Origin of the sequence: Pseudomonas brassicae, from assembly GCF_010671725.1 — a bacterium.
GTDB lineage: Bacteria > Pseudomonadota > Gammaproteobacteria > Pseudomonadales > Pseudomonadaceae > Aquipseudomonas > Aquipseudomonas brassicae.
Window position 1 is genome coordinate 1 of the sequence record NZ_JAAHBU010000045.1, and the last position, 46,825, is coordinate 46,825.

General features: G+C 64.3%; 28 protein-coding genes and 8 pseudogenes. 23 read left to right on the forward strand and 13 right to left on the reverse strand.

Annotation, left to right across the window (positions count from 1 at the left end):
- The 4 genes and pseudogenes from G3436_RS04210 to G3436_RS28730 form a co-directional block, all read left to right on the forward strand.
- Positions 1-802, forward strand: an 802-nt coding sequence (locus G3436_RS04210; protein ID WP_163941653.1) for an EAL domain-containing protein, incomplete at its 5' end; no start/stop codon positions are given.
- Between the two features lie 62 nt (positions 803-864).
- On the forward strand, positions 865-2,196 hold the full coding sequence (locus G3436_RS04215) for a deoxyguanosinetriphosphate triphosphohydrolase (RefSeq protein ID WP_163941656.1): 1,332 nt from the start codon (positions 865-867) through the stop codon (positions 2,194-2,196).
- A gap of 236 nt (positions 2,197-2,432) precedes the next feature.
- Positions 2,433-3,059, forward strand: a complete 627-nt coding sequence (locus G3436_RS04220) for a response regulator transcription factor (RefSeq protein ID WP_163941659.1) — start codon at positions 2,433-2,435, stop codon at positions 3,057-3,059.
- Positions 3,056-6,675, forward strand: a pseudogene (locus G3436_RS28730) (transporter substrate-binding domain-containing protein); the annotation flags it as partial. The gene G3436_RS04220 and the pseudogene G3436_RS28730, both read left to right, overlap by 4 nt.
- 81 nt (positions 6,676-6,756) lie before the next feature.
- On the opposite strand, the gene G3436_RS04230 reads toward G3436_RS28730, so the two are convergent.
- Positions 6,757-7,101, reverse strand: a complete 345-nt coding sequence (locus G3436_RS04230; protein ID WP_163941727.1) for a YggL 50S ribosome-binding family protein — start codon at positions 7,099-7,101, stop codon at positions 6,757-6,759.
- Positions 7,102-7,469: 368 nt separating this feature from the next.
- Here G3436_RS04230 and dacB point away from each other — a divergent pair.
- Positions 7,470-8,779: pseudogene (dacB, locus tag G3436_RS04235) on the forward strand (D-alanyl-D-alanine carboxypeptidase/D-alanyl-D-alanine endopeptidase).
- Positions 8,780-8,786: 7 nt separating this feature from the next.
- Here the strand turns inward: dacB and G3436_RS04240 are convergent.
- Both G3436_RS04240 and rlmKL read right to left on the reverse strand, forming a co-directional pair.
- Entirely contained in the window at positions 8,787-11,180 is a 2,394-nt protein-coding gene (locus G3436_RS04240; RefSeq protein ID WP_163941662.1) for a sensor domain-containing diguanylate cyclase, read from the reverse strand.
- 94 nt (positions 11,181-11,274) lie between these two features.
- Complete coding sequence (gene rlmKL / locus G3436_RS04245) at positions 11,275-13,473, reverse strand: bifunctional 23S rRNA (guanine(2069)-N(7))-methyltransferase RlmK/23S rRNA (guanine(2445)-N(2))-methyltransferase RlmL (RefSeq protein ID WP_163941665.1); 2,199 nt, start codon at positions 13,471-13,473, stop codon at positions 11,275-11,277.
- Positions 13,474-14,010: 537 nt separating this feature from the next.
- Here rlmKL and rmf point away from each other — a divergent pair.
- Positions 14,011-14,226, forward strand: coding sequence for a ribosome modulation factor (gene rmf / locus G3436_RS04250; protein WP_078479587.1), 216 nt, complete (start codon positions 14,011-14,013; stop codon positions 14,224-14,226).
- A 94-nt stretch (positions 14,227-14,320) separates the two neighbouring features.
- Here rmf and G3436_RS04255 read toward each other — a convergent pair whose 3' ends face one another.
- Positions 14,321-15,346 (reverse strand): quinone-dependent dihydroorotate dehydrogenase, encoded by a 1,026-nt coding sequence (locus G3436_RS04255; RefSeq protein ID WP_163941668.1) that lies wholly within the window; start codon positions 15,344-15,346, stop codon positions 14,321-14,323.
- 153 nt (positions 15,347-15,499) lie between these two features.
- Here G3436_RS04255 and G3436_RS04260 point away from each other — a divergent pair, with 153 nt between their 5' ends.
- The 5 genes and pseudogenes from G3436_RS04260 (at position 15,500) to cobA (ending at position 21,149) form a co-directional block, all read left to right on the forward strand.
- A complete protein-coding gene (locus G3436_RS04260; protein ID WP_163941671.1) occupies positions 15,500-16,711 on the forward strand; it encodes a CmpA/NrtA family ABC transporter substrate-binding protein in 1,212 nt (403 codons plus the stop codon).
- A 12-nt stretch (positions 16,712-16,723) separates the two neighbouring features.
- Positions 16,724-17,299 (forward strand): ANTAR domain-containing response regulator, encoded by a 576-nt coding sequence (locus G3436_RS04265; protein ID WP_163941673.1) that lies wholly within the window; start codon positions 16,724-16,726, stop codon positions 17,297-17,299.
- A gap of 177 nt (positions 17,300-17,476) precedes the next feature.
- A pseudogene (locus tag G3436_RS04270) lies at positions 17,477-18,687 on the forward strand (nitrate/nitrite transporter).
- A gap of 8 nt (positions 18,688-18,695) precedes the next feature.
- On the forward strand, positions 18,696-20,366 hold the full coding sequence (locus tag G3436_RS04275) for a bifunctional protein-serine/threonine kinase/phosphatase (protein ID WP_163941676.1): 1,671 nt from the start codon (positions 18,696-18,698) through the stop codon (positions 20,364-20,366).
- A gap of 30 nt (positions 20,367-20,396) precedes the next feature.
- On the forward strand, positions 20,397-21,149 hold the full coding sequence (cobA, locus tag G3436_RS04280) for a uroporphyrinogen-III C-methyltransferase (protein WP_163941679.1): 753 nt from the start codon (positions 20,397-20,399) through the stop codon (positions 21,147-21,149).
- Between the two features lie 85 nt (positions 21,150-21,234).
- Here the strand turns inward: cobA and G3436_RS04285 are convergent, their stop codons facing one another.
- The 8 genes and pseudogenes from G3436_RS04285 to ppsA all read right to left on the reverse strand — a co-directional run bounded on the left by G3436_RS04285 (position 21,235) and on the right by ppsA (position 29,313).
- On the reverse strand, positions 21,235-22,269 hold the full coding sequence (locus tag G3436_RS04285; protein WP_163941681.1) for an OmpA family protein: 1,035 nt from the start codon (positions 22,267-22,269) through the stop codon (positions 21,235-21,237).
- 109 nt (positions 22,270-22,378) lie between these two features.
- Positions 22,379-22,945, reverse strand: a complete 567-nt coding sequence (gene sigX, locus G3436_RS04290) for an RNA polymerase sigma factor SigX (protein ID WP_163941684.1) — start codon at positions 22,943-22,945, stop codon at positions 22,379-22,381.
- 112 nt (positions 22,946-23,057) lie between these two features.
- Positions 23,058-23,882: a mechanosensitive ion channel family protein gene (locus tag G3436_RS04295; protein ID WP_163941687.1), complete on the reverse strand. Its 825-nt coding sequence runs from the start codon at positions 23,880-23,882 to the stop codon at positions 23,058-23,060.
- 2 nt (positions 23,883-23,884) lie between these two features.
- Positions 23,885-24,133 carry a hypothetical protein gene (locus G3436_RS04300; RefSeq protein ID WP_043864610.1) on the reverse strand — a complete coding sequence of 83 codons (249 nt, stop codon included), beginning with the start codon at positions 24,131-24,133 and terminating at the stop codon, positions 23,885-23,887.
- Positions 24,134-24,233: 100 nt separating this feature from the next.
- Positions 24,234-25,229 (reverse strand): zinc transporter ZntB, encoded by a 996-nt coding sequence (locus G3436_RS04305; RefSeq protein WP_163941691.1) that lies wholly within the window; start codon positions 25,227-25,229, stop codon positions 24,234-24,236.
- Positions 25,230-25,256: 27 nt separating this feature from the next.
- The gene (rraA, locus tag G3436_RS04310; RefSeq protein WP_163941694.1) at positions 25,257-25,745 is read right to left on the reverse strand and encodes a ribonuclease E activity regulator RraA; all 489 of its coding nucleotides are present in this window, start codon (positions 25,743-25,745) and stop codon (positions 25,257-25,259) included.
- A gap of 92 nt (positions 25,746-25,837) precedes the next feature.
- Positions 25,838-26,830, reverse strand: coding sequence for an alpha/beta fold hydrolase (locus G3436_RS04315; RefSeq protein ID WP_163941697.1), 993 nt, complete (start codon positions 26,828-26,830; stop codon positions 25,838-25,840).
- Between the two features lie 108 nt (positions 26,831-26,938).
- Positions 26,939-29,313, reverse strand: a pseudogene (gene ppsA / locus G3436_RS04320) (phosphoenolpyruvate synthase).
- 177 nt (positions 29,314-29,490) lie between these two features.
- Between ppsA and ppsR the strand changes: the two are divergent.
- A complete protein-coding gene (ppsR, locus tag G3436_RS04325) occupies positions 29,491-30,309 on the forward strand; it encodes a posphoenolpyruvate synthetase regulatory kinase/phosphorylase PpsR (RefSeq protein ID WP_163941700.1) in 819 nt (272 codons plus the stop codon).
- Positions 30,310-30,415: 106 nt separating this feature from the next.
- On the opposite strand, the pseudogene G3436_RS04330 reads toward ppsR, so the two are convergent.
- Positions 30,416-35,279 (reverse strand): annotated as a pseudogene (locus G3436_RS04330) (NAD-glutamate dehydrogenase).
- Positions 35,280-35,528: 249 nt separating this feature from the next.
- Here G3436_RS04330 and G3436_RS04335 point away from each other — a divergent pair.
- The 11 genes and pseudogenes from G3436_RS04335 to G3436_RS04385 form a co-directional block, all read left to right on the forward strand.
- On the forward strand, positions 35,529-35,882 hold the full coding sequence (locus G3436_RS04335) for a hypothetical protein (protein ID WP_163941703.1): 354 nt from the start codon (positions 35,529-35,531) through the stop codon (positions 35,880-35,882).
- A gap of 17 nt (positions 35,883-35,899) precedes the next feature.
- On the forward strand, positions 35,900-36,649 hold the full coding sequence (locus G3436_RS04340) for an amidohydrolase family protein (protein WP_163941706.1): 750 nt from the start codon (positions 35,900-35,902) through the stop codon (positions 36,647-36,649).
- A gap of 74 nt (positions 36,650-36,723) precedes the next feature.
- Entirely contained in the window at positions 36,724-37,434 is a 711-nt protein-coding gene (locus G3436_RS04345; protein ID WP_163941709.1) for a FadR/GntR family transcriptional regulator, read from the forward strand.
- Positions 37,435-37,540: 106 nt separating this feature from the next.
- Entirely contained in the window at positions 37,541-38,734 is a 1,194-nt protein-coding gene (gene lhgO / locus G3436_RS04350; RefSeq protein ID WP_163941712.1) for an L-2-hydroxyglutarate oxidase, read from the forward strand.
- A gap of 77 nt (positions 38,735-38,811) precedes the next feature.
- The gene (locus G3436_RS04355; RefSeq protein ID WP_163941715.1) at positions 38,812-40,140 is read left to right on the forward strand and encodes an MFS transporter; all 1,329 of its coding nucleotides are present in this window, start codon (positions 38,812-38,814) and stop codon (positions 40,138-40,140) included.
- Positions 40,141-40,374: 234 nt separating this feature from the next.
- Positions 40,375-41,333 (forward strand): annotated as a pseudogene (locus G3436_RS04360) (AAA family ATPase).
- Between the two features lie 4 nt (positions 41,334-41,337).
- Positions 41,338-42,282 carry a DUF58 domain-containing protein gene (locus G3436_RS04365; RefSeq protein WP_163941718.1) on the forward strand — a complete coding sequence of 315 codons (945 nt, stop codon included), beginning with the start codon at positions 41,338-41,340 and terminating at the stop codon, positions 42,280-42,282.
- Positions 42,279-42,772, forward strand: a pseudogene (locus tag G3436_RS04370) (DUF4381 domain-containing protein). The gene G3436_RS04365 and the pseudogene G3436_RS04370 overlap by 4 nt, the downstream one beginning before the upstream one ends.
- A pseudogene (locus tag G3436_RS04375) lies at positions 42,765-43,840 on the forward strand (vWA domain-containing protein). The pseudogenes G3436_RS04370 and G3436_RS04375 overlap by 8 nt, the downstream one beginning before the upstream one ends.
- Positions 43,837-45,552, forward strand: a complete 1,716-nt coding sequence (locus tag G3436_RS04380) for a VWA domain-containing protein (protein WP_163941721.1) — start codon at positions 43,837-43,839, stop codon at positions 45,550-45,552. The pseudogene G3436_RS04375 and the gene G3436_RS04380 overlap by 4 nt, the downstream one beginning before the upstream one ends.
- Positions 45,549-46,825 (forward strand): BatD family protein (locus G3436_RS04385; RefSeq protein ID WP_163941724.1); only part of this gene is annotated, 1,277 nt, incomplete at its 3' end. The genes G3436_RS04380 and G3436_RS04385, both read left to right, overlap by 4 nt.

Here is a 46,825-nt window from a genome sequence, read left to right on the forward strand (position 1 = left end):
CGACCTGCAGCGCCTGGCCGACGTCGTGGCGCGCTACCGGCACGCCGGCGCACGCATCGCCATCGATGATTTCGGCGCCGGTTACTCGCAACTGGACCGGGTACTGGCGCTGCAGCCCGATATCCTCAAGCTCGACATGCGCCTGTTTCAGGCGGCCGCACGCGGCGGGCCGAGCAGCGAGGTGGTCAAGGCGCTGGCACAGATGGCGGAAAAAACCGGCTGCTGGATCATCGCTGAAGGCGTCGAGACCGACGCCGAGCTCAATTTTGCCCTGGAGTGCGGCGCACGCTACCTCCAAGGCCATCTGTTCGCCCAGGCCCAGGCCGGGTTCTTCGCAGGCGATGCGTTTGTCGCGTACTTCGGCGAACTGCGCCAGCGCTACGTACAGGCCAAGCTGGCAGAACGAGCGCGCCTGATGCAGCGCCGCCAGCAACTGAGCGGGCTGATGCCGGTGCTGCAGGCCTGGGCACTGGCCCAGGCACCGCTGGAGCAACTGCCGTGCCTGGCAGCCTATCCGTGGGTACTGCGCTTTTTTCTCTGCGACCGCCATGGCACTCAGCTCACCCCCAACCTGGAATGGCGCGAACAGCGCTGGCAGGTGGATGCAGGCTATCTGGGCCACAACTGGTCATGGCGCCCCTACTTCTACCACCTGCTGGCCGAAGGCTGGGATGAGCGCCGGCTGATACTCTCCAGTACCTACCGCGACGCCACCACCAACCAGTACTGCCTGACGGCGGGGCAGTTTTTCGATGATGGCCAGCGCCTGTTGCTGATCGACCTGGATGCCGAGGGTCTTTGAGGCTTGCGGCCAGCGCTGCGACACGGGAAGCTAGGCGCCAGCCCCGCACTGGAGAACCGGCCTTGGACTGGCACACCCTGCTTACCCGCGAACGCCTCGGCAAAACCCTGCACAGCCCCGAAGAACTGGGGCGCAGCCCGTTTCACAAGGACCACGACCGGATCATCTTCTCGGGTGCCTTCCGCCGCCTGGGGCGCAAGACCCAGGTGCACCCGGTGACCAGCAACGACCATATCCATACCCGCCTGACCCACTCGCTGGAAGTCAGCTGCGTGGGGCGTTCGCTGGGCATGCGCGTTGGCGAGACCCTGCGCGAGAGCCTGCCGGACTGGTGTGCCCCCAGCGACCTGGGCATGGTCGTGCAATCGGCCTGCCTGGCCCATGACATCGGCAACCCGCCCTTCGGCCACTCCGGCGAAGACGCCATACGTCACTGGTTCCAGCAGGCGGCCGGGCGCGGCTGGCTCGACGCGATGAGCGATGCCGAACGCGGCGACTTCCTCAACTTCGAAGGCAACGCCCAGGGCTTTCGCGTGCTCACCCAACTGGAGTACCACCAGTTCGATGGTGGCACGCGCCTGACCTATGCCACCCTGGGCACCTACCTCAAGTACCCCTGGACCGCCCGCCATGCCGATGCCCTGGGCTACAAGAAGCACAAGTTCGGCTGCTACCAGAGCGAGCTGCCACTGCTTGAACAGATTGCCCGCAAACTGGGCATGCCGCAGCTCGAACCCCAGCGCTGGGCACGCCACCCGCTGGTGTACCTGATGGAGGCCGCCGACGACATCTGCTATGCCCTGATCGACCTGGAAGACGGCCTGGAAATGGAGTTGCTCGACTACGCCGAGGTCGAAGCACTGCTGCTCGGCCTGGTGGGCGACGACCTGCCGCAGACCTATCGCCAGCTGGGCCCTGGCGATTCGCGCCGACGCAAGCTGGCGATCTTGCGCGGCAAGGCCATCGAGCACCTGACCAATGCCGCCGCACGGGCGTTCGTCGAACAGCAGCCGGCGCTGCTGGCCGGCACCCTGCAAGGTGACCTGGTCGAGCATATGCATGGCCCGGCCAAGCGCTGCGTGCTGCAGGCCAAGGACATGGCGCGCAAGAAGATCTTCCAGGACAAGCGCAAGACCCTGCACGAGATCGGCGCCTACACCACGCTGGAGATCCTGCTCAATGCCTTCTGCGGTGCAGCGCTGGAACAGCATGGCGGACGCACCCCGTCGTTCAAGCATCGGCGCATCCTCGACCTGCTGGGCAACAATGCGCCAGACCCGTCCAGCTCGCTGCACAGCGCGTTTCTGCGCATGATCGACTTCATCGCCGGCATGACCGACAGCTACGCCAGCGAAATGGCCAGGGAAATGACCGGGCGTACCAGCCCGACCTGATAGGCAATACACCTCGAAACAGCAACTTTCACGCCAGTAGCGTGAGAGTTGCCGAGCACTTGATAGTGCACAAACTCGAATCAATTAGTTTCAACTCTCAAACTTTTTGTAGCCGGATACGCAACTTAATGTGGGAATTTTCCCATATCAAGTTTGAGCCCGCCTCCACTTACGTGCCCGCCTTCTATCTGGGCTAAGGTGCCGCTTCTATATGGCCCCCGACCTGGAAGGTGAGTATGCACTCAGTATTAATTGTCGACGATCATCCCGTCATTCGCCTGGCGGTACGCATGCTGTTGGAGAATGAAGGCTATCGAATCGTCGGCGAATCCGACAATGGCGTCGATGCGATGCAACTGACGCGTGAATCGCCGCCCGACCTGATCATTCTGGACATCGGCATACCCAAGCTGGACGGGCTGGAAGTGCTGTCGCGCTTCAACAGCATGTCGTCGCGCTCCAAGGTACTGGTGCTCACTGCACAATCGCCGGTGCTGTTCGCCACCCGCTGCATGTTGTCCGGGGCCTGCGGTTATGTCTGCAAACAGGAAGACCTGAGCGAGTTGCTCAGTGCGGTCAAGGCGGTATTGTCCGGGTATAACTATTTCCCCAGCCAGGCAATCAATCCATTGCGCCAGCCCGACGGCAGCGCCACCGAGATGGACCTGTTCAAGACCGTCAACGATCGCGAGCTGATGGTATTGCAATTGTTTGCCCAGGGCCGAAGCAACAAGGAGATTGCATCCGGCATGTTCCTCAGCAACAAGACCGTCAGTACTTACAAGAAACGGCTGATGCAGAAGCTCAAGGCCAGTTCGCTGGTCGAGCTGATCGAGATGGCCAAGCGCAACGCGCTGGTATGAGCGTGCGCTCCGGCAAGCGCTGGCGCGTCCTCTGCCTGCTGCTGGCGGGTGCATGCCTGAGCCTCACCGCCCGTGCCGCCAGCCTCGACGCCCTGCCCTACAGATTGCTCAGCCGCAGCGGGGCGACCCCGATGGCGGTGTCCATGACACCGGCCCAGGCCGACTGGCTGCAGGGTCGCCCGGCGTTGATACTGGGCACCTCGGCCCCCGACTACGCCCCGTTCGACATGACCGCCAGTGGCCGCGACTACGAAGGCCTGACCGCCGACTACGCCGGCCTGATCGGCAACACCCTGCAGCGGCCGGTCCTGGTCAAGCGCTATGCCAGCCGCGACCAGGCCCTGCAGGCGCTGCTCGATGGCCACATCGACCTGCTGGGCAGTGCCAATGGCTACGATGCCGCCCGCGCCGGCATCGCCCTGTCACGCGCCTATGCCGACGATCAGCCGGTGCTGGTGACCCGCGAAAACGAAGCCCGCGCGCTGGACACAGGCCTTGAGGGGTTGCGTGTGAGCATGGTCGCCCACTACCTGCCGCTGGCCGAAGTGCGCGCCACCTACCCCAAGGCCCGGGTGCAGACCTACAGTTCCTACCACAATGCCCTTAATGCGGTGGCATTCGACCAGGCGGACGTGTTTCTCGGCGATACCCTGTCGACGCACTACCAGATCAACCAGGGTTATGTAAAAAACCTCAAGATGGCCAACTTCGGCAAGCACGAACCGGTCGGCTTCAGCTTTGCCCTGCGCGCCGACAACGGCCCGCTGCTGGAGCTGGTCAATGCCACCCTCGACGCTGTCACCAGCGCCATGCGCACCAGCATTTTCCAACGCTGGGGGGCAGGCGACGGGATTCTGCTGTCGGACCGCAAACTGCAACTGTCGCCACGCGAAGCGCGCTGGCTGGCTGCGCACCCGGTGGTACGCGTGGTGGTCAATGAAAACGCCGCACCGCTGACGTTCTACGACAGCGCCGGCAACCTGCGCGGCATCGCGGCCGACCTGCTCGAACTGATTCGGCTGCGCACCGGGCTGCGCTTCGATGTCCAGCGCAGCAGCGGGATCAGCGACATGATCGACCAGCTCGAGCACGGCCATGCCGATGTGATTGCCGCGATTTCCCCCAGTGCTCAGCGCGAGTCCACCCTGAGCATCAGCCGCCCCTATCTCGAAAGCGCCTATGTGCTGGTCACCCGTACCAGTGAAGGGCAGCCAGCCTCGTTGCGCCAGTTGCAAGGCAAGCGCATGGCCGTGACCCGTGGCAACACGCTCAACGAGGGCCTGCGCCAGCGCTACAGCGATATCCAGCTGGTCGAGACCGAAAGCACCGCAGCCTCTGCCGCGCTGCTCGCACAGCGCCAGGTGGACGGCATGGTCATGTCGCTGGTCAATGCCAACTTCAACCTCACCACCCAGCAACAGATCGCCATCCGCGCCACCATCGGCGATGCGCCGGCGACCTTCTCGATGGCCACGCCACGTGACGCGCACGAACTCACCTCGATCCTCGACAAGGCCCTGCTGAGCATTGCGCCCCAGGAGATGAGCGTGATCAACAGCCGCTGGCGCGATTTCAGTGGCGAGTCCAGTTCGTACTGGCAGACCCATCAGCGCTTCATCATCCAGATGGTGCTCGGCACCTGCCTGCTGCTGGTGCTGTCGCTGGCCTGGAACGGCTGGATGCGGCGCCAGATCAAGCAACGCGAGCAGGTCGAGCGTGCCCTGAGCGACCAGCTGGAGTTCATGCGTGCACTGGTCAACGGCACCCCGCATCCAATCTACGTGCGCGACCGCCACGGGCTGCTGCAAAGCTGTAACGAAAGCTATCTGCAAGCCGTGGAAGCGCGCCCCGAAGAGGTACTCGGCAAGTCACTGCAAGAGGCCCCGCTGGCCGCCACCAACAACGCGCAGCAGATCCAGGCCGACTACCAGCAGGTGATGAACGAGGGCCTGCCGCTGATCGTCGACCGCCCCCTGATGCTGAAGAACCGCGAGCTGACCATCTACCACTGGGTACTGCCGTACCGCGACTCGCTGGGTGAAGTGCAAGGCATCATGGCGGCTGGCTGGATATCAGCGATCGCCGCCAACTGATCCAGGACCTGCGCCTGGCCAAGGAGCAGGCCGACGATGCCAACCGCGCCAAGAGCACCTTCCTGGCAACCATGAGCCACGAAATCCGTACCCCGATGAATGCCGTGATCGGCATGCTGGAGCTGGCCCTCAAGCGCGCCGATGCAGGACACCTGGACCGTCCTGCGATCGAAGTCGCCTACGGCTCGGCGCGGGACCTGCTGGTGCTGATCGGCGATATTCTCGACATCGCCCGCATCGAGTCCGGGCGCATGAGCCTGCACCCGCAGCGTACCCATCTGGGCGAGCTGGTGGAGTCGGTAGGTCGGGTGTTCGAAGGCCTGGCGCGCCAGAAGAACCTGAACCTGAGCCTGGCCATCGATGCCAGCGCGCACCGCGACGTGCTGCTCGATCCACTGCGTTTCAAGCAGATCGTCTCCAACCTGGTCAGCAACGCCATCAAGTTCACCGAGCAGGGCCAGGTGCGTGTCGAACTGGCACTGCAGCCGGCAGGCGGGGCCGAGGCGCTGAACCTGACATTGTCGGTACACGATACGGGCGTTGGCGTCAGCCAGGCAGACCAGCAGCGCCTGTTCCAACCGTTTGCCCAGGTGTCGCCCGACAGCAGCCTGGCGCGCAGCGGCACGGGCCTGGGCCTGGTTATCAGCCGCAACCTGTGCGCCATGATGGGTGGGCAACTCACGCTGCACAGTGCCCCGGGCCTGGGCACCGAGGTGCGCATCAGCATGCCGCTGACCGGGCTCGCCACCTGCGAGAAAATCCTCGAGCCGGTACAGGTGACGCTGCCAGCGCCCCAGGTCAACGTGCTGGTGGTCGATGACCACCCCGCCAACCTGCTGCTGATGGGCCAGCAACTGGACTACCTGGGGGTGCGCCACACCAATGCCGACACCGGCATGAGCGCGCTGCAGGCCTGGCGCCAGGAACCTTTCGACATTCTGATCGTGGATTGCAACATGCCGCAGATGGACGGCTACCAACTGGCCAAGGCGGTGCGCGAAGAAGAACGCCAGTTGGGCCGTGCACCCTGCACCATCCTGGCCTACACCGCCAATGCCCAGCCAGAGGTGCTGGAACGTTGCCGGCTGGCCGGCATGGACGATTGCCTGCTCAAGCCCATCAGCCTGCACGAGCTCAGCCAGCGCCTGAACGAGGTACCGTTGCCCAAGGCCGAAACGCCACCGGCCGAGGCGCAACTGATCGACCTGCTGGGGCTGGAGCCAATCATCGGCAACGATCCCGACGAGCTGCGCCGGCTGCTCGAACAATTGCTCAGCTGTGGCCCGGCTGATCGCCAGCAGTTGCTTGACGCCGACACCCACGGCTCGCCCGAGGTGCTCAGGGACGCAGCGCACAAAGTGCTTGGGGTAGCGCGGATGGTACAGGCGCAGGCACTGATGCATGCGTGTGAACGGCTGGAGGAGGCCTGCGAGGCATTGGCAGCGGAACCGGTGCTCAGACGTCGCAAGCGCCAGGTGCTGGCGGCGATGGCACGGGTGGAACAGGCGTTGCTGCGTACCCTCGACACATTGCCGGTGTCGCGCAGCGGCCACCGAACAGCTGAAACAAAAACGGCAGCCGCGAGGGCTGCGTCTGGCGAGGTATCAGTTGGCCGAATTGATCGGCTTCTCTGGGTACCAGGCATCCAGCAACTCGCTGACTACGACCTTGGTCACTTCACTGCGAGCCTTCAACCAGGCTTCTACGGTAGCGCGCTGCTCCTCGGTGACCGAACCGCGCTCGGCTTTGCACACCAGGCCGTAATCCTCGCCACCGACATAATCCAGGCCGTTGGCATCCATGGCGTCGTCCAGGAATGCGTCGAGGAAGGCGTCAATGGCTTCTTCAGACAGGTCTTCCTTGAACTCCAGGTTCAATTCAAAACCCAGCTCCTGGAATTCGCCTACACACAGTTTTTTGCGCAGACGGCGGGAACGGTTAGTCGCCATGAAACAATCCTCTTAAGTAATAACGCGCGGCACTTTACCAGTTCCGCCGCGAAGCTGCCTGAATAAAACCCGACAAATCGCCGCACCAACAGGCATTGTTCGGCCCATCGGCGCCATGCGTGGTGCATAATGCGCGCTATATTTTTCCATACCGGGGCCGTCACCCTATTGCGCTCTGGTTTTTTTCACCCCTCGCCTGCAGGGTTTCAGTGCAAATGACCAATTCTCTACGTTCACTGCTGTTCGCCGGCCTGTTCCTGCCACTGGCCATGCCGGCCCACGCCGCTCCCGTCAACACCACCCTCTCGCCCAAGGTGCAGCAGGCGCTGCGCACCAACAAGCTGCAGGACAACGCGCTGTCGCTGGTGATGCTGCCGCTCAACGGTCCTGGCACCGCGACCGTGTTCAACGCCGATGTGTCGGTAAACCCGGCCTCGACCATGAAACTGGTTACCACCTACGCCGCCCTGGAAATGCTCGGCCCTACCCACCAGTGGAAAACCGAGTTCTACACCGATGGCACCCTGAGCAACGGCACCCTCAACGGCAACCTGTACCTCAAGGGCGGCGGCGACCCCAAGCTCAACATGGAAAAGCTCTGGCTGTTGATGCGTGACCTGCGCGCCAATGGCGTGCAGACCATCAGCGGCGACCTGGTGCTGGACCGCAGCCATTTCGTGCAGCCGCAACTGCCGCAGTTCAACGACGATGGCGGCGACGAGAACAAGCCATTCCTGGTCAAGCCAGACTCGCTGCTGGTCAACCTCAAGGCCTTGCGCTTCGTGGCCCGCAACGATGGCGGCAAGGTACTGGTGTCGGTCGAGCCGCCGATTGCCAGCATCCGCATCGACAACCAGGTCAAGGCCATGCCAGGCACCCAGTGCAAGGGCGAAGTACGCTATAACCCGGTGACCCAGGCCGATGGCGTGAGCGTGGTGGTCAGCGGCCAGCTGGCCGAAGGCTGCAACTCCCAGACCTACCTGTCACTGCTCGACCACCAGGCCTATGCTGCCGGTGCCGTGCGCGCCATCTGGAACGAGCTGGGTGGGCGTATCCAGGCGCCGACCGCGTCGCCGAAGTGCCCAAGAGTGCACGCCTGCTGGCCCGCGCCTTCTCGCCCGACCTGGTCGAAGTCATTCGCGACATCAACAAGTACAGCAACAACACCATGGCCCAGCAGTTGTTCCTGAGCCTGGGCGCGCAGTACCGCACTGACGCCGACGGCGACGACGCCCGTGCCGCGCAGCGCGTGGTACGCCAGTGGCTGGCGAAAAAAGGCATTACCGCACCGCACCTGATCATGGAAAACGGCTCGGGCCTGTCACGTGCAGAGCGCGTCAGCGCACGGGAAATGGCGACCCTGCTGCAGGCCGCCTGGAAAAGCCCATACTCCGCCGAGTTCATCAGTTCGATGCCATTGACCGGCATGGACGGCACCATGCGCAAGCGCCTCAAGCGCACCGCCATGGCCGGCGAAGCGCACATCAAGACCGGCACCCTGAACACCGTGCGCGCCATCGCCGGGTTCAGCCGCGACAGCAACGGCAACACCTGGGCCGTGGTGGCGATTCTCAACGACCCCAAGCCATGGGGCGCCTCTGCGGTACTCGACCAGGTCCTGCTGGATCTCTACCGCCAGCCAAAACTGGCCGACAGCACCGCGGCCCTGCAGCCCTGAGCCAGCCTCAGCGCAGCTCTGCCTCGACGCGGTCGCGGCCGGCCTGCTTGGCCGCATAGACCCCCGAGTCGGCACGTAGCAACAAGGCATCGGCGCCCTCCCCCGGGCGCCAGCCGGCCACGCCGAAACTGGCAGTCACGCAGCCCACGCCGTCCACCGGCGTGCTGCGCAGCCCCTGCCATAGTTCCAGGGCCAGGGTGCGTGCCTGTGCGGCATTGCTGCCGGGGCACAACACCATGAACTCCTCCCCACCCAGGCGGCAGAACACGTCGGTACGCCGCAGCCGGTGGCTGATTCGCTGGCACAGGCTCTGCAGCACATGGTCACCCACGGCATGCCCGTACTGGTCGTTGATGCGCTTGAAGTGATCGATATCGAGCATGATCACCGCCAGATCCTGCTGATCACGCTGGGCGCGGTCCAGCTCGGCCTTGAGCCGCTCCTGGAAATAGCGTCGATTGTGAATCCCGGTCAACGCATCGGTCACCGACAGTGCGCGCAGCTCCTCCTCGACCCGCTTGAGGTCGGAGATGTCGCTGAGATAACCATGCCACAGCGTGCCACCGTCAGGGCCTGGCTCCGGCGTGGCCTCGCCGCGTATCCAGCGTGAGCCGGCCACGGGCAACTGCACGCGGTACTCTTCGCGCCAGGGCGTCTGGTGCTCGGCCGAATAGCGGATCGATGCACGAAAATGCGCCAGGTCGTCGGGGTGAATGCGTTCGAACACCGCTGAGGCATCGCGCTTGAGCACCGCCAGGTCGATCTCGTAGATATCGCGCAAGCCTTCACTGGCGTAATTGAAGCAGGAGCTGCCATCGACCCGGCGAAAGAACTGATAGATGCCACCGGGCACCTCGGCGCTGAGCTTTTCCAGCAGCCGGTCACGGGCCGCCAGCGCCTCATGCACACGCTTGCGCTCGGTCACGTCGATACAGATGGCCAGGTGCCCGACCCACAAGCCCTGCTCGTCGAGCACAGCGGTCACCAGCATGTTGGCCTGCAGATGGCTGCCATCCTTGCGTAGCAGGGTCCACTCGGCAGGCTCGCTGTCGCTGTGGGTCAGGCTATCGGCGAGCATCGCCTGTGCCGGGGTGATCTCGCGCCCGTAGTGCTGGCTCATGCGCTGCGCACGCGCCTGCAGCTCCTGTGGCAGCACCAGGTCTTCGAGTGTCAGGCGCTCGAGCACCTCGTCGCCGCGGTAGCCCAGCATGCGCTCGGCACCGGCATTGAAGGTGCTGATGACCCCGTGCAGGTTGGTGGCGATGATCGCCACCTGGGTCGCCGCGTCCAGCACGCTGCGCAACTGGCCATGGGTGTCGCGCAGGGATTGCTCGCTGACCCGCAATTGAGCGGTGCGTTGCTCGACCAGCGCCAAGGCGCGTTGCCGCTGGTTGAACAGGCTGAACAGCAAGGCACTGAGCAGCAGGCTGAGCAGGCCGCCGAAAAAGATCACCGCAGGCACCACCGAGGACTGGTTGGCCTGCATGAACAGGTGACTGGGGCGGATCTGCAACTGATAGTCATGGTCAGCCAGGTGCAGCGAAAAACTGGCCTGGAGGCTAGAGTCCGCCAGCGGGTTGGCCGACTCGAACAGCAGCGCCTGCGGATCACTGACCGAGCGATCGAGAATCTGCACCACGAGGTTGTCCTGATCGGCGCCGGGCAAGCCATCGGCCACCAACTGACGCATGCCGATCACCGCAATCACGTAGCCCAGCGGTTGCGCCTCGGTGCGGCTGGCACTGAACACCGGCGTCGCCATCACCATGCCACGCCTGTCGGCAGGGGCTACCCCAGGCAGATCCAGCGGCGCGGTCACCGCCAGTGCACCCGGCGTGGTGGCCCTGGCCAATGCGTCGCGTCGCGCCGGCTGTGACAGCAAGTCCAGGCCCACCGGCTGGACCTGGCTGTTCTGGCCCTGAGCGTACAGCACCGGGTAGTACAGCGCTCGCGGGCGTGCAACCTGCAGCACGCCCTGCTCGCTCAATTCCTGAATGCTGAACCCTCGCCCCAGGCTGTGCTGCGCCAGCCGTTCGAACGCATCGCGCTCGGCGCCAGGCACCCGCGGCGCCCAGGCAAAGGCCTGGGTACGCTGCAGCAAGGGGCGTGCGTAGCCATCGAACTCGTCACGGCTGATGGCATCGGCATACACGAAAAAACGGCGCAGGCTATCCAGGCGTTGTGCCTGGTCCTGCAAGCGTTCCTGTATGCGGCTGTAACGCTCCGACGCCAGCAACTCGAAACGCTGGCGCAACTGGTGCTGGTTAAGCTCGCCAGCGGCCAGGGCCAGCAGCGCGGTCAGCAGCGCGCCGGCGCACAATGCAAGCAGTGCAGCCAGCCAGGCAGAGACCTGTTCGCTGATGAAACCCAGCATGTTGGGGCGCAAGGAATGCGGCGACATAAATAAACTCACAACGCCAGCCAGCAGTGATCGTGGCGGCTACCTACAATAATAGCCACTTGCCACGCTGCTGGCGCCCCTGTTGCTCGACACTTCAGCGCGCCTGAATGCGCCAGGCCCGGTGGATCTTGCTGTTGCGTGCAAAGTCCGGGTCCAGGGTCTGGGCCGTGATTTCCTCGACCGCATAACGCTCCAGCAGGTGCTCATCGAGCTGGAACTTGCGGAAGTTGTTCGAGAAGTACAGCACGCCACCCGGCGCCAGACGCGCCACCGCCAGGTCGAGCAACTCGACATGGTCGCGCTGCACATCGAACACCCCTTCCATACGCTTGGAGTTGGAGAAGGTCGGCGGGTCGATGAAGATCAGCTCGTACGCTTCGCGGCAGGCCTGCAGCCACGCCATCACATCACCCTGTTCCAGGCGGTTCTTGTCCGAGAAGCCATTGAGCGACAGGTTGCGCCGCGCCCAGTCCAGGTAGGTTTTGGACAAGTCGACGCTGGTGGTGCTGCGCGCACCACCCTTGGCCGCATGCACACTGGCGGTCGCGGTATAGCAGAACAGGTTGAGGAAGCGCTTGCCCGCCGCTTCGCGCTGAATGCGCATGCGCATCGGGCGGTGATCGAGGAACAGGCCGGTGTCGAGGTAATCGGTAAGATTGACCAGCAGCTTGACGCCGCCTTCACTGACCTCGGTGAACTGCCCCTGGCTGTTCTGGCGCTCATACTGACGGGTGCCGGACTGACGCTCGCGGCGCTTGATCACCACCCGGCTCTGGTCGATGTTCAGCGCTTGCGGGATCGCGGCCAAGGCATCGAACAGGCGCGCCTGGGCCTTTTCCGGATCGATCGAGCGCGGTGCGGCGTATTCCTGCACGTGCACCCAGTCGTGGTACAGATCGATAGCCAGCGCGTACTCGGGCATGTCGGCATCGTAGACGCGATAGCAGGTGATGTTCTCGCGCTTGGCCCACTTGCCCAGTTGCTTGAGGTTCTTCTGCAGGCGGTTGGCAAACATCTGCCCGCCCTCGCTCAGGCGTGCCGGCTCACTGGCCGCAGACACCACCGGCGTTGCCGGCTCGCTACCACGCTCGCGCTCAGGCACACGGCGCTCACCCGTGACGAACTGGTCGGGCTGCACCTTGATCAGCAGCAGCTTGCACGGCAGCGCACCGTTCCAGAAGGCGTATTGCTTGTGGCTGCGAATGCCCATGCGCTTGCCCAGGTCCGGGGCACCGGTGAACACCGCCGCTTCCCAGTTGAGGCAGGCCTGACGCAGGCGTTCGCCGAGATTCTGGTAGAGGTACAGCAGGCTCGCCTCGTCACCCAGGCGCTCGCCATAGGGCGGGTTGCAGATCACCAGGCCCTTCTGGTTCTGGTCCGGGCGTGGCTCGAAGCTGCCCACTTCACCCTGGTAGATCTTGATCCAGTCACTCAGACCTGCACGCTCGACGTTGTTGCGCCCTGGCTGGATCAGCCTTGGGTCGGCTTCATAGCCGCGAATCCACAAGGGTGGACGCGCCAGCCCGGCCTCGGCGCGCGCCCGCGCCTCGTCGTGCAGCTTGCGCCACAACGCCGGCACGTGGCCCAGCCAGGCGCTGAAGCCCCAACGCTCACGACGCAGGTTCGGCGCGATGTCGGCGGCAATCATCGCCGCCTCCACCAGGAAGGTGCCCACACCGCACATCGGGTCCGCCAGCGCGCCACCCTCGGCCGCGATGCGCGGCCAGCCAGCACGGATCAACACGGCGGCGGCCAGGTTTTCCTTCAGCGGTGCAGCGCCCTGCTGCAAGCGGTAGCCACGCTGGTGCAGGCTGTGGCCGGAGAGGTCCAGCGACAGGATCGCCTCGCCACGCTCCAGGCGCAGGTGCACGCGCAGGTCGGGGTTGAGCTTGTCGACCGACGGACGTTCGCCAGCAGCGTTACGCAGCTTGTCGACAATGGCGTCCTTGACCTTCAGCGCGCCGAAGTGCGTGTTGTCGATACCCGATCCGTGCCCACTGAACTCGACTGCCAGGCTGCCGGTGGCGTCCAGGTGATCGTGCCAGTCGACCGCATTGACCCCGTCGTACAGGTCATCGGCGTTCTTCATGGTGAAGCGCTTGAGCACCAGCAGCACGCGGTTGCCCAGGCGCGACCAGAGGCACAGGCGGTAGGCGGTTTCCATGTCGGCTTCGCCGCGAATCGCCGAGGTGTGCTCGCGCACCTCCTCCAGGCCAAGCCCGCGGGCTTCTTCGGCAAGCAGGCCTTCCAGGCCTTTGGGGCAGGTGAGATAGAGTTCGAAACGGTCCGACATGAGTAATCCAAGCCTTGAGCAATAAGTGAAGGGGCAAGCGCGTCGCCCTTTCGATGTTTGATCGAACGCCTTCCAGCAACGTTCGAATGGCACTGACAAAGGTGCCGGGCCGCCGGGTGTGGGCTTTTTGCACAAGGCAAAACAGCTTTGATCACACGGCAGAATTAAAAATTCGCGTTATGCAGTGTTTTTTATGACCCTTCGTCGTTTTTTCAGCTGGCGTTGGAAGTGATTCTCAACGATGGCGTTATGACGTTAGGCATGAGCAAAGCCTGATCATAGCTGGCTTTGCCCCAATTCCGCTCGTGAAGCAATTTTTTACTTATCCCCTGACCCTATGAAAGGTTACGTCCTTATGACAAAACGATCATTCACACTGTGACCTGCATTGGTTAGAACTCGTATCAGGTTGCTCTGCAATGGGGCAACACCTTCGCTCGCGACGCCGGCAGCGAGCGCAAAACCGGCAGAACGACTCTGCCCGGCCTCAGCCGAGGCCGACGGGACATTACAGTCAACAAGTGAGGGCAACACCCTATGAGAAGACTTAAGCGTGATCCGTTGGAAAGAGCATTTTTACGTGGCTACCAATATGGGGTCACCGGCAAATCCCGCGAGCTTTGCCCTTTTACTCTACCGTCAGTACGCCAAGCCTGGGTCAACGGCTGGCGCGAGGGACGTGGTGACAACTGGGACGGTATGACCGGCACTGCGGGTATCCATAGACTCAACGAACTTCACGCCGTTGGCTGAACGAGGATCTGAATTCTAGTTACCATGCACGCTCCATCCGAGCGGCGGGCTTCGGCCCAAGGGCCCCTTTTGAGGGGCCCTTTTTTATGCCCGCTCAGCGCCCCCGCACGGCCGCGATGGCGTCCACCGACTCGCGAATCAACGCGGGGCCCTTGTAGATGAAACCCGAGTAGACCTGCACCAGGCTGGCACCGGCGGCGATCTTTTCGGCCGCGTGCTTGCCTTCGGTGATGCCACCCGCCGCGATGATCGGCAGCTTGCCACCCAGCTCGCCGGCCAGTGTACGCACGGTATGGGTGCTCTTCTCGCGCACCGGAGCGCCCGACAGCCCGCCGGCTTCAGCGCCATGTTCCAGGCCTTCGACGCCCTCGCGGCCAAGGGTGGTGTTGGTCGCGATGACCGCATCCATGCCGGTTGCCAGCAAGGCGGCGGCCACTTGTGCGGTTTCTTCATCACTCATGTCCGGGGCAATCTTGATCGCCAGCGGCACCCGTTTGCCATGGGCCAGGGCCAGTGCTTCGCGGCGCACCGCCAGGGCCTCGAGCAGTTGCTTGAGCGAGTCGCCGAACTGCAGGCTGCGCAGCCCCGGGGTGTTGGGCGAGCTGACGTTGACGGTGACATAGCTGGCGTGGTCGTAGACCTTGTCCAGGCAGATCAGGTAGTCATCCACAGCCCGCTCGACCGGGGTATCGAAGTTCTTGCCGATGTTGATCCCCAGCACACCGCGGTAGTTGGCAGCCCGTACGCGACCCAGCAGATGATCGACGCCCAGGTTGTTGAAGCCCATGCGGTTGATGATCGCCTCGGCCTCGGGCAGGCGGAACAACCGCGGCTTGGGATTGCCTGGCTGCGCGCGCGGGGTCACGGTGCCGATCTCGACAAAACCGAAGCCCAGTTGGGCAAAGCCGTCAATCGCCGTGCCGTTCTTGTCCAGGCCCGCCGCCAGCCCCACCGGGTTGGCAAACTCCAGCCCCATGACGGTCACCGGCAGCGATGTCGGAGCCTTGGTCAACAGCCCGTTGAGCCCCAGGCGGCCACCGGCACCGATCAGGTCCAGCGACAGGTCGTGGGAGGTTTCCGGAGACAGTTTGAACAACAGCTGGCGGGCCAGGGTATACATGGGCGGGCTTAGCTCGAGGTGTGGGAAGGCAGCGATTATAGCGGCGCTGTGGCCCCGAAGACAGGCCCGTGTGCACCCTTGGCATATGCGTTGCTTGGCTTGCCCCACAGGCCTGCCCGCTGTTCGGTGCGGGCCGTTGCCATGAGCGATCGGATGAATCAGACCTCTACACGCGCGCTGGCCTGGGTCAACGGCAGCGACGCACCGGAAAAACCCAGCCTCAATATCGGCTTCATGGCCCTGAGCGACTGCGCCTCGCTGGTGGTGGCCGCAACTCAGGGCTTTGCCCAGCCCTATGGCCTGAGCCTGAACCTCAAGCGGCAGAGCTCATGGGCCGGGTTGCGTGATCGGCTGGTCAACGGCGAACTGGATGCTGCGCATTGCCTGTACGGCCTGAGCTATGCGGTGCACCTGGGCATCGGTGGCATCTCGGCAACGCCGATGGCGGTACTGATGGGCTTGAACCAGAACGGGCAGAGCATCAATCTCTCGCCCACCCTGCAGGCCCAGGGCGTGACCACTCCCGAAGCACTGGAGCGGCACGTGCACCAAGGCGGGGCAAAACTGACTTTCGCCCAGACCTTCCCCACGGGCACCCACGCCATGTGGCTTTATTACTGGCTGGCCAGCCAGGGCATCCACCCCTTGCATGACGTCAACAGCGTGGTGGTGCCACCGGCACAGATGCTCGCGCACCTGCAGGCCGGTCGCATCGACGGTTTTTGCGTAGGCGAACCCTGGTCCGCCAGCGCAGTCAACCAGGGCATGGGGTTCACCCTGGCCACCAGCCAGTCGATCTGGCCCGACCACCCGGAAAAAGTCCTGGGCTGCACCCGCGCCTTCGTCGAACAATGCCCCAATACCGCCCGTGCCCTGGTGGCCGCCATGCTCGCCGCCAGCCGCTTTATCGAGCAGAGCCCGGAAAACCAGCGTGCCACCGCGCAACTGCTGGGCGCCAGCAACTACCTCGACGCGCCACTGGCCTGCATCCAGCCGCGCATGCTCGGCGACTACCACGACGGCCTCGGCAACCACTGGCAGGACGCCCATGCGCTACGCCTGCACGATGACGGTCGGGCCAACCAGCCTTACCTGTCCGACGGCATGTGGTTCATGACCCAGTTCCGCCGCTGGGGCCTGCTGCGCGAAGACCCGGACTACCTTGCAGTCGCCAGCCAGGTGCAGCAACTGGCCTTGTACCGCGACGCCGCCAGCGTCGCTGGCGTGGCGTGTTCGGCAGCGTCGATGCGCAGCAGCCAGCTGATTGACGGCACCCACTGGGACGGTTCCGACCCGCGCGGCTATGCCCATGGTTTCCGCCTGCATGCCCTGGCCGATGCGCCAGCGGCCCATGCGCGTCGCTGAGGAGGTGCCTGCATGCTGCGTATCCTGCTGATCGACGACACCGAAAAAAAAGTCGGCCGCCTCAAGGCCGCGCTGGTCGAGGCTGGCTTTGAGGTGATCGAGGTGTGCGGGCTGACCATCGACCTGCCCGAGCGCGTCGAAACGGTGCGTCCGGATGTCATCCTGATCGATACCGAGTCACCCGGGCGCGATGTCATGGACCAGGTGATCCTGGTCAGCCGCGACCTGCCGCGTCCGATCGTGATGTTCACCGACGAACACGACCCGACGGTGATGCGCCAGGCCATCCAGGCCGGGGTCAGCGCCTACATCGTCGAGGGCATCCATGCCAAGCGCCTGCAACCGATCCTGGATGTGGCCATGGCCCGCTTCGAGAGCGACCAGGCGCTCAAGGCCCAATTGCACGCCCGCGACCAGCAGTTGGCCGAGCGCAAGCGCATCGAGCTGGCCAAGGGCCTGTTGATGAAAATGAAGGATTGCAACGAGGAACAGGCCTACACGCTGATGCGCCGCCAGGCCATGAGCAAGCAGCAGAAACTGATCCAGGTGGCCGAGCAGATCATCGCCATGAGCGACCTGCTCGGCTGAGCCGGCAACTGGCCCGGCTCTTGCTTATGCATTGACAGGCAGCCAACGGCGGTTGCCTCCACATTCCCGACAAAGACGTCGCTCTTGCGCCTGTCCCCACAGGCGCGAAGCGGCGTCTTTTTCGTTTAAGCCCACTGGGCACAGGTTTTTCCGTTGAAACGCTGAGCGAGGTGTTCGATGAATACAAGCTTCTGGAAATCCGGCCACATCCCCACGCTGTTCGCCGCCTTCCTGTATTTCGATTTGAGTTTCATGGTCTGGTACCTGCTCGGCCCGATGGCGGTGCAGATCGCCACTGACCTGCAGCTGACCACCAGCAACGCGGCTTGATGGTGGCCACGCCAATCCTGGCCGGGGCGATCCTGCGCTTCATCATGGGCTTGCTGGTGGATCGCCTGTCACCCAAGACCGCCGGGCTGATCGGCCAGGTGATCGTGATCGTGGCGCTGTTCTGCGCCTGGTCGCTCGGCGTGCGCACCTATGAACAGGCCTTGTTGCTGGGGGTATTCCTCGGGGTGGCAGGTGCTTCGTTCGCCGTGTCGCTGCCACTGGCCTCGCAGTGGTATCCGCCACAGCACCAGGGCAAGGCCATGGGCATTGCCGGTGCGGGCAACTCCGGCACGGTATTCGCCGCGCTGCTGGCGCCGGTGCTGGCCGCAGCCTACGGCTGGAGCAACGTGTTCGGCTTTGCACTGATCCCGCTGGTGCTGACCCTGGTGCTGTTCGCGCTGCTCGCGCGCAATGCCCCCGAGCGCCCCAGGCCCAAGGCCATGGCCGACTACTTCAAGGCCCTGGGCGACCGTGACAGCTGGTGGTTCATGTTTTTCTACAGCGTCACCTTTGGCGGTTTCATCGGGCTGGCCAGTGCGCTGCCAGGCTACTTCAACGACCAGTACGGCCTGAACCCGGTCACAGCCGGCTATTACACCGCCGCGTGCGTGTTTGCCGGCAGCCTGATGCGTCCGCTCGGTGGCGCGCTGGCCGATCGCTTCGGTGGGATTCGCACCTTGCTGGGCATGTACAGCATCGCCGCCATCTGTATTGCCGCCGTGGGCTTCAACCTGCCCAGCTCGATTGCGGCGCTGGCCCTGTTCGTCAGTGCCATGCTCGGCCTGGGCGCCGGCAACGGCGCAGTATTCCAGCTGGTGCCCCAGCGCTTTCGCCAGGAGATCGGGGTGATGACCGGGCTGATCGGCATGGCCGGCGGTATTGGCGGGTTCCTGCTGGCGGCAGGCCTAGGCACCATCAAACAGCACACCGGCGACTACCAGTTGGGCCTATGGCTGTTTGCCAGCCTCGGTGTGCTGGCATGGTTCGGCCTGCATGGGGTCAAGCGGCGCTGGCGCACGACCTGGGGTTCGGCTGCCGTCACTGCGGCGCGGGTCTGAGGTACGCCATGAGCCTGCAACTGAGTGTTGCCCATGCCAGCGACAGTGGCCCGCGTGCCGAGAACCAGGATGCCTTGCGCCTGGTGACACCCGCCGCGGAGCTGGCAGCAAGCAAAGGCTACCTGTTTGCCCTGGCCGACGGCGTCAGCCAATGCGCGGACGGCGGGCTGGCTGCACGGGCCAGCCTGCAGTCACTGGCACTCGACTACTACGCCACACCCCAGACCTGGGGCGTGGCACAGGCACTGGACCGTCTGCTGCTGGCACAGAACCGCTGGCTGCGCGCCAACGGTGGTGGCCAGCCACTGCTCACCACCCTGAGCGCACTGGTCCTGCGCGGCCAGCGCTTCACCCTGGCGCATGTCGGCGACTGCCGGGTATACCGTTGGAACGCCGGGCAGTTACAGCGTATCAGCGAAGATCACGTGTGGGACCAACCGGGCATGCAGCATGTGCTCAAGCGCGCCCTGGGCCTGGACCAGCACCTGCTGGTCGACTATCTGGAGGGTACGCTGGAGCCCGGGGAGTGCTTCGTGCTGCTCAGTGACGGGGTCTGGGCGACCCTCAGCGACCTGCAGATCAGCAGCGTGCTGCGCGATCAGCCCGACCTTCAGGCGGCCGCCAGCACCCTGGTCAACGCCGCGCACCGCGCCGGCAGCCAGGACAACGCCAGCGCCTTGCTGGTACGCGTCGAGCAACTCGGCGCGCACAGCCTGGGTGACACCCTGGCGCAACTGCAGCAATGGCCACTGCCGCCGCCACTGCGCGCGCAGCAATCGATCGACGGGCTGCAGGTGCAGGCCGTCGTGAGCCAGAGCCGTCAATCGCTGCTGTACCGAGTGGCCGACAACCAGCAGCAACCCTGGCTGCTCAAGACCCTGCCCGCCAGCCGCAGTGACGACGTGCAGGCCCAGCAGAGCCTGCTGCTGGAGGAGTGGTTTCTGCGCCGCGTGGCCGGGCGCAGCTTTCCCGAAGTGCACCCGGCCAGCCAGCGCCAGCACCTGTATTACCTGATGCGCGAGTACAGCGGCCAGACCCTGGCTGAACACTTCAAGCAGGCCGGGCCGCTGGCAATGGCCGAGTGGCTGGGCCTGGCCCGGCAACTGATGCAGGCGCTTGGCCTGTTGCACCGGCGCAATATCCTGCACCGTGACATCAAGCCGCAAAACCTGCACCTGGCGCACGACGGCCAACTGCGCGTGCTGGACTTCGGCCTGGCCTACTGCCCGGGGCTCTCCGAAGACCGCGCCCACGAACTACCCGGCACGCCATCGTTCATTGCCCCGGAAGCCTTCGAGGGCGTTGCGCCGAGCCCGCAGCAAGACCTGTACGCGGCAGGCGTGACCTTGTTCTGGCTGCTCACCGGGCACTACCCCTACGGCGAAGTGGAGGCCTTCCAGCGCCCGCGCTTCACCACGCCGGCCAGTGCGGCACGCTACCGCCCGGACCTGCCGCAATGGCTGGAGCAATGGCTGGCCAAGGCGGTCAGCGCCGACCCGCACCAGCGCTTCGAAACGGCCGAGCAGTGCCTGCTGCAACTCGAACAGGGCGAACACCAGGGCGAACGCCTGCGCCCTCGCCCACTGCTGGAACGTGAACCGCTCAAGGTCTGGCGTGGCCTTGCGCTGCTGTCAATGCTGTTCAACCTGATAGTGCTGATCGCCCTGCTCAAAGGCTGACAGCGAACACCCTGATGATGAGGAAGCCGCATGAAAGGTAAAGTCTGGCTGGTGGGCGCAGGCCCTGGCGATCCGGAACTGCTGACCCTCAAGGCTGTACGTGCGCTGCGCGAAGCCGACGAGGTCTTGATCGACGACCTGGTCAACCCGGCGATTCTGCAACATTGTCCGCAGGCACGCGTGACGGCCGTGGGCAAGCGCGGCGGCTGCCGCTCCACCCCGCAGGCATTCATCCAGCGCCTGATGCTGCGCCACGCTCGCCAGGGCCGCTGCGTGGTACGGCTCAAAGGCGGCGACCCCTGCATCTTCGGCCGCGGCGGCGAAGAAGCGTTGTGGCTGCAGCAACAGGGTGTCGAGACAGAGCTGGTCAACGGCATCACCGCAGGCCTGGCGGGCGCCACACACTGTGGTATTTCGCTGACCTTGCGCGGGGTAAGCCGAGGCGTGACATTGGTCACCGCACATACCCAGGACGACAGCCCCTTGAATTGGCAGGCCTTGGCCCAGAGCGGCACCACACTGGTGGTGTACATGGGCGTGGCCAAACTCGAGGAGATCCAACAGGGGTTGCTCGACGGCGGCATGCCTGAGGATACGCCGGTGGCGATGATCGAAAACGCCTCGTTGGCACACCAACGCGAGTGCCGCAGCCAACTGCGTCACTTGCACCGCGATGCTCTGGCGTTCGCACTGCGCAGCCCGGCGATCATGGTGATCGGTGCCGTGGCCGCCCCGGCCGCATCAGCAACACAGGCGCTCAGCGCTTGCGCCCAGCGGGCGTAAGCACGGCGCTGGCGGCGACCGCACCTTTCTTGCAGGCAAAAAAAAAGCCCGGCCTAAGCCGGGCTTTTCTCAAGCGTCAGACCAATTACTTGGCTTGAGCTTCTACTTGAGCTTCAACGCGACGGTTGACAGCACGACCAGCTTCGGTGGCGTTGTCAGCAACCGGACGGGTCTCACCGTAGCCAACCGATTCAACACGGCTCGACTCAACACCGTACTGGTTGGTCAGAACTTGCTTCACGGCGCTAGCGCGACGCTCGGACAGTTTCTGGTTGTAGGCGTCAGGACCGACGGAGTCAGTGTGACCTTCAACAGTGGTGGTGGTGGATGGGTACTGCTTCATGAAGTCAGCCAGGTTCTTGATGTCACCGTAGCTGTTTGGCTTGACGACCGACTTGTCGAAGTCGAACTTGACGTCCAGCTCAACACGTACGACTTCAGCAACTGCCGGGCAGCCATCAGCGTCAACGGTAACGTTGGCTGGGGTGTCAGGGCACTTGTCGACGTTGTCGCACACGCCGTCGTTGTCGCTGTCGGAGCACACTTCAGCGACTGGGGCTGGTGCTGCTTCAACTGGCTTGGAGCCACCGCCGAAGTTCAGACCGATACCGACGCTTGGCGCCCACTCGGTGTCGCCTTGGTCGATGTTGTACTGGGCTTCAACGCCAGCACGGGCGTAGAAGTTCTCGGTGAAGTACAGTTTTGCACCGCCGCCCAGGTTGGCGAAGGTGGAACCGTTACGGCCACCACGGCCGGTCTGGCCGATGCTTTGGTCAGAGAAACCAGCGGAAACGTACGGGCGCAGCATGTCGCCTGGATTGTTGAAGTGGTACAGAGCATCCAGGGCGGTGTTCGAGCCCTTGATGTTCTTGCCATCTTCGCCACGAACGTTGTGAACTTCGTCGTAGCCCAGACGCAGTTCGACGTCGTCGGTCAGGAAGTAACCGATCGAACCACCGAACAGGTTGCCGTCGTTTTTGAAGTCGCGCTGGCTGTCATAGTATTCTTTCTTCATGAAGCCTTCGACTTCGACCGCGCCTTGGCCCTGTGCCAATGCGCCGAACGAAGCTGCGGCAACCAAAGAACCAATGGCCAAGCCCAAGGTGTTTTTCAATTTCATCCGTTAAATCCCCATCTGGTGATTGTTAAGTAGTCCCACCAAACCCGGGGGACAACTCGCCGACAAGTTTAGCAGACCTTGCCGGTACGTTAGAGATATTTGCGGTTCACTAAGTTTCGGTGAGGCCCGCAAATTTCTCGCGTAGCTTGTCGAGCGCACGCTTGTAGCGCATTTTCGTGGCGCTCAGACCCATGTGCATGATGTCTGCGATTTCCTGAAATTCCAGCTCTGCGACAAATCGTAGCACCAGGATTTCACGGTCAATCGGGTTCACATGCACGAGCCATTTATCCAGCCCGCCTTTCTCTTCCGGCTTGGGCGACTTCTCTTCAGAGGCCTCCTCGAGCGGGTCGAGACTTAGCGCATCCATCAATCGACGTTTGCGCCGCTCCTTGCGGTACTGCGTGATGCATTCGTTGTAGGTGATGCTGTAGAGCCAGGTCTTGAATTTCGATTTACCCTCGAAGTTCTTCAGGCCATACAGCACCTTCAGCATCACCTCCTGACAGACATCGTCAGCATCCCGATCGTTCCCCAAATAACGTGCGCACACGTTAAAAAGGGTCCGTTGGTAGCGCCGCATGAGCTCCTCATAGGCGCGAGTAACATGAAAAAGCTCCTCATGCGAACGCGCCACCAACTCCTCATCTGTGAGCTCGCGGGGGTCGTAACGCATGGGCAGCGAGTGAACTTTATTCAAAACAAATCTGGCCGACAGTCAGGTCATTGTCGCCGCGCGCCCTGCCTGGGCATTTTTGCGGCGACATACATTAGCAGGATTTGCCCGGTTAGCGGCTATTGACGCGCTGTTCCAGGAGAATCCGGTTCGACAGCGAGACCAGTTCACCCTCGTCGGTGAGCAGCGTGGTCTTGACGGTGCCGATCTCTTCGATCTGACCTTCGACCTCGCCAATCTGCACCTGCTGGCCGACCTGATAGAGTTCACGCACGTAGATTCCAGCCAGAATCTGCCCCGCGATTTCGCGGCTGCCCAGGCCCATTGCCAGGGCAACGGCCAGACCAACGGTAATCAGGCCGATCACAATCACGTGGTTGAGCAGGTCGGTCTTGACCTCCAACTGGCTGATCGCCACCGAGATGCTGATGATGATCACCAGGCCCTGGGCAATGCGCCCTACCCCGGCCGCATACTCAAGCCCGATGCCCTCTGCAGCACCGCGCACCAGCCCGTTGACGATCTGGGCCAGCAGCACGCCGGCCAGCAGCACCAGTGCACCGCCAAACACCTTGGGCAGGTACAGCGCGAGCATGTCCAGGGTCGCAGAGACGCGCTCCAGCCCCAGCGACTCGGCGGCCGAAACCAGGAAAATCAGCAGCACGAACCAGTACACGATCTTGCCGATCAGGGTCGAAATCGGCACCTGGATGCCGACCCGGCTCAGCAGCTTGGTCAAACCGGTACCGCCCATCAGGCGATCCAGGCCGAGCTTGGCCAGCAGCTTGGACAACAGCGTATCGAGCAGCTTGGCGACCACGAAGCCAAGCAACACCACCACCAATGCACCAAACAGGTTGGGGATGAAGTTGGCGACTTTGGTCCACAAGGCGGTCATGGCCGCCACCAGGCTCTGGGTCCAGAGATCAAGTTCCATAATCAATCAGCCTTATCAGCTTTGCGCGCAGACGCGTTACGACGCACCGGCGCAACATGCGCCGAGCCATTGTTCACGGCGATCATCAGCGCCTGGCTCCAACGGCCAAGCAGGCTGAACAGATCGCCCGCGCCGACCTGACGGTTGGCGGTTTTCAGGACCCGGCCCAGGCAGGCATCGTCGTCCCGGTCTTTACCGGACGGCGACGCCTTGAGCAGGTCCCGCAGGGATTCTTCAAACGGATCGTGCATGGGCACCTCGCGCAATGTCTGTAAAAGACGTGGCGCTCGTAGGGCAGGTCACATGAACACTATCCGTATATGTTGTAGGAAATTTCACGATAATCCGCATTCAGGCCCAGCGCAGGCGGCGAAACAGCCACCACTGGCCCAGCGCCAGGGTCAGCACCAGCAAGCTGGCGTAGAGGAAACCATACGGATTGTCCGCCCCCGGGATACCGCCAACGTTGATGCCCAGCAACCCGGTGAGAAAGCTCATGGGCAGGAAGATGCAGGTGATGATGCCGAAGCGGTACATGGTCTTGTTCATGCGTTCGCTCAGGCGCCGGTCTTCGCTCTCCAGCACCAGCGCCACACGTTCGCGGGTCAGTTCCAGCTCTTCGAGGTAGCGGGTCAGGCTGTTGTGCAGCTCGTTCCAGTAGTCGGCATCGTCAGCCGCAAACCATGGCCATTTATTGCGCGCCAACTGTGCATAGATCTCGCGCTGCGGCGCAAGGAAACGGCGCAAGCCCGCTGCCCGGCGGCGCATTTGCTGCAGGCTGCCATGCTCAGGGGTATACCGCTCGTCGGATTCCAGCTTTTCTTCCTCGTCGTCCACCACTTCGGACAGGTCCGAGACCAGTGCCTGGACCTTTTCGGTGAGCAACTGGGCCAGGGTCAGGAGCAGTTCAGAGGCGGTTTTCGGGCCACGGCCTTGATCCAGTTGCTGCAGCAGCTCGTCGGTAGCGCGCAGCGGGCGCAGGCGCAGCGAGATCACCCGCTGTGCCTGGGCAAAGATGCGCACCGATACCATGTCTTCAGGCTCGGCACCGGGATTGAGGTTGACCCCGCGCAGAAACAGCAGCATCTGCGCATCCGGCAGGGGCAACAGGCGCGGCCGGGTGTTCTCTTCCAGCAGCAGGTCGCAGGCAAACTCGTTCAGGCCGCTGTCCTGGCGCAGCCAGGTACGGGTTTGCGGGTGACTGCGATCCCAGTGCAACCACAGGCTCTGCTCCGGCTGCAACACCAGATCGTCCAGTTCGGTTCGAGCAATCGACTGCGCACCGCCTTTGCCATCGAGCACCAGGGCATGCACCAACCCCCACTGCGCATTTTCTTCCTCGAACATCCCTACCCCACGCACCGTTATCAGAAGTTACTCAGGCATTTTCAGCGGGCTTGGCGAAACAATGACGCCGTTGTTGTCGGCGTACACATACTCGCCCGGCCGGAAGGTCACACCGGCAAAGGTCACCACCACGTTGAGGTCGCCAATGCCGCGCTTGTCAGTCTTCATCGGGTGGCTGGCCAGCGCCTGCACCCCGACATCGGTCTGTGCCAGCGCGTCGACGTCACGCACACAGCCGTAGATGACCAAGCCTTCCCAGCCGTTCTTGGCGGCTTTTTCGGCAATCATGTCGCCCAGCAACGCCCGCCGCAATGAACCGCCGCCATCGACCACCAGCACCTTGCCCTTGCCGTCCAGGTCGGCCTGCGCCTTGACCAGCGAGTTGTCCTCGAAACACTTGATGGTCACGATCTGGCCACCGAACGAGTCGCGGCCACCAAAATTGCTGAACATCGGCTCCAGCACCTGCACCAGGTCGGGGTAGGCGTCGCACAAATCGGGCGTTAGGTAATGCATGGGAAACTCCTGTCGATGACCAACTGAATGGAAAAGCGGATTTCACACGTTCACTAAAAAGACGACGCCAGCCAATTGGACTTTAGCCAAGGCTACACGCCGACAGCCTGCGGGTCACCTGGCGCTGCCAGTTCCAGCATCGCCAGCGGGTCGCCCAGCCAGCGCTCCACCAGCGGCCAGACCTGCGCCTGCGCCTGCTTGCTCACCAGCATATCGACGTGCCCGAAATTGTCGAAGCCTTCCTCGCGGCCCAGGCGCACAAAGCGTTTGTGGGCACTGCCGAGCTGCTCGAACAGCTTGCGACAGGCCCATACCGGATCCTGATGGTCACCTGCACCGGCCACCGCCAGCACCGGCACCTGCACCTCGGCAAGCCCCGCCCACCAGTCGCTCTGCTTGTCGCCAAAACGGCCAAACAAGCCGAACCAGCGCATGCTTTCCAACGCCAGGCCAATCGGCTCGTCCTCGGGGCCGCGCTTGAGCCGTGAACCGGAAATATGCGCAAAGCGCTTGAGCAACAGGCGCCCACTCCATTCCACCGGCGGAATTTTCAACGGCCAGTAGGTACGGCTGACCTGCGTGCCGAAAAACGCGGCGCTGGCCACCTGCTGCGGCGCCAGGTAGGCACCGCCCAGGGCGGCGGCCAGCGTGGTACCGCCCAGCGAGTGGCCCAGCCAGTGCGGCGTACGGCCACTGACCTCACACACGAAGGCGGCAATCGCCGGCAAGTCATAACGGGCGTAGTCGGCAACGCGGTTGTGACGGTAATCGCGGTTACGCGGCGACAGCCCGTGCCCGCGCATTTCCGGGATCCACACGTCGAAGCCGGCACGCGCCAGGCTCGCCCCCAGGCCGATGCCTCGGGGCGAAAACCAGAAGCGCCGGTTGGAGAAGCTGCCATGCAACAGAATCACCGGCGCGCCGCGCACCTCGCTCTGATCGGCCATGCCCAGCCGGGTCAGCGCGAGCTCCACGGTACGGTCGGGGCTGTTGCCGGCCTTGAGCCGGTAGACATCTTCACTGAGGTCGCCGCGCCGCTCGGCACTGAGCAGGGCAACGGGAAAAAGAGTACTGCTGCTTTGCATAGTCTACTTGCACAAAAAAGGGCGAGCCCATCACTGGATCACGCCCTGAAAAGACCGAAGGAATGGCCGCGCGACGCCTCCTGGCGGCGGCCACTCCCCTCTAACGCATCAGGCCGGGGCCTGGCCTTCAGCCAGGAAGAACCAGGTTTCCAGCACCGAGTCGGGGTTCAACGAGACGCTCTCGATACCCTGCTCCATCAGCCACTTGGCCAGGTCCGGATGATCGGACGGGCCCTGGCCGCAGATACCGATGTACTTGCCGGCCTTGTTGCAGGCCTGAATGGCGTTGGCCAGCAGCTTCTTCACCGCCGGATTTCGCTCGTCGAACAGGTGCGCGATGATCCCCGAGTCGCGGTCCAGGCCCAGGGTCAGCTGGGTCAGGTCGTTGGAGCCGATGGAGAAACCGTCGAAGTACTCGAGGAACTCCTCGGCCAGGATCGCGTTGGACGGCAACTCGCACATCATGATCACGCGCAGGCCGTTGACGCCACGGCCCAGGCCGTTTTCGGCCAGCAGGTCGACCACCTGGCTGGCTTCGCCCAGGGTACGCACGAACGGCACCATGATCTCGACGTTGGTCAGGCCCATTTCATCGCGCACACGCTTGAGTGCACGGCACTCCAGCTCGAAGCAGTCGCGGAACGACTCGCTGATGTAACGCGACGCACCACGGAAGCCCAGCATCGGGTTTTCTTCTTCCGGCTCGTAGAGCTTGCCGCCGATCAGGTTGGCGTATTCGTTGGACTTGAAGTCCGACAGGCGCACGATGACCTTTTTTGGCCAGAACGCGGCGGCCAGGGTGCTGATGCCCTCGACCAGCTTCTCGACGTAGAAGCCGACCGGGTCACTGTAGCCGGCGATGCGCTTGTCGACACTGTCCTTGAGCTCGGCCGGCAGGCCGGCGTAGTTGAGCAGCGCCTTGGGATGCACGCCGATCATGCGGTTGATGATGAACTCCAGGCGCGCCAGGCCGACACCGGCGTTGGGCAACTGGGCAAAATCGAATGCACGGTCGGGGTTGCCGACGTTCATCATGATCTTGAACGGCAGGTCGGGCATGGCATCGACCGAGTTCTGGCGGATGTCGAAGCCCAGTTCGCCTTCGAAGATAAAGCCGGTGTCGCCTTCGGCACACGACACGGTCACGCCCTGGCCATCCTTGAGCAGCTGGGTGGCGTTGCCGCAACCGACCACTGCCGGGATACCCAGTTCACGCGCGATGATCGCGGCGTGGCAGGTGCGCCCGCCACGGTTGGTGACAATGGCGCTGGCGCGCTTCATCACCGGCTCCCAGTCGGGGTCGGTCATGTCCGACACCAGCACGTCGCCGGGCTGGACCTTGTCCATCTCCGACACGTCCTTGATGATGCGGACCTTGCCGGCACCGATGCGTTGGCCGATGGCACGGCCTTCCACCAGCACGGTGCCGGTTTCCTTGAGCAGGTAGCGCTCCATCACGTTGCCTGGGCACGGCTCTTCACGGTCTCGGGGCGCGCCTGCACGATGTACAGCTTGCCGTCGTCACCGTCCTTGGCCCACTCGATGTCCATCGGGCACTTGTAGTGCTGCTCGATGATCATCGCCTGCTTGGCCAACTCGCTGACCTCTTCGTCGCTCAGGCAGAAACGGGTGCGGTCAGCCTTGTCGACATCGACGGTCTTGACCGAGCGACCGGCCTTGGCCTCGTCGCCGTAGATCATCTTGATGGCCTTGCTGCCCAGGTTGCGGCGCAGGATGGCCGGGCGCCCGGCGTTCAGGGTGCCCTTGTGCACGTAGAATTCGTCGGGGTTGACCGCACCCTGCACCACGGTTTCGCCCAGGCCGTAGGCGCCGGTGATGAACACCACGTCACGAAAGCCCGACTCGGTGTCGAGGGTGAACATCACGCCCGCGGTACCGGTTTCGGAACGCACCATGCGCTGCACGCCGGCCGACAGGGCGACCAGCTTGTGGTCGAAGCCCTGGTGCACGCGGTAGGAGATGGCACGGTCGTTGAACAGCGAGGCGAATACTTCCTTGGCCGCGCGGATCACGTTTTCCACACCGCGAATGTTCAGGAACGTTTCCTGCTGGCCGGCGAACGAGGCGTCGGGCAGGTCTTCGGCGGTGGCCGAGGAGCGCACGGCGACGGCCATGTTCGGGTTGCCCTGGGACATCTCGGCGAAGGCGGTACGGATTTCGGCGTTCAGGCGCTCGGGGAATTCGGCTTCCATGATCCACTGGCGGATCTGCGCGCCGGTGCGCGCCAGGGCGTTGACGTCATCGACATCCAGCGCGTCCAGCGCGGCGTGGATCTGGGCGTTCAGGCCACTTTGCTCGAGAAAGTCACGGTACGCCTGAGCCGTAGTGGCAAAGCCGCCGGGGACCGATACACCGGCACCCGCGAGGTTACTGATCATCTCGCCGAGGGATGCGTTCTTGCCCCCCACATGCTCCACATCATGGACGCCGAGCTTATCGAGGGAAACTACGTACTCTACCAAGGTGATCTCTCCACTAACTGTGTTGGAAAAGCTCATGACGCCGGTGGGTTCACGGTGACCGTACCGGGCGTTTGTGGCCTGGACCTGGAAAATAAGTGAGAATGCCGACCAGGGATGTTCGGCAAACCGAACGTATCATATCCAAGAATCGTCACCAGCTTAAGGCCCAAGGCGCAAATGAAACGATCTGCTTTCTTTATTTCCGACGGCACCGGCATCACGGCCGAGACGCTGGGACAGAGCCTGTTGGCGCAATTCGAAAACATCGGGTTCAACAAGTTCACGCGACCGTACATCGACACCGTGGACAAAGCGCGCACCATGGTACAGCAAATCAATGCGGCGGCAGAACGTGACGGGGTGCGCCCCATCATCTTCGACACCATCGTCAATCAGGACATCCGCGAGATCCTGGCCACCTCCAACGGCTTCATGATCGATATCTTCTCGACCTTCCTGGCACCGCTGGAGCAGGAGCTGACCGCGCATTCGTCGTACTCGGTGGGCAAGTCGCACTCGATTGGCGGCAACTCCAACTACATGGAGCGCATCGAGGCGGTGAACTTCGCGCTGGACAACGACGACGGCGCCCGCACCCACTACTACGACAAGGCCGACCTGATCCTGGTGGGTGTGTCGCGCTGTGGCAAAACTCCGACGTGCCTGTACATGGCCATGCAGTTCGGCATCCGCGCGGCCAATTACCCGCTGACCGAGGACGACATGGAGCGCCTGCAGTTGCCGCAGGCGCTGAAGAACCACCAGCACAAGCTGTTCGGCCTGACCATCGACCCGGACCGCCTGACTGCCATTCGCCACGAGCGCAAGCCCAACAGCCGCTACGCCAGCTTCGCCCAGTGCGAGTTCGAAGTGCGCGAGGTGGAGAACCTGTTCCGACGCGAGAACATTCCCAACATCAATTCCACGCATTTTTCGGTGGAGGAGATTTCCGCCAAGATCCTGGTAGAGAAAGGCGTGGAGCGGCGGTTCAAGTAAGCTGCCGGGGCCTGCCCGGCAGGAGCCAGCCTCACCGGCGAAAAGGCCAGGCCTGCAAAAAACAAAGCCCCGGCAAAGGCCGGGGCTTTGTTTACCTAGTGCACACTCAGGACGGTACCACCGTCGCCTGGCCGCTCATCGCCAGGTCCACCAGCTCCCGGTTGGCCACGGCATACATGGCGTAATCGGTACCCGTCGCCGCGCGCAGCTCGTCGAGCATCGCACGCCAGCGCTCCACCATCACACGGTGCTGCTCCACCCACAACGTCACCCGAGCATCCATGTCTGCCGGCGCATCGGCCATCTGCAATACCGAGATCGTGATGGCCCGCTGCTGCAGGTCGATGTCGTCACGGAACGCTTCACGCGCCAGTGCCTGCCAGTTGTTTTCCACCGGCAGGTTGCTGATTCCTGCAGGTACCAGGTCAGGTCCAGCGCGCTGCCCACGGCGAAGAACGCCTTGGCCACTTCGGCAGGGTCCTGGCCAGTCACATCCGACGCCTCGATGATCGGCAACAGGGTGTACAGGTGCGTAGTGCCCGCCACCATGCGCGCCAGCAACTCCGGCACGCCGGCTTCGACGAAACCCTGGTAGCGGGTCATCCAGCGCTCGCGGGTCGGCCCTTCGAGCAACTCGTCGAGCTTGAGGCCCAACGCCGCGATCTTCGGCCCGAAATGCGCCACGTCACGCCCCGCGTCCTGCTCGTTGCGACGGCTGCGCAGGAACCAGCGCGTGGCCCGACGGCCCAGGCGCATCAGCTCGTCCATCAGGGTCAGCTGCACGTCAGCCGGCACTTGGTAGTCCAGCGCCTCGATCTGACGGAACCAGTGCGGCAGGTGGAAGATGTCACGCACGATCACATAGGCCCCGGCCACGTTCGCCGGGCTCATGCCCGTGGACTCCTTGAGCCGCTGCACGAAGGTGATGCCCATGTTGTTGACCAGGTCGTTGGCGATCTGGGTGCTGACGATCTCGCGCTTGAGACGGTGACGGCGCATGGCCTCGGCGAACTTGCTCACCAGCGACGGCGGGAACGCGGTCTCCATGTCGCGGGTCAGGTAGTCATCGTCCGGCACCAGCGACTTGAGCAAGGCTTCCTTGAGGTCGATCTTGCTGTACGAGATCAGTACCGACAGCTCGGCGCGGGTCAGCCCCTGGTTGGCGGCAATGCGCTCGGCCAGTTGCTCTTCGGAAGGCAGGAACTCGATGGCGCGGTCCAACTTGCCACGGCTTTCCAGGTCGGCCATCAGGCGCTTGTACTCGGCAATCCGCTCGCGGGCCCGGCGTGCGGCCAGCGACAGCGCCTGGGTCTGCTTGTAGTTGTTGCCCAGCACCAGGCCCGAGACTTCCTCGGTCATGCTGCCCAGCAGCTGGTTGCGCTGCTTCTCGGTCATGTCGCCGGCCTGCACCACTTCATTGAGCAGGATCTTGATGTTGACCTCGTGGTCGGAGCAGTCCACGCCACCGGCGTTGTCGATGAAGTCGGTATTGGTGGCGCCGCCGTTCAGGCCGAACTCGACACGGCCCAGTTGGGTCATGCCCAGGTTGCCGCCCTCGCCCACCACCTTGCAGCGCAGCTCGTTGCCGTCCACGCGCAGGGCGTCGTTGGCCTTGTCGCCGACATCGGCATGGCTCTCTTCGCTGGACTTGACGTAGGTGCCGATACCGCCGTTCCACAGCAGGTCGACCGGCGCCTTGAGCAATGCATTGAGCAGCTCGGTCGGGGTCAACTTGTCGGCTTCGATGGCGAAGCGTTCCTTCATCTGCGGGCTGATGGCAATGCTCTTGGCACTGCGCGAGAAGATCCCGCCGCCCTCGGACATGAGGCTGGTGTCGTAATCGCTCCACGCCGAGCGCGGCAGGTCGAACAGGCGCTGGCGCTCGGCGAAGCTGCTGGCCGGCTCCGGGTTCGGGTCGATGAAGATATGCAGGTGGTTGAACGCCGCCACCAGTTGCAGCTTGTCGGACATCAGCAGGCCGTTGCCGAACACGTCGCCGGCCATGTCGCCCACGCCGACCACGGTGATCGGGTCTTGCTGCACGTTGATGCCGCGTTCGCGGAAGTGACGCTGCACGCCGACCCAGGCGCCACGGGCGGTAATGCCCATCTTCTTGTGGTCGTAGCCGGCCGAGCCGCCGGAGGCAAAGGCGTCGCCCAGCCAGAAGCCGTAATCGATGGCGATGCCGTTGGCGATGTCGGAGAAGGTCGCGGTGCCCTTGTCGGCCGCCACCACCAGGTACGGGTCGTCATCGTCGTGACGCACCACATTGACCGGCGGCACCAGGGCGCCGTCCTTGAGGTTGTCGGTGATGTCCAGCAGGCCGGAAATGAAGATCCGGTAGCAGGCGATGCCTTCGGCCTGGATATCGTCACGGCTGCCGCCCAGGGGCAGGCGACGCGGCAGGAAACCGCCCTTGGCGCCCACCGGCACGATCACCGAGTTCTTCACCTGCTGCGCCTTTACCAGGCCCAGCACTTCGGTGCGGAAGTCTTCCTCGCGATCCGACCAGCGCAAACCGCCGCGCGCCACGTTGCCGAAGCGCAGGTGCACACCCTCGACCCGTGGCGAATACACGAAGATCTCGAACTTGGGCACCGGCTTGGGCAGCTCGGGGATCAGCCTGGGGTTGAACTTGAAGCTGAAGTACGACTTGGCCTGGCCATTGGCGTCGGTCTGGTAGAAGTTGGTGCGCAGGGTGGCCTTGATCAGGTCCAGGTAGCGCCGCAGGATGCGGTCTTCGTTCAGCACCTGCACGTCGTCCAGCGCGGTCAGGATGGCCTGCTCCAGGCGTGCTGCTTGTCGTCCAGGTCGTCACCGGCCAGCTTGCGCGCCAGGTAGAAACGCGTCTTGAACAGGCGGGTCAGCTCGCGGGCGATGTCGGTGTGGTTGTTCAGCGTGCTGGCGATGTAGCCCAGGTCGAAGCCCAGGCGGATCTGCTTGAGGTAGCGCGCATAGGCTCGCAGCAGCGCCACGTCGCGCCACGGCAGGCCGGCGGTCAGCACCAGGCGGTTGAACGCATCGTTTTCGGCATCGCCGTTGACGATGTGCACGAACGCGTCCTGCAGGGTGTCGTTGAGCTGCTGGATATCCAGGTTCAGGCCTTCGCTGTAGGTGAAGGCAAAATCATGAATCCAGAACTCGCGGCCATTGCTGTGGCGCAGGCGATACGGGAACTCGCCCAGCACGCGCAGGCCGAGGTTCTCCAGGATCGGCAGCACGTCCGACAGCGCCAGTGGCGTATCGGCGTGGTACAGCTTGCAGTGCAGTTGCTGTTTGCCAGCCTGGGTCAGCGGCTGGTAGAAGCTCATCACCAGCGGCTTGCGCTCGGACAGGGTGAGCAGGTGCTGCATGTCGACCACCGCCGAATGCGCGGCAAAGCGCTCGCGATAGCCGGCCGGGAAGCCTTTGGGGAAGTCGGCCAGCACATTGGTGCCCTGGGCTTCGCCGAAGCTTTCGACGGTCAGGCTGGCGTAGTCGTCCTGCCACGAACGGCAGGCCTGGATCACTTCGTTTTCCAGTTGCTGCGGGTCGATGTCGATGCGGTTTTTCGGGTCGACGCGCAAGATCAGTTGCACGCGCGCCAGCACCGACTCGGAGAAGAACGTCCAGAACTCGCAATCGCTGGCCTTCAGGCGCTCCATCAGGACCTGCTGGATCTTCTGGCGCACTTCGGTGGAGTAGATGTCACGCGGCACGTAGGCCAGGCAGTAGCAGAAGCGGCCGTAGGGGTCCTTGCGCAGGAACACGCGGATCTTGTTGCGTTCCTGGATCTGCACGATCGACATCACGGTGCTGAACAGTTCGTCGACCGGGGTCTGGAACAGGTCGTCACGCGGCAGCACTTCGAGTACCTGGGCCAGCTCCTTGCCCAGGTGGGCCTTGGCATCGAACCCGGAGCGGCGCTCGACTTCAGCCACCTTGCCGCGGATGTACGGGATCTCGCGCACGCTCTCGCCGTACACCGACGAGGTGTACAGGCCCATGAAGCGGCATTCCTTGATGACGTTGCCGTCGGCGTCCAGCTGGCGGATCGACACGTAGTCGGGGTACGCCGGGCGATGCACGCGGCTCGGGTGTGCGGCCTTGGCAAACGACAGCAGCAACGGCTCGTTCAGGTAGTTGACCGCGTAGTCTTCGATGCGCAGGTCGTCGCTACTCAGGCCGGCGCGCAGCAGGCGGGTCAGGCCCAGGAAGGACTGCTCGTCATACACCAGCTGGCCGCCCTCGGCGTCAGCCTTGACCACGAACTCCTCGTAGCCGAGGAAGGTGAAGTGATTGCCCACCACCCATTGCAGGAAACTCTTGACCTCTTCCTTCTCGGCGGCAGCCGGGGCGTAGGCCGTGGCGTCGATCAGGTCGAGCAGCTCGCGCACCTTGGCCTTCATCGGCTCGAAATCGGCCACGGCCACACGCACTTCGGCCAGCACCTGCTCCAGCTCGCGGGCCAGCAGGTTGAGCTCGGCAGCGTTGGCGCAGCGGTCGATCTCCAGGTACATCAGCGACTCTTGCAGCACGCCGTCGCCCTGGGTGCCCTTGGGCAGGATCTCCAGCAGCTCGCCCTTGGCCCCGCGACGTACGCTGAGCACGGTGGTCTGCAAGGTGTGGATGCTATAGCCGCGGCGGTTGAGCTCGGTACGCACCGAGTCGACCAGAAACGGCAGGTCATGGTGCAGGACTTCCACGGCGGTGTGGGTCGACTGCCAGCCATGGCGTTCGTAATCGGGGTTGTAGACACGAACCTGGGGTTCGCGATGGTCGAAGCGCTCGATGATGCGCCAGGCCGAGAGTGTGCAACCGGCCAGGTCGGAAAGGCGACGCTGGGTCAGTTCGTCCAGAGAGATGATGCCAAAGAACTGCTCGGCGAACAGCGCCACTTGTGGCAGTGCCTGTTCGCCGATGTGCTGCGCCAGGGCCGCCTGCAGTTGATGCTGGAAGTCGGCTTTGCTGGCTGCGGTGAAAAACGCCATCTGTGGTACTCCGCTTGGGCTTGTTATTGAATGAAGCGTCGCGCACATCCGCCATGCTCGGATCAACCATAGCCAACCCCGTACGCGGTGTCGTCCGGTTGTCCATCGACAGGGCAGCTTAACGACTGGCCGGTCACCCCTGCTTGCGATGCTGCGACATATTCGGTCAATCAGAGGCAGGCGGCGATTTATCCACGGGCTGAAGACTGGCACACTCGCGTTTCAACTTTTCAATCACCGAGCCACCCCATGCAACTGACCACCGCCCTGCTCTTCGCCACCCCTTGCGATGATGAAGAAGACAACATGGCCACCCTGTGCTGCCACAGCGACAAGGGCCAGATGTTCCTCATGACCCGCTACCCCGACGAAGACACGGTGGACATCACCCTGGACGACGAACCGGGCACGCTCGACGGCCTCAAGGTCACCTTGAGTGCCAAGCGCCTGCTGATCGAAGTCGCACCGGGCGATGCCGACGTGCTCAACGGCGACGACCACCTCGAGATTATCCTCGGCACCGACGGCACCGACCTGGCCGAAGTCGAGCAAACCCTGCAGAACATTCTCAAAGGCACCGGTACCTACGTCAGCGAGCTTTGACCCCTCAAGGAGCCCCCATGCCCCAACCGATCTTCGACGCCCACTGCCACATCATCGACCCGCGTTTCCCCTTGGTGGCCAACGACGGCTACCTGCCAGATGCCTTCAGTGCCGACGACTACGTGGCGGCCGTCGAGCCACTGGGCATTTGCAGCGGCGCGGTGGTCTCCGGCTCGTTCCAGGCCTTCGACCAGGGTTACCTGCTGGCAGCCCTGAAACAGCTGGGGCCCGACTACGTCGGTGTGACCCAGGTGCCGGCCAGCATCGGCGATACCGAGCTGCTCGAGCTGAATGCCGCGGGCGTACGTGCCGTACGCTTCAACCTCAAGCGCGGCGGCTCGGAGCACGCCGACCAGCTCGAACGCATGGCCAAGCGTGTTTTCGAACTGGCCGGCTGGCACGTCGAGCTGTACGTCGACTCGCGTGAGCTGGGCGAGCTGACCACACTGCTGCGCCGCCTGCCCGCAGCCAGCATCGACCACCTGGGGCTGAGCCGTGACGGCTTGCCGACCCTGCTGCGCCTGGCCGAAGCGGGCGTGCACATCAAGGCCTGCGGCTTCGGCCGGGTCGACTTCGACGTGGTGCCCGCCCTGCGCGACATCGATGCGGCCAACCCGCACGCCTTAATGTTCGGCAGCGACGTGCCCTCCACCCGCGCACCACGCCCGTTCGCCCCCACCGACATCGACCTGATCGGCGAAGCCCTCGACAGCGACGGGCTGCAACGTGCCCTGTGGCGCAACGCGCGGGCGTTCTATCGGCTGTGAAGCCTTGGGCATTCTTGACAAGGTACGCCCGCGCGGGCATTGTCTGACAACCTGACTTGCGAGCCTTACCTTTCATGCTTGAGCTTCAGCGCCCCGACACCCTGGTGGAACGCGTGGTTGGCGCCATCCGCACCGAGATCGACTCGGGGCGCCTGGCCGCCGAAGCACGCCTGCCCACCGAGCAGCAACTGGCCGAGCAGTTGAATGTCAGTCGCTCGGTGGTGCGCGAAGCCATCTCCCAGCTCAAGGCCGACGGCGTGTTGATCGCCCGGCGCGGGCTGGGCTCATACATTTCGCAGAACCCGACCGGCACGGTGTTCCGCTTCCCCTGTGCCAACGGGCGCAGCGCCGACCTGGTGCAGATGTTCGAAGTGCGCCTGTGGATCGAAACCCAGGCCGCTGCCATCGCCGCCCAGCGCCGTGATGAGACAGACCTGGCGCGCATGGCCAAGGCCCTGCAGGAGATGATCGACAAGCGCAGCGAGTTCGACGTGGCCGCCGCGGCCGACGTCGAATTCCACCGCGCCATCGCCGAGGCCAGCAAGAACGACTACTTCGTGGCCTTCCATGACTTTCTGCGCGGCCAACTGGCGGCCGCCCGCAAGGCGGCCTGGGAAAACTCGGCGGCGCATTCGGTGGGCGGCTCGGCCGATGCCAACCGCGAGCACCAGGCGCTGTACCAGGCCATCGCCGATGGCGATCGCCACGCGGCTGCGGCCTGTGCCGAAGCGCACCTGCGGGCCTCGGCGCGACGCCTCAAACTCGACCTGCCTGCCATGGCGTAACCGATCAACACCGATTGTGACGGGCGCGGCCTGCCAGCGCCCTTTTATTTGCACCACTTAGTCTGACAACCTGATAACCCGACAAGAATACCAAGGTGACCCCTGCATGATTTACGACTACTGCATCATTGGCGGCGGCATCGTCGGCCTCGCCACCGCCATGGCCCTGCTCGAACGCCAGCCTGGCGCCTCGCTGGTCATCCTGGAAAAGGAAACCCGCCTGGCCAAGCACCAGACCGGGCATAACAGCGGGGTGATCCACGCCGGCATCTACTACGCACCGGGCAGCCTCAAGGCCGACCTGTGCAAGCGCGGCGCCCAGGCCACCAAGGACTTCTGCGACACCCACGCGATCAAGTACGACGTGTGCGGCAAGCTGCTGGTGGCGTCCAGCCCACTCGAAGTGCAACGCATGCAGGCGCTGTACGAGCGTTCGCAGCAGAACGGCCTGAAGGTCGAGCGCCTGGACGCCGCTGAGCTGCGACACCGCGAGCCGAACATCGTCGGCCTGGGCGGACTGTTCGTCGACGCCACCGGCATCGTCGACTACACCCAGGTGTGCCAGGCCATGGCCAGGGTGATCCAGGCAGCGGGCGGCGAGATCTGCCTGGACACTCGCGTCAGCGCCATCGTCGAACGCGGCGACAACGTCACCGTCAACAGCGAGGACCGCACCTGGCAAGCCAAGCAACTGGTCGCTTGTGCCGGCCTGCAATCTGACCGCCTGGCCGCGTTGGCCGGGGTCAAGATCGACCATCAGATCATTCCGTTTCGCGGCGAATACTTCCGCCTGCCGGCCACGAAGAACCAGATCGTCAACCACCTGATCTACCCCATCCCCGACCCGGAGCTGCCGTTCCTGGGGGTGCACCTCACGCGCATGATCGACGGCAGCGTCACCGTCGGGCCGAACGCGGTGCTGGGCCTGGGCCGCGAGAACTACGCCAAGTTCTCGCTCAACTGGCGCGACGTGGCGCAGTACGCGCGCTTCCCTGGCTTCTGGAAAACCCTCTGGAACAACCTCGGCTCGGGCACCACCGAGATGAAGAACTCGCTGTTCAAGCGCGGCTACCTGGAACAATGCCGCAAGTACTGCCCTTCGCTGCAGGTGGACGACCTGTTGCCCTACGAGGCCGGCATCCGCGCCCAGGCGGTAATGCGCGACGGCACCCTGGTGCACGACTTCCTGTTCGCCGAGACGCCGCGCATGGTCCACGTGTGCAACGCACCGTCGCCCGCCGCCACCTCGGCCATCCCGATCGGCGAAATGATCGCCGAACGCATCCTCACACCACGCTGACCTGCATGGCTGCACTGCTGCACGGGCGCCGGCCGCCCGCTTGAAAATAACTACAAAGACCTACAAGGAACCTCTCGATGTCGGTACATGAAGCGGTCAACCCCGCAACCGAAACCCCCGAACAGAACAAGAAACGCCTGCGCAAGGTCGCGGCGGCGACCATTTTCGGCTCGATGCTGGAGTGGTATGACTTCTATCTGTACGCCACCATGGCAGCCATCGTGTTCTCGAAGATCTTCTTCGACGCCAGCAACCCGCAGGTCGCCTCGCTGCTGGCCTTCTCCACCTTTGCCATCGGCTTCATCGCGCGCCCGTTCGGCGGCGTGCTGTTCGGCTACCTGGGTGACCGTTTCGGGCGCAAGCAGGTGCTGGTGGTGACCTTCTGCATGATGGGCCTGTGCACCACCCTGATCGGCCTGATCCCCAGCTACGCCAGCATCGGCATCTGGGCGCCGATCATCCTGGTGCTGGTGCGCATCATCCAGGGCCTGGGCGCGGGCGCCGAGCTGTCTGCGGCGGCCGTCACCAGCTACGAGCATGCCAGCGAAGGCAAGCGTGGCAGCCAGGGTGCCTGGCCGGCGCTGGGGCTGAACCTGGGCCTGCTGCTGTCGTCGTTGACTGTGTACCTGCTGACCATGAACGGCAACGACTTCCTGCTCTCCGGCGGCTGGCGCATCCCGTTCATCTGCAGCATCGTGCTGGTCGGCGTGGGTTTCTGGGTACGTCGCAGCATCCCGGAAACCCCGCAGTTCGCCGAGCTTGAGCAAGCGCCGAAAAAAGCCAAGGTCTCGCCACTCAAGGCGCTGTTCAAAAATGACCTCAAGGGCCTGGCGGTGGTGTTCTTCGTCGCCATTGGCTACAACGCACTGAGCTACATCTTCAAGACCTTCTCGTTGGCCTACCTGACTCAGTTCAAGGGCGTCGAGGCACACGTCACCTCGCTGTCGGTCACCATTGCCAGCCTGGTGGCGATTGTCGCGGTGCCGTGCTTCGGCTGGCTGTGCGACAAGTGGAGCAGCAAGGCGGTGCTGATCATGGGCGGGTGCTTCTCGGTGCTGTTCGCCTGGCCGTTCATGGCGCTGCTCAATACCGGCGAACCACTGATGATCTACCTGGCCATCGCGATCGGTACCGGCTTGCTGGCGCCGATGATGTTCGCCCCGCAGGGTTCGTTCCTGAGCCGGCAGTTCCCGACCGCAACACGCTCTTCGGGCTTTGGTACCGGCCGCGAGATCGGCACGGCGGTGGCCGGTGGCCTGGCGCCGCTGGGTGGCCTGGCGCTGGTGGCCAGTTCGCCGACGCATTCGACCGATGGCGTGGTGGTGATCCTGGCGATTGCCGCGGTGTTCGTGGTGGTGTTCGCGCTGTGTGACCAGGGGCGCAAGCATTCCAGCTTCAAGAACTGAGTAACGGCCATTCGCTGGCAAGCCAGCTCCCACAGGGTTTTGCAAGCACTACAAAAAACCTGTGGGAGCTGGCTTGCCAGCGAAGAGGCCCTCCCTGCCAGTACAACACTGTGCACCCGCCACAAATTTGCGCCCCACCATTAGTCGCCGCCCCCCCCGGATAGATTAAAGTATCAGCCCCTGCCCGGGCGGTTCGCTGCCCTACCCCCGGGCGCACTTCCAGGAACCGTCCCGATGGAACATCGTGAAGCGCTGATCGCGCTGCGCACCTTTCTCTCTACCCAGATCCTTGGCCAGGAAAAACTGGTCGAGCGCCTGCTCATCGTGCTGCTCGCCGATGGTCACATGCTGGTAGAGGGCGCGCCGGGCCTGGCCAAGACCAAAGCCATCAAAGAGCTGGCCGAAGGGGTCGAAGCCCAGTTCCACCGCATCCAGTTCACCCCCGACCTGCTGCCCGCCGACATCACCGGTACCGAGATCTACCGCCCCGAAACCGGTAGTTTCGTGTTCCAGCAAGGCCCGATCTTCCACAACCTGGTACTGGCCGACGAGATCAACCGCGCCCCGGCCAAGGTCCAGTCGGCGCTGCTCGAAGCCATGGCCGAGCGCCAGGTCAGCGTAGGCCGCAGCACCTACGACCTGTCGCCGCTGTTCCTGGTGATGGCCACGCAGAACCGATCGAGCAGGAAGGCACCTACCCGCTGCCCGAAGCCCAGCTCGACCGCTTCCTGATGCACGTGAAGATCGGCTTCCCGGATGCCGCTGTCGAACGGCGCATCCTGCAGCAGGCCCGTGGCGAAGCCCTCAACGGTGAAACCAAGCCCGAACGCCGCGTCAGCCAGCAGGCGATCTTTGCCGCCCGCAAGGAAATCCTCGGCCTGTACATGGCCGATGCGGTAGAGGAGTACCTGGTGCAACTGGTCATGGCCACCCGCACCGGCGCCAAGTACGACGTCGAGCTCGGCGACTGGATCGCCTATGGCGCCAGCCCCCGTGGTTCCATCGCCCTGGACCGCTGCGCACGGGCCCACGCATGGCTGGCCGGGCGCGACTTCGTCAGCCCCGAAGACATCCAGGCAGTACTGTTCGACGTGTTGCGCCACCGCATCATTCTTTCGTTCGAGGCTGAAGCGGCCGGTATCGACCAGGACCGGGTGATCCAGCGCATCCTCGACGTCGTGGCCGTGGCCTGAAGCCATGCCCACCACCCTGCTGGCCGAACCCGGCATCCGCATCGGGCTCTCCGAGCTGATCGAGATGCGCCACCGCGTGCGCGAAGTGCAGCTGTTCTCTGCCCCCGGGCAGCGCAGCCCGCTGGTCGGCCTGCACCACTCGCGCCTGCGCGGGCGCGGCGTGGACTTCGACCAGGTACGCGTGTACCAGGCCGGCGACGACGTGCGCAACATCGACTGGCGTGTCACCGCGCGTACCCAGGAGCCGCACACCAAACTGTTCCACGAGGAGCGCGAGCGGCCGATCTTCATCCTGGTCGAACAGAGCCGGCGGCTGTTCTTCGGCTCGGGGCTGATGTTCAAGTCGGTACTCGCCGCCCAGGCCGCCGCGCTGATCGGCTGGGCTGCACTGGGCCACAACGACCGTATCGGCGGGCTGGTGTTCGGCGACAACGAGCACTACGAGATCAAGCCGCGGCGCAGCAAGCAGAGCCTGCTGCAACTGCTCAACCGCCTGGCGCGGGTCAACCAGTCGCTGCACACCGAGGCCCAGCCCCAGGGCGACAACCTGGGCATTGCCTTGCGCCGCGCCCGCGAAGTGCTGCGCCCCGGCAGCCTGGCGATCGTGATCTGCGACGAACGTGCGCTCAACCCCAGCGTCGAGCAGCAACTGAGCCTGCTGGCGCGCCATTGCGACCTGCTGTTGCTGCCAGTGTCCGACCCGCTCGACCACGCCTTGCCCGCCGCCGGCCTGCTGCGCTTTGCCCAGCGCGGCGCACAACTGGAACTCGACACCCTCGACGCCAACCTGCGCAAAAGCTACCGCGAGCAAAGCGAGGCACGCATCGAACGCTGGGAGCTGCTGGCGCAAAAGCTGCGGGTAGTGCTGATGCCCCTGAGCACCCAGAGCGAAATGATCGAGCAGTTGCGCGAATACCTCGACCCGCAGCGCGCGGGTAAGACCCGATGACCCCGCTTGACGCGCTGCAACCGCTGATCGCGCCCGAGCCGGTCGGCCTGTGGCCGCCGCGCCGGGCTGGTGGGGCGTGCTCGCGCTGCTGCCGGTCATAGGCTGGGGCCTGTGGCGGCTGCGCCACTGGCGCCCGCGCAAAGCCGTCATCCCGCGTGCCGAACAACCCCTGGAGCCGGTGCGCATCGCCGCGCTGGCGGAGCTCGCCGCACTGCCCAAACCCTACGACGGCGCCCCGGCCGGTGCCTGGCTGCAGCAGATCAACGCGCTGCTCAAGCGCCTGTGTCGCAACCACTACCCGGACAGCCACAGCCACACCCTCAACGGGCGCAAGTGGCTGGCATTTCTCGACAACCGCTGCCCGGCCGCCGGCCTGACGCGCTGGATGGTACTGGTCGAGGGCGCCTACAAGCCCGAGTGCAAGCTCGACGACAAGGCCATCGCCGGGCTCAACCAGGCGGTCGACACCTGGATTCGCAAACATGTTTGAACTGGCCTGGCCGTGGGTCTTCGTACTGTTGCCGCTGCCGTGGATGGCGCGCCTGCTGCTGCCCGCCGCCGACAGCGGCGAGCCGGTGCTCAAGGTCAGTTTCCTCGATGAACTCGAAGGCCTGGCCGGGCGCCGCGCGCGTCTGAACCTGCCGACCTGGCGCCAGCAGGCACCGTTCGTGCTGGTGTGGCTGTTGCTGCTGTGCGCCGCCGCCCGCCCACAATGGCTGGGCGAGCCGTTGCCGGTGGCCGCCAGCGGCCGCGACCTGCTGGTAGCGGTGGACGTGTCAGGTTCGATGGACTTCCCCGACATGCGCTGGGATGACGAAGACGTCAGCCGCCTGGCCCTGGTCAAACAGCTGCTCGGCAACTTTGTGCAGGGACGCGAGGGTGATCGCGTGGGGCTGATCCTGTTCGGCAGCCAGGCCTACCTGCAGGCACCGCTGACCTTCGACCGGCGCACCGTGCGCAGCTTCCTCGACGAAGCGCAGATCGGCATCGCCGGCAAGAACACCGCCATCGGCGATGCCATCGGCCTGGCGGTCAAGCGCCTGCGCATGCGCCCGGCCAACAGCCGGGTACTGATCCTGGTCACCGATGGCGCCAACAACGGCGGGCAGATCCACCCGCTGACCGCCGCGCGCTGGCCGCCCAGGAAAGTATCAGGATCTACACCATCGGCATTGGCGCCGACCCGGACGAAACCGGTACCGCCGGCATGCTCGGGCTCAACCCCAGCCTGGACCTTGACGAAGCCTCACTCAGGGAAATCGCCGAGGTGACCCACGGTGCGTACTTTCGCGCCCGCGACGGCAACGAACTCAATGCCATCGGCCAGGCCCTCGACCGCCTGGAGCCGGTGGCCCAGCAACCCACCCAGGCACGTACTGCGCAGGCGCTGTACAGCTGGCCGCTGGCCCTGGCGTTATGGCTGAGCGTGTTGCTGGTGGTGCGTGAACGCTGGCCCGACAACCTGCTGCAACGCCTGCTGCGCCGGCCGCACTTCCTGCAGCCTCACCCGCAATGGCGCGAACGTCTCAAGCGCCTGCGCTTACGGAGGCGGCGATGATCGAACTCTGGCCGCAATGGCTGCGCCCCGCCTGGCTGTTGCTGCTGCCGCTGCTCGGCTGGCTGCTGTGGAAGCTCTGGCACCGACAGAAACGCGCCGGCCGCTGGCAGATGATCCTGCCCCCGGCATTCCATGCCGTGCTGCTTGGGGGCGGCAGCGGGCGTGACAGCAAACTGCCGTGGATCGCCCTCGGGCTGGGCTGGCTGCTGGCACTGCTGGCCTTGCTCGGGCCAAGCTGGGAGCGCCTGGAGCAAACCCGCCAGCGCGCCGCCGACCCGCTGGTGATCATGCTCGAACTGACCCCGCAGATGCTCGCCGACGACAGCCCGCCCAACCGCCTGCAGCAGGCTCGGCGCAAGCTGCTCGACCTGCTGGAACACCGCCGCGACAGCCAGACGGCGATCATCGTCTATGCCGGCAGTGCGCACACCCTGGTGCCGCTGTCGGACGACCTGGCCACCAGCCGCAACCTGCTTGAGGCACTGGACCCGACGATCATGCCGCAACCCGGGCAACGCGCCGACCTGGCGGTACGCAAGGCCCTGGCCTTGCTCGCCCAGGGCGCCTTGGGCCAGGGCCGGCTGTTGCTGATCGGCTCGTCGCTCAACCAGCAGGAGCGCGAAGGCATCGCCCAGGCCCTGGGACGCAACGGCCCGAACCTGCTGATGCTCGGTATCGGCACGCCTGAAGGTGCACCGGTGAAACAGGCCAACGGCGAATTTCTCAAGGATGACAGCGGGGCGATCCTGGTGCCGCGCCTGGACAGCGCCGAACTCAAGGCCTTCGTCAACAGCACCGGCGGGCGCTACCGCAAGGCGCGCATCGACGACCTCGACCTGCGCGGCCTGGGCCTGTTCGACAACCCCCAGGCGCTGCGCGCCGACGGCCAGACCCTGCAACTGGACAGTTGGGCCGACCAGGGCTACTGGCTGCTGATACCGCTGTTGTTGCTCGGTGCCTGTGCCGGCCGGCGTGGCTGGCTGTTCTGCCTGCCGCTGTTGCTGGGCCTGCTGCCAGCGCCCGCCCACGCGTTCGAATGGCACGACCTGTGGCTGCGCCCCGACCAGCAGGGTCAGCGCCTGCTCCAGCAGCAGCGCCCGGCCGAAGCCGCACGCCGCTTCCAGGACCCGCAATGGAAAGGCCTGGCGCTGTACCAGGCCGGCGATTTTGCTGCCGCGGCGCGCGAATTCGCCCGCGCCAACAGTGCCAGTGCCCACTACAATCGCGGTAATGCCCTGGCCCGCAGCGGCGAACTGGAGGCGGCGCTGGATGCCTACGAACAGGCGCTGGAACTGCAGCCGGAGTTCGACGCGGCGCAGGCCAACAAGGCCCTGGTCGAACAACAGTTGCGTCGTCAGCCCGAGCCGCCGCAACCCGCCGCCAGCAACGAACCGGCGCAGGCGCGGCCCGACCTGCCCAGCGACGCGAGCAGCAGCGCCCAGCAGTCCAGCAGCACCGACAGCAGCCAGGGCGAGCCCAAGGCCGAGGACAACGCAGACCCTCGCCACAGCACCGAACAGCAACAGCAGGCCGGCACCCCGGCGGACGAGGACACCACCCGGCCACCGCAGCGCCCCACCGACAGCAACCTGGATGCCGAACAGCGCCAGGCCCTGGAACAATGGCTGCGCCAGATCCCGGACAACCCGTCGGAACTGCTGCGGCGCAAGTTCTGGTACGAACAGCAACTGCATCAGGAAAGCCCCAAATGATCCGCGTCTGCGCCCTGGTTTTGAGCTTCTTCTTCGCCCTGCAGGTGCAGGCGGCGACGCTGCTCGCCAGTGTCGACCGCACACGCCTGATCGCCGGTGAAACCCTGGAGCTGACCCTCGAGATCGAAGACGTCACCCAGTTCGGTCGCCCCGACCTTGCGCCCCTGCAGGCGCTGTTCGAGGTGCGCGATACGCGCCAGGTCAACAGCCTCAAGAGCCTCGACGGCCAGACCCAGGCCAATACCCGCTGGATCATCACCCTGCGCCCGCGCCAGAGCGGCAGCTTCGAGGTGCCGGTGCTGCAACTGGGCGAGGCGCGCAGCCAGCCGGTCAGCCTGCAGGTGCTGCCGGCCGATGCCGCCAATGTCGCACGCCTGGCACCGGTGAGCATCGACGCCAGCCTCGACGCCGACAGCGTGTACGTGCAGGCCCAGGCGGTGCTGACCCTGCGCATCTATCATTCGGTGTCGCTGTATGACGACAGCAGCCTGAGCCCACTGTCCATCGCCGATGCTCGGGTCGAACCGCTGGGCGAGTCGCGCACCTACGAAAAACTGATCAATGGCGTGCGCTATGGCGTGATCGAGATGCGCTACGCCATCTTCGCCCAGCAAAGCGGTGTACTGGACATCCCCGCGTTGACCTTCAGCGCCACCTCTGCCGACGGCGACAGCCAGGCCGACCCGAATGCCCCGCGCAGCAACAAGCAGGTGCGGGTCAGCTCCACCGCGCTGTCGTTGCAGGTGCTGCCAAAGCCCGCCGACTACCCCGCCGACCAGCCGTGGTTGCCGGCCCGCAGCCTGATGCTGGAAGAGCGCTGGAGCCCGGACCCGGCGCACAACCCCACGCAGATCGGCGATTCGCTGACGCGCAGCGTGATCCTCAAGGCCGAGGGCTTGTCGAGTGCGCAGCTGCCGCCGCTGCCCGCTACCGAAACCACCGGCCTGCGTCGCTACCCGGACCAGCCGCAGCTGCGCGACGAGGTTGGCGAGCGCGGCCTGGTGGGCCAGCGCGAAGAGCGCGAGGCGCTGGTGCCGACCCACAGCGGCGCCCTGCAACTGCCAAGCCTGGACGTGGTGTGGTGGAACACCCGCGAACAGCACCTGGAGCGCACCAGCCTGCCGGCACGCGGGCTGCAGATCGAAGACAACCCGGCGCTCAGCGCCGAAACGCCGGCCAGCACCAGCAGCCAGCCCGATCGCCCGTTGTGGCCATGGCAACTGAGCACGCTGGTGCTGGCACTGACCACCCTGCTGGGCTTTACCCTGTGGTG

Bases quoted from the DNA above. Each gene is read 5' to 3' on its own strand.
- G3436_RS04220 (WP_163941659.1), top strand. From the start codon at position 2,433: ATGCACTCAGTATTAATTGTCGACGATCATCCCGTCATTCGCCTGGCG.
- G3436_RS04230 (WP_163941727.1), bottom strand. From the start codon at position 7,101: ATGGCGACTAACCGTTCCCGCCGTCTGCGCAAAAAACTGTGTGTAGGC.
- G3436_RS04240 (WP_163941662.1), bottom strand. From the start codon at position 11,180: ATGTCGCCGCATTCCTTGCGCCCCAACATGCTGGGTTTCATCAGCGAA.
- rlmKL (WP_163941665.1), bottom strand. From the start codon at position 13,473: ATGTCGGACCGTTTCGAACTCTATCTCACCTGCCCCAAAGGCCTGGAA.
- rmf (WP_078479587.1), top strand. From the start codon at position 14,011: ATGAGAAGACTTAAGCGTGATCCGTTGGAAAGAGCATTTTTACGTGGC.
- G3436_RS04255 (WP_163941668.1), bottom strand. From the start codon at position 15,346: ATGTATACCCTGGCCCGCCAGCTGTTGTTCAAACTGTCTCCGGAAACC.
- G3436_RS04260 (WP_163941671.1), top strand. From the start codon at position 15,500: ATGAATCAGACCTCTACACGCGCGCTGGCCTGGGTCAACGGCAGCGAC.
- G3436_RS04265 (WP_163941673.1), top strand. From the start codon at position 16,724: ATGCTGCGTATCCTGCTGATCGACGACACCGAAAAAAAAGTCGGCCGC.
- G3436_RS04275 (WP_163941676.1), top strand. From the start codon at position 18,696: ATGAGCCTGCAACTGAGTGTTGCCCATGCCAGCGACAGTGGCCCGCGT.
- cobA (WP_163941679.1), top strand. From the start codon at position 20,397: ATGAAAGGTAAAGTCTGGCTGGTGGGCGCAGGCCCTGGCGATCCGGAA.
- G3436_RS04285 (WP_163941681.1), bottom strand. From the start codon at position 22,269: ATGAAATTGAAAAACACCTTGGGCTTGGCCATTGGTTCTTTGGTTGCC.
- sigX (WP_163941684.1), bottom strand. From the start codon at position 22,945: ATGCGTTACGACCCCCGCGAGCTCACAGATGAGGAGTTGGTGGCGCGT.
- G3436_RS04295 (WP_163941687.1), bottom strand. From the start codon at position 23,882: ATGGAACTTGATCTCTGGACCCAGAGCCTGGTGGCGGCCATGACCGCC.
- G3436_RS04300 (WP_043864610.1), bottom strand. From the start codon at position 24,133: ATGCACGATCCGTTTGAAGAATCCCTGCGGGACCTGCTCAAGGCGTCG.
- G3436_RS04305 (WP_163941691.1), bottom strand. From the start codon at position 25,229: ATGTTCGAGGAAGAAAATGCGCAGTGGGGGTTGGTGCATGCCCTGGTG.
- rraA (WP_163941694.1), bottom strand. From the start codon at position 25,745: ATGCATTACCTAACGCCCGATTTGTGCGACGCCTACCCCGACCTGGTG.
- G3436_RS04315 (WP_163941697.1), bottom strand. From the start codon at position 26,830: ATGCAAAGCAGCAGTACTCTTTTTCCCGTTGCCCTGCTCAGTGCCGAG.
- ppsR (WP_163941700.1), top strand. From the start codon at position 29,491: ATGAAACGATCTGCTTTCTTTATTTCCGACGGCACCGGCATCACGGCC.
- G3436_RS04335 (WP_163941703.1), top strand. From the start codon at position 35,529: ATGCAACTGACCACCGCCCTGCTCTTCGCCACCCCTTGCGATGATGAA.
- G3436_RS04340 (WP_163941706.1), top strand. From the start codon at position 35,900: ATGCCCCAACCGATCTTCGACGCCCACTGCCACATCATCGACCCGCGT.
- G3436_RS04345 (WP_163941709.1), top strand. From the start codon at position 36,724: ATGCTTGAGCTTCAGCGCCCCGACACCCTGGTGGAACGCGTGGTTGGC.
- lhgO (WP_163941712.1), top strand. From the start codon at position 37,541: ATGATTTACGACTACTGCATCATTGGCGGCGGCATCGTCGGCCTCGCC.
- G3436_RS04355 (WP_163941715.1), top strand. From the start codon at position 38,812: ATGTCGGTACATGAAGCGGTCAACCCCGCAACCGAAACCCCCGAACAG.
- G3436_RS04365 (WP_163941718.1), top strand. From the start codon at position 41,338: ATGCCCACCACCCTGCTGGCCGAACCCGGCATCCGCATCGGGCTCTCC.
- G3436_RS04380 (WP_163941721.1), top strand. From the start codon at position 43,837: ATGATCGAACTCTGGCCGCAATGGCTGCGCCCCGCCTGGCTGTTGCTG.